We start from the raw sequence: 57,189 nt of genomic DNA, 5'->3' as shown, positions 1-57,189 counted from the left end.
TGGACTGACCATGGCACTCACCGCCGACCGTCCCGTGTCCGATGTCACCCGCTCGGTGACGGCCCCCGGTGCGCTGCACATGACCTCGCCGCGCGGCCGCACCATGCGCTGGGTGTCGAACGTCGTGCTGCTCGTCATCGCGGTCTGCTTCGCGGTGCCGCTGCTGTGGCTCGTGCTCGCCTCGTTCGACACGCAGGCGTCGCTGTCCGTGAAGCTCCCGACGCAGTTCACGCTCGACAACTTCACGAAGGTGCTCACGCCCGAGCTGTCGTTCATCCCGCTCGGCAACAGCCTGCTGCTCTCCGGTGGGACCGCGGTCGTCACGGTCGTCGTCGCGATCCTCGCCGCGTACCCGCTGTCCCGCTACAAGATGCGGGTCAACAAGCCGTTCCTGTACAGCATCCTGTTCGGCACCGGCCTGCCCATCACCGCGATGATGGTGCCGGTCTACGCGCTGTTCGTGTCGCTCAACCTGATCGACAACGTGTGGGGCTGCATCTTCTTCCTCGCCGCCACGAGCCTGCCGATGGCGATCTGGATGGCGAAGAACTTCATGGACTCGGTGCCGATCTCCCTCGAGGAGGCCGCCTGGACCGACGGCGCCTCGATGTTCACCACGCTGTGGCGGATCGTCATCCCGCTCATGCGCCCGGGCATCGCCGTCGTGTTCATCTTCGTGTTCATCCAGGCGTGGGGGAACTTCTTCGTCCCGTTCGTCCTGCTGCTCTCGCCCGACAAGGTGCCCGCCGCGGTGAGCATCTTCAACTTCTTCGGGCAGAACGGAGCCGTCGCGTACGGGCAGCTCGCCGCGTTCTCGATCGTCTACTCCGTGCCCGTCATCGCCCTCTACGTCCTCGTCTCGCGCGGCCTCGGCGGGGCGAACGCCCTCGCCGGCGGCATCAAGGGCTGACCGCGCCCACGCACTCCGGGCCCCGCGCCCGACCGTCCCTGCTGGAAAGGAACCACCTCCATGCACCACGACGAACCGCTCGTCGAAGCTCGCATCGCCCGTCTCGTCCGGGACCGCATCGACCCCGCGGTGCTCCGCCGCTCGGCCCCGGTCACGATCGAGGCCTGGCAGGTGCCGGACGAGCCCGTGCCCTTCGCCGAGGCCGTCGCCGCCGAGTACACGCCGTTCCACGTCGGTGACGCCTGGGGCGGCCGGCCGTGGGGGACGACCTGGTTCCGGGTCCGCGGCACCGTGCCGTCGGACTTCGGGGCCGACCCCGGCACGACGGTCGAGCTCCGCGTCGACCTCGGCTTCTCGAAGCGCCAGCCGGGCTTCCAGGCCGAGGGCCTCGCGTGGCGACCGGACGGCACGACGATCAAGGGCATCGAGCCGCTGAACGACACCCTGCCGGTCGAGCCCGGCCCGGACGGCTCGTTCGAGCTGTACGTCGAAGCCGCCGCGAACCCGGACATCGGCGGCGACGACTTCCAGGGCGCGACCCCGCTCGGATCGCGGTCGACGGCCGGAACGGAACCGATCTACCGCCTGCGGGCACTCGAGCTCGTCGAACGCGACGACACCGTGTGGGAGCTGCAGCAGGACTTCTGGGTCCTCCGGGGCCTGATGGCCGAACTGCCCACGGACGGCACCCGCGGCGCGGACGTCCTGCGCGGACTCGAACGCGCGGCGGACACCCTCGACCCCGACGACGTCGCCGGCACCGCAGCCGCCACCCGCGAGGTCCTCGCACCGCTCCTGGCCGTCGGCGCCGCGGGATCGGCCGGGCGCGCGATCGCCGTCGGGCACGCGCACATCGACTCCGCCTGGCTCTGGCCGGTGCGCGAGACGATCCGGAAGTGCGCGCGCACCTTCTCGAACGTGCTCGACCTGATGGACCGCGACCCGGACTTCACGTTCGCGTGCTCCTCGGCGCAGCAGTACGCCTGGATCCGCGACGGTTACCCGTCGATCTGGGAGCGCATCAAGCAGCGCGTCGCCGAGGGCCGGTGGATCCCGGTCGGCGGCATGTGGGTCGAGTCGGACACGAACCTGCCCGGCGGCGAGGCCCTCGCCCGGCAGTTCGTCGCCGGCAAGCGCCTGTTCCTCGAGGAGTTCGGCGTCGACACCCCCGAGGCCTGGCTGCCCGACTCGTTCGGCTACTCGGGTGCGCTTCCGCAGATCGTCCGCGCCGCCGGCTCGAAGTGGTTCGTCACGCAGAAGCCCTCGTGGAACGAGACGAACGTCATCCCGCACACCTCGTTCCACTGGGAGGGCATCGACGGCTCGCGCGTCCTGACGCACTTGCCCCCGGCCGACACCTACAACTCGGACGTCTCGCCCGAGGACCTGCACCGCGGGGAGCGCCAGAACAAGGAGCGGGGCGTCGCGAACACCTCGATGCTCCTCTACGGCTTCGGCGACGGCGGCGGTGGTCCCACGCGCGAGATGGTCGCCGCGGCCCGCCGGCAGCACGACCTGGACGGCTCGCCCCGGGTCGACCTCGGCACCCCGGCGCAGGTGTTCGAGGAGCTCGAGCGCGTGCTGCCGGAGCCCGCGGTGTGGTCGGGCGAGATGTACCTCGAGTTCCACCGCGGCACGTACACGTCGCAGATCCGCACGAAGCAGGGCAACCGCCGCTCCGAGCACCTGCTGCGCGAGGCCGAGCTCTGGGCCGCGACCGCCGCGGTCCGGCACGGCGCCGAGTACCCGTACGACGAGCTCGAGTCGGTCTGGCACACCGTGCTCCTGCAGCAGTTCCACGACATCCTGCCTGGTTCCTCGATCGCCTGGGTCTACGAGAACGCCGAGGCCGAGTACGTTCGGGTCGCCGAGGTGCTCGAGGAGCTCATCGGCACGGCGACGACCGCGCTCGCGAGCGGCGGGGTGACGGCGCTCGCCGGGGTCGGCGCAGCGCGGGCCGGTGCGGGCGTGGGCGCGCTGCTCGACGCTCCCACCGAGGCCGGAACGGCCGGCGGCGCTTCCGGTGGCGGCGCTGACGGTGTCGTGCGCTTCAACGCCTCGCCCGTCACCGCGGGCGGGGTGACCGCCCTGGGTGGTTCCCCGTCGTCCGCGGCGGAGGCCGTGCCTCCCGTCCGGAGCGGTGACCGTTTCGTCTTCGACACCGGCGTCGTCACGGCGACCATCGACGCAGACGGCCACGTCGTCTCGCTCGTCGAGCGTGCGACCGGACGCGACGCCGTCGCGCCGGGCGCCATCGCCGCGCAGTACACGGTGTTCCGGGACACCCCGAACCAGTGGGAGGCGTGGGACATCGACCGCGCCTACCAGCGGAACGGGACGGTCCTGTCCGCGACGGGCGTCGAGGTCGACGGGACCACACTCGTGGTGACGCGGCCGTTCGGCTCGTCGTCGATCACCACCCGCTACTCGGCGGTGGCGGGCCAGCCCGAGCTGCACATCGAGACCGAGGTCGAGTGGCACGAGCGGCAGAAGCTCCTCAAGCTCGCGTTCCCGCTCGACGTGCGCGCGGCCTCGGCGTCGAGCGAGATCCAATTCGGGCACATCGACCGGCCGACCCACCAGAACACGTCGTGGGACATGGCGCGGTTCGAGACGTCTGCGCACCGGTGGGTGCACGTCGCGGAGCCGGGCTTCGGCGTCGCGGTCGCGAACGACTCGACGTACGGACACGACATCACCCGCTCCACCCGTGCCGACGGCGGCACGACGACGCTCGTGCGCGAGTCCCTGCTCCGCGCGCCGACGTTCCCGGACCCGCACGCCGACCAGGGACACCACGTGTTCCGCACGGTGCTGCGCGTCGGGGCCTCGGTGCTCGACGCGGCGGACTCCGGCTACCGGCTCAACCTGCCGGTGCGGTCGGTGCCGGGGTCGGCGACCGTCGACCCGCTCGTGACGGTGTCGTCGCCGCAGGTGTTCGTCGAGGCGGTCAAGCTCGCCGAGGACCGCTCCGGGGACGTCGTCGTGCGGCTGTACGAGGCGACCGGCGGACGCGCTGCGGACGTCGGGGTGTCGTTCGGGTTCGACGTCGACGCCGTCGAGGCGGTGGACCTGCTCGAGCGGCCGCTCGGGTCGGGGACGTGGGAGGCGGGGGAGCCCGTCGTGCTCACGCTGCGCCCGTTCGAGATCGTCACGCTGCGGGTGCGGCGGGGCTGATCGGCGGGCCGGCCGCGCAGGACCGCGGCGCCGGGCGGGGTCGGGTGCCCCCGCCCGGCGCCGTGTTGCGTGGGGGTGCTCCCGATCCTGCTCCCGGTGGGCTCTGCTCCCGATCCGCTCTGCTCCCGATCCGCGCGTAGGAGGCCGATCCGCTCGTCGGGAGACGATCCGCGCAAAGGAGGTCAGAAGTTCCTGCCTGTCATGCGCGGATCGGCATCCCAGGTCGGTTGCGATGGGCTCGATCGTCACTCCTCCACACGGGCAACGGCCTGGAGGCGCGTCCACAGCCCGCCCCGTCGCTCACCGACGAGCGTCGTCAGACCGTGATCGTGGTCGGTATGGAGACACCACTCGCGATCTTCCGGGCGAGCCCGCTGCAGGACGCTGGCCGGTCCGGCGCCACGTTGCGGCGCCGGGCCGCGTCCGACGGCCCCGACCGTCTCGTCCGCGTCGGACCGAACGCGTTCGTCCGTGGGGCGGACTGGGAGGCCGCCGGTCCGCGCCGGCGGTACGTCACCCGCATCTTCGCCCGCCTGGGACGACGGAGCGTCGCCGCTGTCGGCTCCCATGCTTCGGCCGTCGCCGTGCACGGACTGCCCCTGCCGGGTCCGTGGCCGGACGACGTGCACCTCACCGTCCCGAAGTCGCACTACCGGAGCGGCACCAGGGGGCTGGTCCTGCACACCAGACCGGTCCCGTCCGCGCACCTCGTCGAGCACGGCGGCGTGCGCTTCACCTCCGCCGCGAGGACCGTGGCGGACATCGCCCTGCTCGGCGACGTCCGGGCGGCGGTGGTGGTCGCCGACGCTGCACTGCGCGCCGGAGTCGAGCGGGCGAGCATCGTGCAGGCGCTCGGGGGCACTGCGAAGGACCCGGGTCGTGCCGTCGCCACTCGTGCCGTCGGGCTCGCCGACCCGCGGTCGGGTTCGGCCGCCGAGTCACTGGCACGGGTCGTGTTCCGCGAGATGGGCCTGCCGAAGCCGGTACTCCAGCAACCCTTCGTCGTCGGAGGGCGCCGGTACGAGGTCGACTTCTGGTTCCCCGAGCAGGGCGTCATCGTCGAGGTGGACGGCCGAGCGAAGTACACGCAGGAGCGATTCCTCGCGGGCCGGACCGCCGACCAGGTGTTCATCGACGAGAAGCGCCGACACGAGGCACTGCTGACGGTGCCGGGCGTCCGACGCATCGTCCGGATCGAATGGCGCGACCTGTGGGACCTCGACGCGCTGACGAGACGGTTCCGTGCAGCGGGCCTCCCCTGCGCGGTCCGGCCGGTGCGCAGCGCACGAGGTGTCGCCTGACGCAGCATCGGTGGGCGGAGTGAGCCCGGAGCGGTGAGGGAGCACAGCGGCGCCTGGCTAGCGTGACGCCATGGCTGTCAGCGAGATCTGGCTCGTGCGCCACGGGGAGTCGGAGGCGAACGTCGCCGCCGCCCGCGCCGAGGCCGACGGAGCAGACGTGATCGACGCGGGCCACCGGGACGCCGACGTCCCGCTGAGCCCCCTGGGGCGGGAGCAGTCACGTGCTCTCGGGCGCGAGCTCGCGGACCGCGGCGTGGACGACGTCCCGGTACGCCTCTGGGTCTCGCCGTACCTGCGCGCTCAGCAGACGATCGACCTCGCACTCCAGGCCGGCGGGTTGGACGAGCCCGGTCGGCGGGTCGACGAGCGGCTCCGCGACCGAGAGCTCGGCGTGCTCGACCTGCTCACCGCGCAGGGCGTCCGCAATCGCTACCCGGACGAGGAACACCGTCGCCAGTGGCTCGGCAAGTACTACCACCGCCCATCCGGGGGCGAATCGTGGATCGACGTCATGCTGCGCTTGCGTTCGCTGCTGCACGACGTCGACCGGCTCGACGAACCCGAACGACTGCTCGTCGCCGCGCACGACGCCGTCGTCATGCTCACCGTGGCCGTCTGTCTCGACCTGGACGAACCCGCGCTGATGTCGTTCGCGGCCGATCACACCGTGGCGAACGCCTCGCTCACACGACTCCGGCGGGACTCCCCCGGGGCCCCGTGGACGCTCGAGGAGTTCTCGGCCGTCGGGCACCTCGACGACGACGAGGTCACCGAGCACAGCGGGAGGAAGGACGACACCCGTGTCTCCTGAGCCGATCACCCCGAACGCCCTGCGTGACTGGCCGCTGCCTGAGCCCGGTGCGGGCAAGTACGGCCGTGGCCAGGTCCTGGTCATCGGCGGCGCGGCTCGGACCCCCGGGGCAGCGATGCTCTCGGCGCTCGCCGCGCTGCGTGTCGGAGCGGGACGGCTCACCCTGGCGGTGGCGGCGAGCGTGGCCGCCGAGGTGTCCGTCGCAGTCCCGGAGTCCGGGGTGCAACCACTCGACGAGGACGACGCCGGCCACATCGCCGTCGGAGCGCTGACCGCCGCCGAGGACGACGCCGGCAGCGCGGACGCGGTCCTGGTCGGCCCAGGGCTCGACGAACCGGACGGAGCCCGCGACCTCGTGGGGCGGATCGCCGCCGCGGTGGGGCCCGAGACGAACGTCGTGCTCGACGCCTTCGCGCTCGGTGTCGCAGCGGACGTCGCCGACCAGCTCGCGCCACTGCGTGGCCGCCTCGTGATGACGCCGAACAGCGGCGAGGCCGAGCGCCTCCTCGGCCGGGAGTGCGGGGACGACGACGCCGCGGACGCCCGTGCGATCGCCGAGCGGTTCGGGGCCGTCGTCGCGCTGTCCGACGTGATCGCGGCACCGGACGGCCGGGTCTGGGCGAAGGGCACCGGTGCCGGTGGCCTCGGGACGAGCGGCAGCGGCGACGTGTTGTCGGGCGTGGTGGTCGGTCTGCTGGCTCGTGGGGCGGAACCCGAGCAGGCAGCGGCATGGGCGTCGTACGTGCACGCAGCTGCCGGTGACCGTCTCGCCGTGCAGGTCGGGCCGCTCGGCTACCTGGCGAGCGAGCTGCTCACCGAGATCCCGCGCGTGCTGGTCGAACTCGGCGGCTGACCCGTCAGAACCGCCGGGCGTTCGAGCCCATCGCACCCGACATCGGAGGACGTTCCGCGCACAGGGGGCAGGAACGAACGACACCCTACGAGCGATTCGGTCTCCTACGCGCGGATCGGCCGACCTCGCGCGGATCGGTGCGGCAGCCCGGCGACCACGCACCCGGCCCCGCTCAGCCGCGCAGGGACTCGACGGCCCTGTCGATGCGGCGCTGGCGGGTCTCGGGGGCCTTCGCCTGCACGACCGGGTCGACGAGCGCCCGCTGCCGTGAGTTCGACAGGGTCTCGAAGGCGGCACGGACGCCGGCCTCCTCGAACGCCGAGGCCAGGTCGTCCGGCACCTCGACCGAGCGCGGGAGCGTGTCGACCTCGAGCGTGACCTCGACGGTGTCCCCGGCAGCCACCCCCGCGGCGGTGCGGTGCTCGGCCGACAGCGGGACGAGCGACTGGCCGCCCATGACCCCGATCGTCGACCGGTAGGTGTAGCCCCCGTCGATCGTGACCACCACGGCCGGTCGACCCCCGGCGCCGAGCGCTGCGACGACCTCCGGCGGGACGGGCAATCCGGTGGCGGTCTTCCGCGCCTGCAGGACCGTCGTCGTGAACTGCATCCGTGCCTCCAGACCGAGGACGCGCCATCAGCGCGGACGCGCCACCGGAGCGAACAAGGGAACGAGCGAACAAGCGAAACCGTACAGCCGCACCCGCTGTTCCGCCACCGTTCACCACCGCAGCACTGCTCGGAAACCGGCCCCGTCCACGATCGTCCAGAACGCGGTGCCGCCCCCACCGGCCCGCCCGAACCGCACCCGCAGCACCCCACCCCACAGCACCCGAAAGGCGCACCCCGTGCAGCACACCCGCACCCTGGCCGGCCTCGCCCTGGCCGCCGCCGCAGTCGTCACCCTCGCCGGCTGCTCGGCGACGAGCAGCGCGTCGACGTCGAGCGACACCGACTGGAAGACCGCGACGAGCGCCCAGTCCGCCGGCGGCATGGGCGCCCTCGTCAAGGCCGCGAAGGCCGAGGGCAAGCTCAACGTCATCGCCCTCCCGCCGACCTGGGCGAACTACGGCAAGATCATCGACGGCTTCGAGAAGAAGTACCCCGGGATCACGATCAACTCGGCGAACCCCAACGGGTCGAGCGCCGACGAGATCGCTGCCGTGAAGTCGCAGAAGGGCCAGTCCACCGCCCCCGACGTGCTCGACCTCGGCAACGCGGTGATGCAGCAGAACCTCGGGCTGCTCACCGACTACAAGGTCGCGAACTGGTCGGACATCCCCGACACCCTCAAGGACAAGGACGGCAAGTGGACCCGTGACTACACGGGCCTGATGTCGATCGGCTACGACTCCTCGAAGATCAAGCAGGCGCCGAAGGACCTGAACGACCTGCTCGGCAGCGAGTACAAGGGGAAGGTCTCGATCGCGGGGGACCCCACGCAGGCGAACCAGGCCGCCTCCGCGGTCTACCTCGCAGCGCTCGAGAACGGCGGCTCCGCGGACGACATCACCAAGGGTGTCGAGTTCTTCGGCAAGCTCAAGCAGGCCGGCAACTTCCAGAACGTGCTGCCCTCGCAGGCGACGGTGGCCTCGGGTGAGACCCCGGTCGTCGTCCAGTGGTCGTACAACAACCTCGCGTGGGGCCCGGCGGCCGGTGCATCGGGGAACAAGAACTGGAAGACGGTCGTCCCCGAGGGCCAGGCCCTCGGCTCGTACTACTCGCAGGCGATCAACAAGGACGCCCCGCACCCGGCGGCCGCGCGCCTCTGGCAGGAGTACATCGCCAGCCCCGAGGCACAGAACCTGTACCTGCAGGCCGGTGCCTTCCCGTCGACCCTCGCCGCCATGGAGCGGTCCGGCAAGGTCGACAAGGACGCCCTCGAGCAGGCCGGCGGCATGCCGAAGGACTACGTCGAGCTGACGGACGCGCAGGTCACCGAGGCCGCGAAGGTCCTGGCGGCCAAGTGGTCCGCCACGATGGGGTCCTAGTCCCGTGACCACGGCACCAGCGGCGGGAGCGCGCAGCACCGGGACGCCCGGCCCGGGACCGGGGACGGTGGGCACGGCCCCCGTCACCGCGGGCCCGGCCGCCACGAGCACCGCCCCCGCCGCCGGTGCCGACGTCGGAACCCGCAGGACCACGACGACCGCGGCGGGCCTCCGCGCCCGCCGCGGCCCCGGCCTCGCCTGGCTCGGACTCACCCCCTTCGCCGTCTACGTCCTGCTGTTCCTCGCCGTGCCGGCCGTCATCGCGGTCAGCAGCGGGTTCTTCACGGGTGACGGTGCGTTCACCCTCGCGAACCTCGCCGCGTTCGCGGACCCCTCCGTCCTCCGCGCGTTCGGCGGCTCGTTCGGCCTGTCCGCCGTCTCCGCGGTGCTCGGCGCCGTGATCGGGGCCCTGGTCTGCTGGGCGCTCGCCGCGCTCCGCCCGGACGGCCTGGTCCGTTCGATGATCGACGCCGCCGCGAGCGTCCTCGCCCAGTTCGGCGGCGTGATGCTCGCGTTCGCCTTCATCGCCACGATCGGCGTCCAGGGCCTGGTCACCACGTGGTTGGTGTCCGCGACGGGCGTCGACCTCAACGCGAACGGCGCGTTCCTGTACACGGTCCCCGGACTCGTCCTGCCGTACGTCTACTTCCAGGTGCCCCTCATGGTCCTCACGTTCATGCCCGCCCTCGAGGGCGTCAAGGCCCAGTGGGGCGAGGCCGCGGCCACGCTCGGCGCCTCCCGCGCCACGTACTGGCGTCGCATCGCCCTGCCCGTGCTCGCGCCGGCCTTCTGGGGATCGCTGCTGCTCCTGTTCGCGAACGCGTTCTCGTCGTTCGCGACGGCCGCGGCGCTCATCTCGCAGGGCGGCATCGTCCCGCTGACGATCCGCGCGCAGCTCACGAGCGAGACGATCATCGGCCTGCAGAACGTCGCCGGGGTGCTCGCGCTCGGCATGGTGGTCGTGATGGCGGTCGTGATGGGCGCCTACTCGCTGCTCCAGCGACGGGCTGCGCGGTGGCAGCGGTGACCGCCGTCGGCACGCGTCCGTCCCGTGGTCGGGTGACCCGGCCGGGAGGCACGCCCCGCGTCCGCCGCTTCGGCGTCGCCCCGTCACGGGTCACCGCCGCGATCGTGCTCGGCGTGGTCGGCCTCGTGTTCGCCGTCCCGCTCCTCGCGCTCCTGCAGTTCACGTTCCGGCAGGGCACCGACGGGTCGCTGACGCTCGCGCACTACGCAGCGATCCTCGACCCGGCGAACGCGGGCACCTACCAGCCGGTGTTCGACGGCCTGTCCGCGTCCCTGCTCATCGCCGTCATCACGGTGGCGATCGTGCTGTTCGTCCTCCTGCCCGCGCAGGTCGTCACGGCGCTGCGGTACCCGCGGCTGCGGCGGGTGCTCGAGTTCGTCTGCCTCGTCCCGATCACGGTGCCCCTGGTCGTGCTCGTCGTCGGGTTCATCCCCGTGTACCAGGTGGTCGCGCAGCTCCTCGGCTCGGACGCGTGGACGCTGTCCTTCGCGATCGGGATCGTGGCCCTGCCGTTCGCGTTCCGCCCGATCGCGACCGCGCTGACCGCCGTCGACGTCACCACCCTGTCCGAGGCGGCCCGCTCGCTCGGTGCCTCGTGGTGGACCGTGACGTGGCGGATCCTGCTGCCGAACCTCCGCCGCGGCATCACGGCCGCGTGCTTCCTCACGATCACCGTCGTCCTCGGCGAGTACACGCTCGCCTCGTTCCTGTCCCGGACGACCTTCCAGACCGCGCTGCTGCTCGTCCAGGGGACCGACCCGTACGTCGCCGCGGTGTTCTCGCTCGCCGCACTGCTGTTCGGGTTCGTGCTGCTCGTCCTCATCGGCCGCGTCGGGACGTCCCGCCGGTCCCGCTCCAAGGAGTCCGCATGACCGTCACCGCGCCCGCCGCCCCGTCGTCCCTCGTCACCGAGGGCGCGACCGTGGAGCTCGAGGCCGTCGAGAAGCACTACGGCACGCACCGCGCCCTCGCCGGGCTGTCCCTCCGCATCGAGCCGGGGGAGTTCGTCTCGCTCCTCGGCCCGTCCGGCTGCGGCAAGACCACGGCGCTCCGGGCCCTCGCCGGGCTCGAGGCGATCGACGCCGGCGCGATCCGCATCGACGGCGTCGACGTCGCGCAGACCCCGGTGAACAAGCGCGACATCGGGATGGTGTTCCAGCAGTACTCGCTGTTCCCGCACATGACCGTGCGCCAGAACGTCGCGTTCGGCCTCGAGATGCGGAAGGTCCCCGCTGCCGAGCGTCGCGCCCAGGTCGTCGACGCGCTCGACATGGTGCACCTCGGCGAGTTCGCGGACCGGTACCCGCACCAGCTCTCCGGCGGTCAGCAGCAGCGCGTCGCCCTGGCCCGGGCGCTCGTCACCCGCCCCCGGGTCCTGCTGCTCGACGAGCCGCTCTCCGCCCTCGACGCCAAGGTCCGGGTGTCCCTGCGCGACGAGATCCGCCGCATCCAGAGCGACCTCGGCATCACGACCGTGTTCGTCACCCACGACCAAGAGGAGGCGCTCGCCGTCTCCGACCGGATCGCGGTGATGCACGCCGGGGACGTCGAGCAGGTCGGGACGCCGGAGGAGCTGTACCGCACCCCGACCTCGGCGTTCACGGCGGACTTCGTCGGGCAGTCGAACCGGCTCCGCGGGGACCTGCGCGGCGGCGACGTGTTCGTGTACGGCTTCCGCGTGCCGGCGCTCGACACCGGGGCGGTGGACGGCCCGGTGCTCGCCTACGTCCGGCCGGAGGACGTCGCCTTCGCGTCCGACGGGGTCACCGGCACCGTCGTCGCGTCGAGCTTCCTCGGGTCGATCCGGCGCACCACGGTCCGGCTCGACGACGACACCGTCGTGACCGTCCAGCACGAGGTCGGCGACCGCCGCACCGCCGGGGACGCCGTCGCGCTCCGGCTGCTCGGCGCCCCGGTCGCGACCGCCCCGATCGCGTAGCCCTCGAGGGCGCGACCCGCGCCGTCGTCCACGGGAGGCGCGTGGCGGGCCCACACCGTGCCTCCCGTCCGGTGCGCGTCAGCGCTCGAAGCGCGCCGCCTGCTCGCCGGACAGCGCCGCGGCGACCCGCGCCCGCATGTCCGCGCTCATCGCGGGCAGCGCGTCGAGCGGTGCCCAGAACGCCTCGGTGTTCTCGCCGTCGGCCGGGGCCGGCGTGCCGGACACGTACCGGCACGTGAAGACCAGGTCGAGGTACTGCGCACGGTCCCCGTTCGGGTACGTCATCTCGGGCAGGACCTGCACCCACGCCAGGCGTTCGGCGACCGCGACGACGTCGGCCTCCTCGAGGACCTCGCGCTCGGCCGCCACCGCGGGTTCCTCGCCCGGGTCGACGATCCCGGTGACCGGTGTGTACGCCCCGGTGTCGGCACGTCGGACGACCAGGAGTTCGCGGTCGGCGCCCTCGCCGCGGGTGACCACGGCGGTCACGCCGGTCAGCCAGAGCAGGTCGGTGCCGATCTTCTCGCGCAGGGACAGGACGTACTCGGGGGTGGGCATGCCCCCACGCTACCGACGAACCCTGTCGCGAACTGGTCATGACCAGTAGGGTGGGCGCGTGGAGATCATCATCCTGTCCTCGCCGGCCGAGGTCGGTCGCGTCGCCGCCGCCAAGATCGCCTCGGTCGTCGCCGAGAAGCCGTCCGCCGTCGTCGGGCTCGCCACCGGGTCGAGCCCCCAGGGGATCTACGCCGACCTGCGCCGTCGCGTGCAGGCCGGGCAGGTCTCGTTCGCCCAGGCCCGCGGGTTCGCCCTCGACGAGTACGTCGGCATCCCGCTCGACCACCCCGAGTCGTACGCGTCCGTGATCGCCCGCGACGTCGTCGAGCCGCTCGGCTTCGACCCCGCGCGCGTCCGCGTGCCCGACGGCCGGGCCACCGACCTGGCCTTCGCCGCGAAGGAGTACGACGCCGCCATCCGGGCTGCCGGCGGGGTCGACGTGCAGATCCTGGGCATCGGCGCGAACGGGCACATCGGGTTCAACGAGCCGACCTCGTCGTTCGCGTCCCGCACGCGGATCAAGACGCTCGCGCCGTCCACGCGCGAGGCCAACGCCCGCTTCTTCGACTCGCTCGACGACGTCCCGACGCACTGCATGACGCAGGGGCTCGGCACCATCCTCGCGGCGCGCGAGCTCGTGCTCGTCGCGCAGGGGGCGGCGAAGGCGGACGCGGTCGCCGCGGCGGTCGAGGGGCCGCTGTCGTCGTTCGTGCCGGGGTCGGCGCTGCAGCTGCACGAGCACGCCACCGTGGTGGTCGACGAGGAAGCGGCGGCCGGCCTGCAGCTCGCCGATTACTACCGGTACACGTACGACCACAAGCCGGAGTGGCAGCGGTTCGAGTGACGCCCCGGCACGGGCACGGGCACGGGCTCCAGGCCCGGGCTCGGGTCAGCGGGCGGCGGACAGGCGCGCGAGGCCCTCGCGCAGCGTCTCCTCGGAGCAGCCGAAGTTGAGCCGGGCGTGCCCGGTGCCCTGGCGTCCGAAGTCGCGCCCGTTCGACAGCGCCACCTTCGCCCGGTCGACCAGGAGCCGAGCGGGCTCGTCGCCCCACGGCAGCGCCCGCAGGTCGAGCCACGCCAGGTAGGACGCCTGCGGCTGCCGGTACCCGGCACCGGGCAGCGCCGTCCCGAGCTCCTCGGCGAGGACCCGTCGGTTCGCGGCGAGCTCGGCCAGCAGCGACGCCAGCCAGGGTTCACCGTCGCGGAACGCCGCCACGCTCGCGGTGTAGCCGAGGATGCCGGTCCGCTCGACGACCTCGACCGGCAGGCCGTCGAACCACCCGCGGGCACGGTCCGATGCACCGACCATGAGCGCGCACTTCGTCCCGGCGAGGTTCCAGGCCTTGCTCGCGCTCGTCAGGGCGACCCCGTGCTCGACCGCCTCGGGCCCGCAGGTCAGGAAGGGCGTGAACACCGCGTCGGCGTGGGTGAGCGGCGCGTGGATCTCGTCGGACACCACCACGGCGTCCCACGCCGCCGCGAGCCGGGCCAGCGCGACGAGTGACTCCCGGGCGTGCACGAGGCCGAGGGGGTTGTGCGGGTTGCAGAGCAGGACCGTCCGGGCACCCGCCGCGAGGGCCGCGGCGATGCCGTCCAGGTCCATCCGCCAGCCGGCCGTCGTGTCGTACGGGTCCGGGTCGCCGGCCGGCGGGAGCAGCGGGACCTCGGTGACGGTGCCGCCGGCCTCGCGCACGTAGTCCCAGAACGGCGGGTAGACGGGCGGCATCACGACGACCTGGTCACCGGGGGCGATGACCCGGCGGAGCACCTCGACCGCCGCGACCGAGACGTCCGTCGTCGTGCGGACCAGGTCCGGGTCGACCTCCCACCCCCACCGGCGCCCGGCGAAGTCGGCGAACACCTCGGGGAGCACCCGCGTGTGCCCGACGTACCCGGTGTCCCCGTTCGTGACGGCCCGCACGAGGGCGTCCCGGATCGGCTCGGCGGGCACCGAGTCCATCTCCGCGACGAACATCGGCAGCACGTCGGCGGGGTACGCGGTGTACTTCTCGCTCGTGCGGTCGCGGTGGGCATCGAACGGCGAGACCATGACGCTCATGTGCCCAGCCTGGCACCGCGGGCACCGGTCAGGCGAACGTCGCGCCGGTCAGCTCCTCGGACAGGTCCCACACGCGCGCCGCGTCCGCCTCGCTCCGCAGCGGTCGCCAGAGCGCGTGCCGGCCCGGTGCGCCGCCGACGTTCCCGGGGCCGAGCGGACCGTACAGTGCGCCGTCCCGGCCGGCCGGGTCGGTCGCCGCGAGCAGCGCCGGCAGACCCGCCGTGTGCGCGGTCCCGACCAGGAGGCCCCGCCCCGACAGCCACCGGATCGCCCGGACCGACGCGGTGTCCCCGGAGCGGCCGAGCTCCGGACGGGCGGCGAGCAGGCTCGTCGGCGCGACGCCGGGGTGCGCGAGGGTGCTCGTCACACCCCAGCCGTGCCGGCGGCTGCGTCGGGCGAGTTCGAGCCCGAAGAGCCCGAAGGCGACCTTCGACTGCTGGTAGGCACGCATGCCGTGGTAGCTGCGCTCCCAGTTCGGGTCGTCCCAGTGCACCGAGCCGCTCCGCGCCGCGACGCTGATCTGGGAGACGACGTGGCCGCGCGCCGCGCGCAGCAGGGGGAGGAGCCCGGCGACCAGGGCGACGTGCCCGAGGTGGTTCGTGCCGAACTGCAGCTCGAAGCCGTCCTGCGTGGTCTGCCGCTCGGGCGGGGTCATCACGCCCGCGTTGCCCACGAGCAGGTCGACGGGGGTCCCCGCGTCGACCATCGAGCGGGCGAAGGCGCGCACGGAGTCGAGCGACGACAGGTCGAGCGTCCCGAGGGTCACCGAGGCACCGGGGTGCTCGCGGAGCACCTGGGCCCGCGCGGCCTCGCCCTTGGCGGTGTTCCGGACCGGCAGGACGACCGCCGCACCGGCTCCGGCGAGGGCGGTGGCGATGCCCAGGCCGATCCCGTCGCTGGCACCGGTCACCACGGCGGTCTGCCCGTCCAGGCGGGGGAGGGAGATCTCGATCGGTCGTCTCGGCACGGTGTGCTCCTCGTCGTCGGCCCCCGGTCGTCCCGGGTCGTCCCCAGCGTGCCGCGGCGCCGCCGGTCGAACCAGGACCTGTCGGACCGTGGCTCCCGGGTCCGTGTCCCGCGATGATGGGCACGTGATCGATCGACCGGGACTGGGCGCCTTCCTCCGCCGTCGCCGAGCGGCCCTGCAGCCCGCCGACGTCGGCCTGCCACCGGGCCAGCGCCGTCGGACCGACGGCCTGCGACGCGAGGAGGTCGCGACGCTCTGCCACATGTCGGCCGACTACTACGCCCGGCTCGAGCGGGGCACCGGGCCGCACCCGTCCGAGCAGATGGTCGCCGCGATCGCGCAGGGACTGCACCTGAGCCGGGCCGAGCGGGACCACGTGTTCCGCCTGGCCGGGCACCGACCGCCGGACCACGGCGCCGGGACGGACCACGTCGGCCCGGGCATGATGCGGATCTTCGACCGGCTCGTCGACACCCCGGCCGAGGTCGTGTCGGAGCTCGGCGAGACCCTGCTGCAGACACCCCTGGCGGCGGCGCTGTTCGGGGACGCGCGCGAGCGGCAGGGTCGCGCTCGGTCGATCGGGTGGCGGTGGTTCACCGACCCGGAGGCGCGGGCGCTGTTCCCCGTGGAGGACCGGGAGGAGACGGGTCGGCTCTACGTCTCGTCACTCCGCGAGATCGCTGCGCGTCGGGGCCCCGGGTCGACCGCGGCCGGGTTGGCCACGGCGCTGCTCAAGCGTTCGGAGGAGTTCCGGGCGCTCTGGGACGAGCAGGAGGTCGGGCTCGTCCCGGGTTCGGTGAAGCGCTACGACCACCCCGACGTGGGGCGGCTCGAGCTGCAGTGCCAGATGCTGCTCGACCCGGAGCAGGCCCACGTGCTGCTCGTCTACACGGCGGAACCGGGGACGGTGAGCCACGAGCGGCTCCGCCTGCTGTCCGTCCTCGCGCCCGCCTGAACGAGCGCCGCCCGATCGTCAGCGCCGTGTCGTCAGCGCCGTGTGGTCAGGGCAGGTGCTCCCCGGCGCCCCACACCCGCTGCACGTCCAGCTCGGGTGACAGCGCCACGAGGTCGGCCGCGTACCCGGGCGCGATCCGACCCAGCCGGTCGCCGAGCCCGAGCGCGGCGGCGGGGACGGCGGTGAGCGCTCCCACGGCGTCGGGCAGCGACGCCCCTGCTTCCGCCACGGCGAGCCGCAGCGCCCGGTCCTGGGTCAGCGTCGACCCGGCGATCGTGTCCGTGCCGGCGACCCGCGCGACGCCTTCCACCACCTCGACGCTGAGCGACCCGAGCGCGTACGAGCCGTCCGGCGACCCGGCCGCGGCCATCGCGTCCGTGATGAGCGCGACCCGCCCCGGTGCCCCGCGGAGCAGGACCCGGGCGACCGCGGGGTGCACGTGCACACCGTCGAGGATGAGCTCGAGCGTCACCCGGTCGTCCTCGAGTGCCGCGGCGATCGGGCCCGGCGTCCGGTGGTGCAACCCCGGCATGGCGTTGCACGCGTGGGTGAGCAGTGTGGCGCCCGCGTCGAACGCGGCACGGGCCTGGTCGTACGAGCAGACGGTGTGCCCGACGGCGACGACCACCCCGGCGTCGACGAACCGGCGGACGGCGTCGATCGCCCCCGGCAGCTCCGGCGCGATCGTGACCTGGCGGAGGACCCCGGCGCCGGCGTCGAGCAGGGCGTCGACGACGTCGGGCGTGGGGTCGACCAGGAACGACTCGTTGTGCGCGCCCTTGTTGTGCGGCGACAGGAACGGTCCCTCGAGGTGCGCCCCGAGGACGAGCGGGTCGGTCGCGGCGACGGTGCGGATGCGCTCGAGGGACGCCACGAGCGAGGGCAGCGGGTTCGCGACGAGGGACAGCACCGAGCGGGTCGTGCCGTGTGCGCGGTGCACGGCGAGGGCGGCGTCGAACGCCTCGTCCTCGTAGGCGGCGCCGGCACCCCCGTGGCCGTGGAGATCGACGAACCCGGGCGTCAGGACGGCGTCACCGAGGTCGAGCACCTCCGTCGCCTCGGGTGCTGCGGGGCCGGAGCCGACCGCCTCGATGACGGCACCGGCGAGCAGGACCCAGCCGTCCGCCGTGGACCCGGCCGCGTCGACGACGTGTGCGGCGCGGACCAGGGTGCGCCGCGCCTCCAGGCCGGAGCCCGGAACGGAACCCGAACCCGACACGTCGCTCACGCCGTCTCCCGACGGAACGCGACCACCCCGGACAGCGCGGCCACCACGATGAAGACCAGTCCGACCACCGGGTGCCCGAGCGACACCCACGCCGCACCGCCTGCGATGACGAGTGCGACCTCGACGATCACCTTGCCGACCACGTCCGTGTCGATCGGCGACCGGGGCGACCGGAACAGGAACCACACGACCGCGGCGAACAGCGGCGCCCCGACCATGAACAGCACGCCCGGGAACGGGAACGGCCACGCCAGGTAGCCCCAGTACGCCAGGGACAGCAGGCCGAACGCGCACACGACCACCCGCAGCACGGTCCATGCGGACACGGGCCGGGACGGCCGACGGGATGCGGCCGGCTCGGTGGGCGGCGGGACCTCGCCCCAGTCGACCGGGCTCTGCGGTGCGTTCGTCATGTGGTCCTACTTGAAGATGATCGTGCGGGCGCCGTCGAGGAGCACGCGGTCCTCGGCGATCCAACGCACCGCCTGGGTGAGCGTGCGGGACTCCTCGTCCTGGCCGATGGACACGAGCTCGGACGGGTCCTTGGTGTGGTCGACCCGGACCACGTTCTGCTCGATGATCGGGCCTTCGTCGAGGTCGCTCGTCACGAAGTGGGCCGTCGCACCGATGAGCTTGACGCCGCGGGCGTGCGCCTGCCGGTAGGGGTTCGCCCCCTTGAAGCCCGGCAGGAACGAGTGGTGGATGTTGACCGCCCGACCCTGCAGTGCCGCGCAGAGCTCCGGCGACAGGATCTGCATGTAGCGGGCCAGGACGACGAGCTCGATGTCGTGCTCGTCGACGGCGTCGAGGATGCGCTGCTCCATCGCCTGCTTCGAGGCCGGGTCGGTGACGGGCCGGTGCTCGAACGGGACGGAGTAGAACGACGCCAGACCGGCGAGCTCCGGGTGGTTCGACAGGACGAGCGGGACCTCGATCGGGAGCTGCCCACCCCGCTGCCGGTAGAGCAGGTCGTTCAGGCAGTGCCCGGCCTTCGACACGAGCACGAGCGTGCGCATCGGCCGGCCGACGACGTCGAGCTGGACGCGGGCGTCGTAGCGTTCGACCACGGGGGCGAGCGCCTGCTCGAAGGCCGCCCGGTCGACGGGGGCCATGACCTGCAGCCGCATGAAGAACGTGTTCGTGTCGGCGCTCGAGAACTGCTGCGACTCGGTGATGTTGCCGTTCGCCGCCACGACGGCTCCGGACACGGCGTGCACGATCCCGGGACGGTCGTCGCAGACGAGCGTGAGGGTCCAGTGCGTCGGGGTCTGGTGCGCGTGGGTCTCGTGCGCGGGGGTCGGGTCGGTCACCGGAACAGGCTACCGGCCGGGGTGGGCACGTTCCGGCGGGGATCGGACGCCGGATCGGGCCGTCACGCGGGACGCCGGGTCGGCCCGCCCCGGGATGGAGCAGGAAACGTCGGCTCGGTGCTGCGGACCCGACGTCTTCTGCTCCATCACGGCCGCACCAGCCGCACCAGCCGCCGCCGCCGCGCACCGACGGGAGGCCCGTGGCCCGCCCGCTCCGCCGCCCCCGTCAGCGCGTGGTCGCCCGGGCGAGCGCCCGGTCGGCGAGCGTCAGCACGCTGAGGAGCACGCCGACCCCGAGCATCACCCACGCCAGCACGTGCAGGTCCGGCGTGGTGGGCGCCTGTCCGAACACGCCGCCGATCAGCGAGGACGCCGCGATCGCGCCGATGTAGACGCTGGTCCGCGACAGCCCGGCGGCCGTCCCGATGTACTCCGACGGCACCACCTTGTACAGCGCCGCCTGGTTCGACACGGACGCCAGGGCCTGCGGCACCCCGAACAGTGCCGGCACCACGAGCAGCAGCACGAGGGGCGACCCGGCGTGCAGGAGCAGCAGGAGCCCGGCACCGAGCAGGGGGGTGAGCGCCGCGACGACGAGGGGCCCGCGGACCGCGGTCTTGCGGGCGACGAGGAACGACGCGACCCCGGCGACGACCGCGGCGGGCAGCTGCAGGTACCCGGCCACGTCGCTCGGGTACCCGGCGACGTCCTGCACCCACTGCGAGAACCCGTAGGTCATCGTGTACGCGAGCAGGTAGGTCAGGAACAGCCGCGCGTACGTCCGCGACAGCGCGCCGTTCCGGACGAGCAGCCGGACGTCGACGAACGGCTGCGTCGCCCGGAGCTCCCACCGGACCAGGGCGACGACGAGCACGACCGCCACCGCGAGCAGCCACCAGAGCCCGGCGGCCAGGTCGAGCAGGAACACGAGCAGGGCCGAGACCGCGCCGGTCATCAGCAGCATGCCCACCGGGTCGAGCGCGGTGCGGACCGGCACCCGGTCGGTGTCCTGCGGGCGGAGCCGGTCGGAGGGCAGCCACATCGCCGCGACGACGATCCCGAAGACCGCCAGGGGGACGTTCACCAGGAAGATCGCGTGCCACCCGAACGCCGCGATGAGCGCACCGCCGAGGGGTGGTCCGGCTGCGGCGGACACGAGCGAGGTGATCGACAGCGCACCGAGCACGAGGGGCGGTGTGGGCTTCCCGATCCGTGCGGAGTGCTGGCGCAGCGTGGTGAGCGCCGCCGGGTACGCCGACGAGGTACCGATGCCGATGAGCACGCGCGCGGTCACGGCACCACCGAACCCGGTCAGGACCTCGGGCACGACCCCGGCGACGCCGACGACGACGAGCCCGGCCAGGAAGACCTTCTTCGGCCCGAACCGGTCGGCGAGCTTCCCCATCGTGGGCTGGGCGACCGCGCTCGCCAGGTACAGGGCGGCGACGAGCCAGATCGCCTGCGACGCCCCGATGCCGAGGTCCCGCGAGATCGGCGCGAGGGCGACGGAGACCATCGTCGTGTTGATCGGGTTGAGGAGCGGCCCGACCAGGACCGGGATCAGCAGCTTCGGGCCGAAGCCGCTGCCGCCGTCCGGGGACGCGACGGTGGGCGTGGGGGAGGTCGAGGTGGACGTGGTGGGGCTTCTTCCGGGTCAGGCTTCGGTGAGCGGGGTGAGGATCTCGAGCGCGCGGGCGACGGTCCGGCGGTCGTCCTCCGGCAGCGCCGCGAGCCGCTCGGCGAGCACGCGGGTGCGGGTGGCCCAGGCGTCCTCGCGCGCGCGGGAGCCGGTGTCCGTCGCGCGGACGAGGGTGCGGCGGCCGTCGTCCGGGTCCGGTCGGCGCTCGGCCAGTCCGAGGTCGACGAGTGCCTGGACGGTCGCGCCCATGGACTGCGGCCGGACCCCCTCGGCCCGGGCGAGGTCGGCGACGGTGGACTCACCGTGGCGCAGCAGCCGGCCGAGCGCGGCGGTCTGCGAGGCGGTCACCTCGTCGGCCTTGCCGGTGAGCAGGGTCCGCCGGATCCGTCCGTGCAGGGTCAGCAGGTCGCCGGCGAGCTCCTCGGATGATTCCACACCGGAACGGTACTCCTCCCGCAGGAGAACTTGCAAGGCTGCCTTGCGATTCCGTCGGTGCTCAGGCGAGACCGTCCGCTCGCGCGCTGACCGTCCCGTCGGTCGTGAAGGGGCGCAGGGCGCGCGCCACCGACTCGCCGCCGTCGGGGAACCACGTGTTGCTGGCCAGGACGCGTGGCCAGGCCGCGGCGAGCAGCTCGCGTCCGGCGTCCGTCAGGTGCAGCCGGGAGGCTCGTCCCCGACCGGGTGCAGCACCGCGCGCCACGAGTCTCCGCGTCGCGAGCGACTCGACCAGGCTGCCCATGCTCTGCGCGCGGACCCCCACCGCCCGCGCGAGCTCGGCCTGGTTGAGCTCGTCGGCGGCGGCGAGCTGCACGAGTGCGCCGAAGCCGACGGGGGTCAGGCCGAGGGGCGCGAGTTCCTCGTCGAGGCGGCGGGCGAGCTCGCGCGCGGCACGGACGACCGTCCACGCGGCGATCGCGTCCACGTCGTCGTGGGTCACCGAGAAGTCGCTGGACACGCACCGATGGTACCGGCGTACCGTCGAGTAACAGGAAACTGATACCGAAGGAGGAGCACCGTGACCGAGACCATCGCCATCACCGGGGTCACCGGCGACGTCGGCGGGAAGACCCTCGAGCTGCTGCACGCCGAGGGTGTCCAGGTTCGCGCCGTCGTCCGCCGTCAGGACCAGGCCGAGCTTCTCCGTGCACGGGGCGTCGACGCGCGGCTCGCGGACCTCGACGACCTCGACGCCCTGACCCGGGCGCTCGACGGCGTCGACCGGTTCTTCCTCGTCACCCCGGTCAGCGAGCGGCAGGCCGAGCAGGGGGCGACCGGCGTCCGGGCGGCCCAGTGCGCGGGGGTCCCGCGGGTCGTGCACCTGTCCGGGGGCGACGCCGCCGAGCACTCCCCGATGCCCTGGGCCGCGGCGGCCTGGCGCACGGACCGGCTGCTCCGCGCGAGCGGGACGGCGTGGACGATCCTGCACCCGTCGGCCTTCATGACGAACCTGCTGCCCTCCGCGCCGGCGATCCGTCGCGGCTGGTTCCCGCACACCACCGGCCGCGGCCGCGCCGGGTGGATCGACACCGCCGACATCGCCCGCACGGCCGCGACCGTGCTGACGACCGACGGGCACGACGGCACCGAACCGGTGCTCACCGGCCCGGCGTCCCTCGACGCGCACGGCATCGCCGACGAGCTGACCGCCGGCCTCGGCCGACGCGTCCGGCCGCTGCACCTGCCGAGCCGCGTGTACCGCGCCGTGGTCCGCGCCGGCGGCGTGCCCGCCTGGCAGGCCGAGGGCCTCCGCCAGCAGTTCGGGCGGGTGCTCCGACGGGGTCTCGACGGCGTCGACGTGATGCGCGACGACGTCACCCGGATCACCGGGACCGCGCCGCGCCCGCTCCGGGCGTGGGCGGCCGACCACCGCGACGACCTGCTCGGGTGAGGCGCGGGGCGGACGTGCCCCGTGCCTCCCGTCCGGTCGTCAGCGCGCGGACGTGAGCGTCGCGACCAGGTGTTCCTGCACGAACCCGAGCCAGTCGTACACGTCCCGGAGCCCGACACCGGCGTCGCCGGTGTACGACGACTCCTCGGTCGCGGCGTCCACGATGCCGAGCCGCTCCGCGATCGTGAGCCGCAGGTCGGTCAGGCAGCGGAGCCAAGCCTGCTCGTCCTCCTGGGTGAGCACGCCGTCCCGCGCCCCGGTCGCCCACGCCAGGACGACCCCCGCGTTCGTGGTCTTCTGCGCCAGCAGGTCCGACCGCGTGTACTGCGCGAACTCGGCGCTCGCCTCGGGGTCCTGCGGGTAGGCGTCCGGGAACATGCGCGACGCGATCGGGTCGTCCGACAGGTCGCCGTCGAGCACCTGCTGCAGCTGCTCCGTCAGGCTCGCGAGCAGGGCGCGCTCGCCGGAGGACAGGCCCAGGTGCACGCCGTCCCGCCGTCGCACGAACGGGATCACGCGTCCGCTCCCGGCGCCCGCTCGACCGTGGCCTGCAGGCCGAACCCGTGCATCGCCTCGACGTGGCGTTCCATGGCCTCGCGCGCGCCGCTCGCGACGATCGCCCGCCCGTCGACGTGCACCTGGCGCATCAGGTGGTCCGCGCGGTCGTGGCTGAAGCCGAAGTAGCTCTGGAAGACGTACGTCACGTAGGACATGAGGTTGACCGGGTCGTCCCACACCACCGTCGTCCACGGCACGTCGTACCGGGCGCGGAGATCGGTGCGTTCGTCGAGCTCCGGGCTGCTCAGGGTCATGCGACAAGGGTGACACGAACCGACCGGCTCGGTACGATCGACGGGTCGCGACTGGCGTTGGATGGGTCACCATCGGGGAGCGACACCTGACACGGAGCGCGGCCGTACGCCTGGGCCGCGCCCACCAGTCCACCTCGTCGTGCACGCGCGCGACGGAACAGACAACGAGGAGTCCCGTGTCCATCACCGATCTGCCCGCTGCGTCCACGCAGTCGACGTTCAACGCCCCGCTCAGCGCGGTCGATCCCGAGATCGCCAAGGTGCTCGAGCAGGAGCTCGGCCGCCAGCGCGACACCCTCGAGATGATCGCGTCCGAGAACTTCGTCCCGCGCGCCGTGCTCGAGTCGCAGGGGTCCGTCCTGACGAACAAGTACGCCGAGGGCTACCCGGGCAAGCGCTACTACGGCGGCTGCGAGTTCGTCGACGTCGCCGAGCAGCTCGCCATCGACCGGGCGAAGGCCCTGTTCGGCGCCGCGTACGCGAACGTCCAGCCGCACTCCGGCGCCAGCGCGAACGCCGCGGTCCTGCACGCCATCGCCTCCGCCGGGGACACCATCCTGGGCCTCGAGCTCGCCCACGGCGGTCACCTGACCCACGGCATGAAGCTCAACTTCTCCGGCCGCATCTACAACGCCGTGTCGTACGGCGTCGACCCGGAGACGTTCGAGGTCGACTACGACGACATCCGCGCCAAGGCCGTCGAGCACCAGCCCAAGGTGCTCATCGCCGGATGGTCGGCCTACCCCCGCCAGCTCGACTTCGCGAAGTTCCGCGAGATCGCGGACGAGGTCGGCGCGACCCTCTGGGTGGACATGGCGCACTTCGCGGGCCTCGTCGCCGCGGGCCTGCACCCGTCGCCCCTGCCGCACGCCCACGTCGTGTCGTCGACCGTGCACAAGACCCTCGCCGGTCCGCGCTCGGGCATCATCCTGTCCAACGACGAGTCGCTCTTCAAGAAGCTCAACTCGGCCGTGTTCCCGGGCCAGCAGGGCGGTCCGCTCATGCACGTGATCGCCGCCAAGGCCACCGCGTTCCTGCTCGCCGCGCAGCCCGAGTTCAAGGACCGCCAGGAGCGCACGCTCCGCGGTGCCCGTCTGCTGGCGGACCGCCTCACGCAGGCCGACGCGAAGGCCGCCGGCATCGACGTCCTCACCGGCGGCACCGACGTGCACCTGGTGCTCGTCGACCTGCGCGAGTCCGAGGTCGACGGCAAGCAGGCCGAGGACCTGCTGCACCAGGTCGGCATCACCGTGAACCGCAACTCCGTGCCGTTCGACCCGCGCCCGCCGATGGTCACCTCGGGTGTCCGGATCGGCACCCCGGCGCTGGCGACCCGCGGGTTCGGCGACGCCGAGTTCACCGAGGTCGCCGACATCATCGCGCTGACGCTCATGCCGAACCCGGACATCGCGGCACTCTCGGCCCGGGTGAAGGCGCTGGCCGACGCGTTCCCGCTGTACGCGTGAGCGCCGCGCCCTCGATCGCGCCCCTGCCGCGCGAGCGCTGGGCGGGTGAGGGCAGTGCCGTCCGCATCGACGGCACCGCCCTCGCCGCCCGCACGCTCGACGACCTGAAGGTCCGGATCGACCGGCTGCACGACCACGGGTTCCGACCCGGTCTCGGCACGATCATGGTCGGCCAGAACCCCGGCTCGGTGTCGTACGTCGCCGGCAAGCACAAGGACTCGGCGCAGATCGGGCTCGACTCGGTCCGCATCGACCTGCCCTCGTCCGCGAGTGCCGCCGACATCAGGGCGGCGATCCTGCAGATGAACGACGACCCCCGGGTCACGGCGTTCATCGTGCAGCTCCCGCTGCCGCAGGGCATCGACCCGATCCCGATGCTCGAGCTGATGAACCCGGCGAAGGACGCCGACGGCCTGCACCCGACGAACCTCGGGGAGCTCGTCATCGCGGTCCCCGGTGGTGCCGGGACGATCGACGCCCCGCTGCCGTGCACTCCGCGCGGCATCGTGGCGATGCTCGAGGCGTACGACGTCCCGATCCGGGGTCAGCACGTCACGATCATCGGGCAGGGGCTCACCGTCGGCCGCCCGCTCGGGCTGCTGCTCACCCGGCTCGAGGCCACGGCCACGCTGACGCACTCGCTGACCGAGGACGTCGCCGCCGAGTGCCGTCGCGCGGACATCATCGTCGCCGCGGCCGGGGTCGCCCGGCTCGTCCAGCCGGACTGGGTGCAGCCCGGGGCGGCCGTGATCGACGTGGGCATCAGCCGCATCGTGGACCAGGACACGGGCAAGGCGAAGCTGCACGGCGACGTCGACCCCGCGGTGGCGTCCGTCGCGGGGTTCCTCTCGCCGACACCGGGCGGCGTCGGGCCGATGACCCGGGCGATGCTCATGAAGAACGTCGTCGAGGCCGCCGAGCGCCACCTGCACTAGACGAGCGCCTCCTGCACTGGCCGAGCGCGTGCCGCGGGCGGCCGGCCCGCCGCCGGCCCGCTGCTTCTTCGCCGAAGCGACAGATCGCCGTGGGATGTCCGCGGCGATCTGTCGCTCTCGCGGGCTGGTCGCGGCCGACCGACGGACGGGAGGCGCGGCTGGGGCCCGCCACGCGCCTCCCGTTCAGCGGGTGGCGGCCCCAGAGCCGTTCGCACAACAGGAAGCAGCTCGCGCCGTGGGGATCCGTGGCGCGAGCTGCTTCTGGTTCCGCGGCGCTCAGTCGCGCCGGGCGCCCTGCGCCGCGTGCACCGTGAACACGTTCGGCTCGCGGTACCCGGACGCGGCGAAGGCGGCCGTGACGGCGTCCGTGATCGTGCCACGGGCCTCCTGGTCGACCAGCGCGATCGCCGCACCGCCGAAGCCGCCACCGGTCATCCGCGCGCCGACCGCACCGTGCGCCATCGCGGTCTCGACCGCCAGGTCGAGCTCCGGCACCGAGATCTCGAAGTCGTCACGCATCGACTCGTGCGAGGCGACGAGCAGCGACCCGATCGCCCGCGGTCCCTGCTCGCGCAGCGTGCGCACCGTGTCGAGGACGCGCTGGTCCTCGGTCACGATGTGGCGGACGCGACGGAAGGTCTCGTCGTCGAGCAGCTCCTGCGCACGGGGCAGGTCGTCGACGGACACGTCGCGCAGCGCCTCGACGCCCATCGCTGCCGCGCCGCGCTCGCACGAGTCGCGCCGGGCCTTGTAGCCGCCGGTGGCGTGCGCGTGCTCCACGCGGGTGTCGATCACCAGGACCTCGAGGTCGTTCGACTCGAGCGCCAGGTCCACCACGGCGGTGTCGAGCGTCCGGCAGTCCAGGAACACGACCGCGTCCTGCTCGCCGAGGAGCGATGCCGACTGGTCCATGATGCCGGTCGGGGCACCGACGGCGTGGTTCTCGGAGTACTGCCCGACGCGGGCCAGCTGCTTGCGTGAGAGGCCGAGGTCCCACAGGTCGGTGAACGCAAGCGCCACGCCGCACTCGATCGCGGCGCTCGACGACAGGCCCGCGCCGACCGGGACGTCCGACTCGATGAAGACGTCGAAGCCGGACTTGCCGGACAGGTCCGCACCGGCCTGCTCGCGGAGCGCCCACGCGATGCCGAAGACGTACGCCGACCAGCCGCTCATGCGCGACGGGTCGAGCTCGTCGAGGGAGAGCTCGTGCACCGCGTCGGGCTCGAACGCCGACGCGACCCGGAGCAGACGGTCGTCCCGCTGCCCGATCGACGCGACGGTCCGCCGGTCGATCGCGAAGGGCAGGACGTACCCGTCGTTGTAGTCGGTGTGCTCGCCGATCAGGTTGACCCGACCCGGCGCGGAGTACCGCACCGACGGCTCGTACCCGTAGACCTGCTGGAACGTCATGCGCGTTCGATCCCTCCTCGGATGAACTCGGCCGCCTTCTCGGGCACGAGGTCCCCGATCCAGGCGCCCATGGCGGCTTCGCTGCCGGCCAGGAACTTCAACTTGTCCGCCGCCCGACGCGGAGAGGTGATCTGCAGCATCAGGCGCACGGTGTCCCGCGCGACGTGCACCGGCGCCTGGTGCCAGGCGGCGATGTACGGCGTGGGGGTGTCGTACAGCGCGTCGAGTCCGCGGGTCAGCCGCAGGTGCATCGACGCGAGCTCGTCCTTCTCGGCGTCGGTCAGCCCGGCGAAGTCCGGCACGTGCCGGTGCGGGAGCATGTGGACCTCGATCGGCCAGCGCGCGGCGAACGGCACGAACGCCGTGAAGTGCTCGCCCTGCAGCACGACGCGATCCGAGCTCCGCTCGTTCGCCAGGTGCTGCTCGAACAGGTCCGGACCGAAGCGCTCGATCGACGCGAGCAGGCGCTGCGTGCGCGGGGTGACGTACGGGTACGAGTAGATCTGCCCGTGCGGGTGGTGCAGCGTGACGCCGATCGCCTCGCCGCGGTTCTCGAACGGGAACACCTGCTGGATGCCGGGCAGGGCCGAGAGTGCGGCGGTGCGGTCCGCCCACGCCTCGACCACGGTGCGGGCACGCGACTCGGAGATGGATGCGAACGAGCCGCTCGTCTCGGGGGAGAAGCACACGACCTCGCACCGCCCGACCGACCGCAGCTGGCGGTTCAGGCCGACGTCGGACAGCGACTCGAGCGACTCGGGGGCGTCCTCGGCCTCGAGCAGCGGCCCGAACGACGGCGACCGGTTCTCGAACACCGCGACGTCGTACCGGCTCGGGATCTCGGAGGGGTTCGCGGCCGTCTGCGGCGCGAGCGGGTCCTGGTCGGCGGGCGGCAGGAACACTCGGTTCTGCCGGCTCGCCGCGATCGACACCCACTCGCCCGTCAGGACGTCCTGCCGCATCCGCGCGGTCTCGGGTCGGGGGTCGAGGACACGCTCGTCGATGCTGCGCTCGGCGGGCAGCTGCGTGTCGGCGTCGTCGAAGTAGATGAGCTCGCGGCCGTCGGCGAGCGTCGTCACGCGCTTGGTGATCACCGGACGAGCCTAGCGCCTCCGCGAAGCGTTGCGAAAGTCTCCGTAAGTGCGCGAAACTGCAACCGTGAGCGCTGACGATCTGTCCTTCCTCGCCGGCGCCCTCCCGGCACCCCTGCGGCAGGACCGCATCGTCTCCATCGTCGAGGGCGCGCCCGGACTCGTCCGGACCGCCGCCCTGGCCGCGGCCCTGGGCACGAGTGAGGTGACGGTCCGCCAGGACCTCGCCACGCTCGAACTGGAGGCACGGATCCGGCGGGTGCGCGGCGGTGCCGTCCGCCTCGGGGTCACCTCCGGCGAGCGGCCCCTCGAGGAGACCGCGGTCGAGCACCAGGTCGAGAAGGCGGCCATCGGCCGCGCGGCGGCCGACCTCGTCCGCTCCGGCCAGTGCGTCGTGCTCGACGTCGGCACGACCCCGGCTGCGGTGGCGACGGCGCTCGTGGCGCGGGCGGACCTGGCCGACCTGACGATCGTGACGAACTCGCTCACCACGGCCCTCACGCTCGAACCCGCCGTGCCGCGGTTCACCGTCGTCGTCACCGGCGGGACCCTGCGGCCGCTCCAGCACTCGCTCGTCGCGCCGTTCATGGGTGCCGTGCTGCCCGCGATCGCCGCCGACGTCGCGTTCATCGGCGGCACCGGGCTCGACGTCGAGCACGGTCTGACGAACGTCAACCTGCCGGAGACCGAGGCGAAGCGGATGCTCGCCGCGACGGCCCGGCGTACCGTCGTGGTGGCGGACGGCTCGAAGTTCGGCCGGGTACACCTCGGTGTCGTCCGTCCGCTCCAGGACATCGACGTCGTCGTCACCGCCGGCACCACGGCGGACGCGGTCGCCCCGATCCGGGCGGCGGGCGTCCGGGTCGTCGTCGCCGACGGGGACGGCACCGCAGCACCAGACGGAAGGAAGGCGACCGCATGACCGCAGCAGCACCCACCGGGGGGCAGTACCACCTCCGTCACGCCGGACAGACCGGGGTCGTCGAGGCCGTCGTCACCGAGGTCGCCGCGGGCATCCGCGAGCTCCGGGTCGCTGGCTTCGACCTGACCGAGCCCTTCCCCGTCACCTCGGCCCCGCCCGGCGCGGACGGCATCGTGCTCGTGCCGTGGCCGAACCGGGTCGCCGGCGCCGTGTGGGAGCTCGACGGGAAGCGGCAGCAACTCGACGTCTCGGAGCCGAAGTACGGCAACGCCTCGCACGGCCTGCTCCGGTTCTCGCCGTACCGCGTCGTCTCGCAGACCGAGTCGGCGATCGAGCAGCAGGCCACGGTCCACCCGCAGCACGGCTGGCCCTTCACGCTCGAGACCCGCGTGCACCACGAGCTCGTCGACGACGGCATCCGGGTGACGCACACGATCGTCAACCGCTCGGGCGTCCGGGTGCCGTTCGCGGTGGGGGCCCACCCGTACCTGCGCGCGGGCGACACCCCCGCCGAGGACCTCGTCGTGACGCTGGACGCCGCGACCGCCTTCACGGTGGACGCGCAGAAGATCCCGGACGGCACCGTCGCCGTCGAGGGCACGCCGTACGACCTGCGCGCCGGGGTGCGGGCCGGGGACGCCGACCTCGACACCGCCTACCGGGACATCACCCCGGACCAGGACGGCGTCCGCCGCACCGCGTTGCACGGCCCCGAGGGCGACGGGGTCGAGCTGTGGCAGGACGCCTCGTTCCCCTACGTCCAGGTGTTCACCTCGCGCGAGTTCCCCCGCGGCGACGGCACCGGGCTCGCGGTCGCGGTCGAGCCGATGACCGCGCCGGCGAACGCCCTCAACTCGGGCGAGGGGCTGCGCTGGCTCGAGCCGGACGAGTCGTGGACCGGTACCTGGGGCATCCGCCGCGTCTGGTCCTGACGGCGCGGGCGGGCCAGCGCAGACGCGGACGACGAAGGCCGCCCCGACGGGGGCGGCCTTCGTCGCGTCGTCGTGGGTGGCGCGTCAGGCGCGGCGCATCCGGAGCGCCTCGACCGCCAGAGCCTCGGTGCCGTACCGGCCGACCTCCTGCGCCCACGCGGGGTCGTCCCCGCGCAGTGCGACGTAGTCCTTGCGCTGTCGGCAGACGTAGCCGAGGACGGTCTGCGCGTTCGCGACCTCGATGAAGTCCTTGCGGATGTGGCGGGTGCTGACCTGCGCGTTGCGGCGCAGGGTGTCGAGCAGGAGCTGGTTGCTCATGCTGGTGTTCGTCGCTGCCGCGAGCTCGACGATGCGGCGCGCGTCACCGGTGGTGCTGGTCTGCGTGGCGTCGATGGGCTCGGTCACGGTGTACCCCGTTCGTTCTGTCGTGGTGCTGTGCTCCAGGATCCGCTGATCGGATCCGGGCACGACACTATCGGCGTCCCGCCAACAATCGGCTGAACGACGACTGAACTGTGCAGAGGACGCGCCATGAACACGCTGTGGACGCCTTGTACCCCGTCGCAGCCGCGCGCCAGCGCTCAGCGCAGCGTGATCTCCTCCACCGTCGCGGCCACGGTCTGCGGATCGGCGCTCGAGTACCGCGCCGCGCAGGACCACCGGACCGCCGTGCGCTGCCCGACCTCGTCGCGCTGGACCGAGGACGTGCCGGAGACGTCGAGCACGGTCGCTGCTGACGAGCTGTCCGACGCCTCCTGGACCCCGGAGCCGCGCGTGTCGACGACCTTCCAGGGCGTCTCGTCGTACTGGTCCCGCCACCAGGCGACGATCGCCGGCCCCATCCGCTGCTCGCACGCTGCCCGGGCGACCCCCTGCACGGCGTCGTCCGGCTGCGTGCACCCCGCCAGACCGACGGACGCCAGCACCCCGAGCGCGAGCGCGACGCCCGCAGCGGTGCGGATGCGCGTGACCACGGCACTCCTCGCGGGACGGGGTGGACGGTGACGGTGTCGGGAGCACGTTGGGCCCCGTGGGGCTCGAACCCCGACCCTCGGATGTGAAGGCGGGGTCCAGGAGGGTGGTGGGCCCCGTGGGGCTCGAACCCACGACCCTCGGATGAAAAGGCGGGGTCCAGGAGGGTGGTGGGCCCCGTGGGGCTCGAACCCACGACCCTCGGATGAAAAGGCGGGGTCCAGGAGGGTGGTGGGCCCCGTGGGGCTCGAACCCACGACCCTCGGATGAAAAGGCGGGGTCCAGGAGGGTGGTGGGCCCCGTGGGGCTCGAACCCACGACCCTCGGATGAAAAGGCGGGGTCCAGGAGGGTGGTGGGCCCCGTGGGGCTCGAACCCACGACCCTCGGATTAAAAGTCCGGTGCTCTACCGACTGAGCTAGAGGCCCTCACCCGCAAGGCTAGCGCGTGAGGACCCCCTGCTCGGGAACGGACGGCGGACCGGTCAGCTGCGCCGACCGGTCAGGGTGCGCAGCAGCCACAGGACCAGCGCGACGACGAACAGGACGATGCCCACCCAGAGCAGGAACTTCAGGCTCGCGGTGAAGCCACCGACGAACAGCAGGATGACCGCGATCACGGCCAGGATGACGAGCAGGGCGTTCATGGATGGTCCTCTTTCCGACGTCCGACCAGGGGTACCTCCCCGCCGGAGCAAGGTACGCCGATCGATCCGGTTGCGTTCAGGGCGAACGGCACTCGTGGGCGTCACCGGCCGCGCCTACACTCTCCGGGTGCCTCGCGATCACCACCGTCCCGTCCACTTCACCGACCAGGAGTTCGCCGCGATCCAGGGCGGTGACGACCCGGCCGTGGTGAACCGCGTCGCGCACGAGACCGCGAACGCGCTGCTGCACCGTGTGCGGCAGGACCCGGACCCGGCGGTCGTCGAGCGCCTCGTGACCTACACGGATGTGCACGGCATCGACGCGATCGCGGAGCTGTGGGCACGGGTGGGCGCACACACCCTGCCGGGGGCGCTCTGGCGGATCTACCTGGTCCGCACGGTGATCCGGCAGAACCCCGAGGAGATCGCCTACTTCTTCCAGCGCGGCACGGAGCGGATCGGCACGATCGACCAAGCCGTCGCGGGTGCCGAACAGCCGACGGGCCCGGCCGAGATCCTGACCCTGGCGGACCGGATCCTGCACGGCCTGTACACGGGGGACCTCGCGGTCGCGCTCGACCGTGGTGCCGCGTTCTGCCGGCTGACGGCGGCCGGGGCGACCTCGGTGGCGGACGACGCCGACCTGACCGCCGACGACCGTTCGAGCGAGCTGACCCGGCGGGCGCTCCGCCTGACGGAGCTCGCGGCCGACCTGACCGAGGCGGCGGCGCTCTGGCGTCGCGACAGCCTGGACTGAGACCCGGCGGCACACCGACACGAGTCGCGGCGTCCGCGCCACACGGCGCCGGAACGGCCCCGGACAGCAGAAGACCGGGCCGCAGAAGCGCCTCTCGGCGCGAGGCCGCTCGAAGCGGCGAATTTTGGAGCCCGGGGCTTGCTGCGGCCCGGCGACACCGAGTCTACGAGAACCGTCCTGAGCACGAGGCCGTGTTCACTCTCGACGGACACGACCGCCACCCGGGCGTGCCCCGCACACCGGGACGGGCGACGCGTGCGCCGGAGCGGGAGCGCGACGACCGAGCGCTCCTCGAACTCCGGGCAATCCGCTCCGACGACCGCGCCGAACAGAGGGTGTGACGCTCCTCGCGGACGTCACGGCGGGGTCCGTGCGACCCGGTCCGGTACCCGCCGGTCAATTCCCTGCGGGCCGTGCGGCCCCGCTCACGAGCACGACCCGCCGCGAGGAACCCGACCAGACGACGATCCGCTCCCGCACCGGTCCCTGTGAAGCACCGGCACCGCGGGTCACGAACGCACCGAGAGGAGGCGAAACCTGCAATGCTTGCCCTCGTGGAACGCGACACGGAAGCCTGGAGCTCGGCCGAGCCCGCTCCCGCCTCGCCCGACGACATGCTCGCTCGCGTCGCCGACGGCGACCAGGCTGCCTTCTCCGAGCTGTACGACGCGCTTTCCGGACGGGTCCTCGGCCTCGTGACGCGGCTCCTCCGGGACCGTGCGCAGTCGGAAGAGGTCACGCAGGAGATCTTCCTCGAGGTGTGGCAGCAGGCTGCGCGCTTCGACCGGTCCCGGGGCACGGCGGCCAGCTGGGTCCTCACCATGGCGCACCGTCGCGCGGTCGACCGGGTCCGCGCCTCGCAGTCCTCGCACGACCGCGACACCAAGATCGGCATCCGCGACCTCGAGTCCGGGTACGACCAGGTGTCCGAATCGGTCGAGATCCGCATCGAGCACGAGCGGGTCAGCCGGGCGCTCGGCAAGCTCACCGAGTTCCAGCGCCAGGCGGTGCAGCTCGCGTACTACGGCGGCTACTCGCACAGCGAGATGGCCGAACGGCTCGGTGTCCCGATCGGCACCGTCAAGACCCGTCTCCGTGACGGGATGATCCGACTCCGAGACGAGATGGGGGTGACGTCATGACCGAACACCACGACGACCCTGCCCTGCTCACCGGGTCGCACGCACTCGACGCCCTGTCGGACGAGGAGCGCGCGCTGCTCGACCACGCCCTGACCACCTCGCCGGCACTGCAGGCCGAGACCGACTCGCTGCGCGAGACCGCGCTGCAGCTCGCGTACGCCGTCGAGCCGATCGAGCCGCCCGCGTCGCTCAAGGCCTCACTGATGGCACAGATCGCGCGGACGCCGCAGGTAGACGCCGCTGCTCCGGTAGACGATGCCGGCAGCGCGGCGGTCACCGCCGACGCACCCGTGGACGACCGGGAGGCACGGCCCACCCCCGTCACATCGGTGGACTCCGACTCGTCCGACGCCACGGACGCCCGGTTCGCAGGGGGCCGCGCCGCCGCCACGGCTCGCCGACGCTGGTTCCAGCGTCCGGCCGCCGCCCTCGGTGCCGCGGCTGCCGTCGCGGTCGTGTTCCTCGGTGTCGGCCTGGGCATCGGCGGTGTCGTCGGCACGGGTGAGCAGCCCGGCCCGGGCACCACGCAGGCGTCCGGCACGCTCGACTCGATCTACGCCGCGTCGGACTTCCAGCGGACCACCGCGAAGATGCCCGGCGGCGGATCGGCCACGGTCGTCTGGTCGCACGAGGTCGGCAAGTCCGCCGTCATCCTCGACGGCGTCCAGGAGGCCCCGGCCGGCAAGACCTACGAGCTCTGGTACATCGGCTCCGAGGGCACGAAGGTCGTCCCGGCCGGACTGCTCGACGGCGCCCGTGACGGTGTCCACACCGCGGTCCTCGACGGCACGCTGAGCAAGGGCGACTCGATCGGCATGACCGTCGAGCCGGCCGGCGGTTCCGACCAGCCGACCTCGGCACCGGTCATGGCCGTGCCGACCACCCAGGCCTAGCGAGCTCGCAGGCCCGACGACCTCGCACGACGGAACCCCGGGACCGAGTCCCGGGGTTCCGTCGTCACCGGCGCGACCGTTCCCAGCGCAACCGAGGAGGCCCGGTGCGCGTCCGTGGAGGACGTGCACCGGGCCTCCAGGCCGTGTGTCAGGCGGGGATCACCCGAAGCGACCCGAGACGTAGTCCTCGGTCGCCTGCACCGACGGGTTCGAGAAGATCGTCGCGGTGTCGTCGTACTCGATGAGCTTGCCGGGCGCGCCCGTGCCCGCGATGTTGAAGAACGCGGTCTTGTCGCTGACACGCGACGCCTGCTGCATGTTGTGCGTCACGATCACGATCGTGAAGTCCTTCTTGAGCTCCTCGATGAGGTCCTCGATCGCGAGCGTCGAGATCGGGTCGAGCGCCGAGCACGGCTCGTCCATCAGGAGCACGTCGGGCTGCACCGCGATCGCACGGGCGATGCAGAGCCGCTGCTGCTGCCCACCGGACAGGCCCATGCCGGGCTTCTCGAGGCGGTCCTTGACCTCGTTCCACAGGTTCGCGCCCTGCAGGGAACGCTCGACGACCTCGTCGCCCTCCGACTTCGAGATCCGCTTGTTGTTGAGCTTCACGCCGGCCAGGACGTTGTCGCGGATCGACATCGTCGGGAACGGGTTCGGGCGCTGGAACACCATGCCGACCTGGCGGCGGACGAGCACGGGGTCGACCCCGGCGCCGTAGAGGTCGTCGCCGTCGACCTTGACCGAGCCCTCGACGTACGCGCCGGGGATGACCTCGTGCATGCGGTTGAGCGTGCGGAGGAAGGTGGACTTGCCGCAGCCGGACGGACCGATGAACGCGGTCACGGTGCGGGGCTCGATCGTCATGTCGACGCCCTCGACCGCCTTGAACTTCGAGTAGTAGACGTTGAGGCCGTCGACCTCGATGCGCTTGGACACGTGGTTTCCTTCGGGGTGGGTGGTCGTTGCCGCGTCGCTGCCGGGTCGGGCTAGCGGGGGAGCTTGGGAGCGAAGAGGCGGGTGATGAAGCGGGCCAGCAGGTTGAGCACCATCACGATCAGGATGAGCAGCAGCGCCGCGGTCCAGGCCCGGTCGACGAACGGCACCGGGTTGGCGCCCTGCTGCGAGTACTGCGTGTACGCGAACACCGGCAGCGTCATCATCGGGTCCCGGAACAGGTCGTAGTTCATGCTCGCGGTGAACCCGGCGGTGACGAGCAGCGGGGCCGTCTCGCCGATGACGCGGGCGATCGAGAGCATGACGCCCGTCGTGATGCCGGCGAGGCTCGTGGGGAGCACGACCTTGAGGATCGTCAGGTACTTCGGGACGCCGAGTGCGTACGAGGCCTCGCGGAGCTCCATCGGGACGATCTTCAGGACCTCCTCCGTGGAGCGCACGACGATCGGGATCATCAGGACGCTCAGCGCGACCGAGCCGACGAGACCGAAGCGGGCGCCGGGGCCGAGGAACAGCGCGAACAGCGAGTAGGCGAACAGACCGGCGACGATCGACGGGATGCCCGTCATGACGTCCACGAAGAACGTGATGCCGCGCGCGAGGGCGCCCTTGCCGTACTCGACCAGGTAGATCGAGGTGAGCAGGCCGATCGGGACCGAGATGAGCGCCGCGAACAGCGTGATCTCGAGCGTGCCGACCAGGGCGTGGACGGCGCCGCCGCCCTCGGAGATCACGCCGCGCATCGAGTACGAGAAGAACTGCGCGTCGAAGCGGGCCAGGCCGTCCGCCAGGACCGTCCAGAGCAGCGACACGAGCGGCAGCACCGCGATCACGAAGGCCGTGACGACGAGCGAGGTGATGAGCCGGTCGACGGCCTGTCGACCACCCTCGACGATGCGGGAGACGACGACGATGAGCACGTCGAACAGGACCGTGCCGAGGAACAGCGCCGCGACGACGTTGAAGTCCTTGACGGCGCCGCCGGCGTTGAGGAGCGCGAAGACCAGGATCAGGGCGACCCAGGAGCCGACGAGCAGGAGCCACGGGACCGACTTGTGCAGCTTCCCGTTGGCGTAGACGTTGCCGGGCATGCCGGACTGACGGAGGGCGAGGGACATCGGGCGTGACCTCTCAGGAGACCCGCTTGCGCACGATGTAGCGCGCCAGCATGTTGATGACCAGGGTGATGACGAAGAGGATCAGGCCGGACGCGATGAGCGCGTTCAGGGCCGTACCCGAGGCCTCGGCGAACTGCAGCGCGATGTTCGCGGCGATCGTCGAGGGGTTCAGCGAGGTCAGCATCTGGAAGGTGACGTTCGTCGAGACGGAAAGCACGAGGGCGATCGCCATCGTCTCGCCGAGGGCGCGGCCGAGGCCGAGCATGATCGCCGAGACGATGCCGGACTTCGCGAACGGCAGTACCGACAGGCGGATCATCTCCCAGCGCGTGGCGCCGAGGGCCAGGGCGGCCTCCTCGTTGAGGCGCGGCGCCTGCAGGAAGATCTCGCGCATCACGGCGGTCATGATCGGGATCGCCATGACGGCGAGCACGATCGAAGCGGTCAGGATCGTGCGGCCGGTGCCGGACACCTGGCCGGAGAACAGCGGGAACCAGCCGAGGTACTCGTTGAGGAACGCGTAGAAGGGCTTCACGAACGGCGCCAGCACGACGATGCCCCACAGGCCGTAGACGACCGAGGGGACCGCGGCGAGCAGGTCGATGACGTAGCCGAGGACCGGGGCGACCCGACGCGGCGCGTAGTGCGAGATGAAGAGTGCGATGCCGAGCGCGAGCGGCACGGAGATCACGAGCGCGATGAGCGCGGACCAGACGGTGCCGAAGACGAGCGGACCGACGTAGTCCCAGAAGCTCGTCGCGTTGTTCGGCAGCTGGCCGACCTTGGCGCTGAAGGCGGGGATGCTCTGCCAGACCAGGAAGGCGGCGACGAGCACGAGCACGAAGAGGATCAGGCTGCCCGCGATGACGGAGGCGGCGGAGAAGACCCGGTCGCCGACGCGGACGACGGCCTTCGGCTTGGGGGAGACGGTGGCCCCTGGCTGGGCCGGTGCGGTCGTCATGGGACTCCTGTCGGAGGATCACCCGGGATCGGGGGAGCGGGGAGGTGGGGAGGTGCTGCCGTGACGGGCGAGTGCCCGGACGCCGATCGAGGTGGGTGGGATCGGCGTCCGGGCGCTCGGGGAGTGCTACTTGATGGTGGCGACGGCCTTCGCGGCCTTCTCCGCCAGGTCGGACGAGAGGGCGGCCGACTTGGCCTCCTTCGCGGCCGCGTCCTGCGCGTCCTTCGAGACGACGTAGTCCAGGTAGCCCTTCACGAGCTTGCCGGTGTCGGCGTCCTTGTACTCCTGGCAGGCGATCGCGTAGGAGACGAGGACCAGCGGCCACGCACCCTCGGCGGTGTCCTTGCGGTTGATGTTGATCGCGAGGTCGTTCTCCGAGCGGCCCGACACCGTGTCGGAGTCGGCGACGACCTTCGCAGCACCCTCGGCCGAGATCTCGGTGGCCGTGGAACCGACCATGAGCTTGGCCTTGTCGAGGTCACCCGCGCCCGAGTCGTCGATGTAGGTGATCGCGTTCGAGGCGCTCGCCATGGCCGAGGCCACACCCGAGGTGCCCTTCGCGCTGTCGCCGACCTGGTAGGGGAAGGTCTGGCTGGGGGCCTCGGTCCAGACGTCCGACGCGTTCGCGGAGACGTACTCCGAGAAGTTCTGCGTGGTGCCGGAGTCGTCCGAGCGGTGGATCACGGTGATGTTCGCGTCCGGCAGGTCGACGCCCTTGTTCAGGTCGGCGATCTCGGAGGCGTTCCACTTGGTGATCTTGCCGGAGAAGATGCCCGCGATGGTCTTCGCGTCGAGCGTCAGCTCCTTGACGCCCTCGACCTTGTAGGCGATGGCGATCGGGGAGATGTAGACCGGGATGTCGATGGCCTTCGAGTCCGCGGCGCACTTGGCGAACGAGCCCGAGAGCTCCTCGTCCTTCAGCGCGGCGTCGGAGCCGGCGAAGTCCGCGGCACCCGAGATGAAGTTCTTGCGGCCGGCGCCCGAACCGTCGGGCGAGTAGTTGACCGTGACGCCGGAGGCGACGTTCTGGAAGCCGGCGGCCCAGGTGGCCTCGGCGGTCTGCTGTGCCGACGAGCCCGAGCCGGTCAGCGTGCCCTTCAGCGACGAGTAGTCCGTGCCGGAGCTCGACGTAGCGGAGGCTCCAGCGCCCGCGCCGCCTTCGTTCGAGGCGCAGGAGGACAGCGCGACGGCGCCGACGACCGCGATCGCCGCGACCGTGCCGATTCGCTTGATGTTCACAGGGGTCCCTTCGGGAATGTCAGTGCAGGTTGGGACCGCTGCTGGTCCCGGGGGCCGGTGCTGACCCGGGAGCGACTGTAGGGACGCGAGGTGACGGGGATCACGACCGCTGGTGAACGGGAGGTGAACGAGGGGTTGTGTCCGACGGGGCGCCGTGCGGCGCTCGCGCGTCGGGTGCAGGATCGAATCGGCGTGCGTGGGGTGGACGCATGCGCATGCATCGGCCTGGAGGCGCGGGGTGCGGCCGCCACGGGCGTCGCGTGGTGGGTTGGTCGGCGCTGGTCGCTGCGCCGACTCGTCGTCAGGCCGGGACGGTGTTGCGGTGCGTCTCGACGGCCACGAGTCGGTCGCCCGCGATGTGCATCACGGCGAAGTCGCCGACCGACAGCATCGCGGCACGGCGGAGGTCGAACCGACGGTCCTCGCCGGCGGTCGACGCGGCGATGCGCGCGATGATGTCCGGCAGGACGGGGCCGTGCGAGCAGAGCACGGTCGACTTCGCCTTCTCGAGGCGGCGACGCACCACGCCCTTGACGTCTGCGGCGCCGCGGTCGTGGGCGTCTTGGCTGATGTCCGGGGTCGCCGAGACGCCCACCTTCGTGCGGGCGGACAGCGGCTCCACGGTCGCGAGGCACCGGGCAGCCGTGCTGCTGACGATCTTCTTCGGCCCGAACGCCGCGACGGGTGCCGCGGCGGCCCGTGCCTGGTTCCGGCCGACGGGGAGCAGCGGCCGGGTCGAGTCGGGGCCGTCCCAGTCCGAACCCGGGACGGTCTTGGCGTGCCGGAGGGCGATGAGGGCGAACGTCCGGTGCTCGCCGGCCGCCACGCGGTCGGCGAAGCGGTCGAGGATCGCGACGTCGCGTTCGTAGGTCAGCCGCGAGCGGGCCTGGTCGGTCGTGACCCACTCGATCGCGGCGACCTCGTCGTTCGGGCGGAACGTGCCGGCGCGGTCGTACTCCTTGCCGGAGACCCGGGCCGACCAGTAGTGCACGACCTTGTCGCGACCGCTCGGCAGGACGTACTCCGCGGTGCCCAGGGGAGCGCCGAGGTGCACGCGGTAGCCCGTCTCCTCCTCGATCTCGCGGACGGCCGTCGTCGGGACGCTCTCGCCCGGGTCGACCTTGCCCTTGGCGAAGGAGACGTCGTGGTGGTGGTCGCGGTGCACGAGCAGCACGAGCGGGACGCCCCGGTGCTCACGCCAGACGACCGCGCCCGCCGCGACGACGGGCCCCGTGGGGCCGCCGCTCACCGAGCCGAGCGCTTCCGGGCCGAGATCTTCCGCATGAGGACATTCTGCACGTCGTCGAGTGGGCGGCCGTCCTGGTCGGTGGAGTGCCGCGTCCACTCGCCGTCGGACTCCAGGTGCCACGAGCTCGTCGTCTCGGCCATCGCCAGGTCGAACATCTCCTGCACCTCGGCCACGTGCGCCGGGTCGGACAGGCGCACCAGGGCCTCGACACGGCGGTCGAGGTTGCGGTGCATCATGTCGGCCGAGCCGATGAAGACCACCGGGTCGCCGTCGTTGTGGAACGCGAACGCCCGCGAGTGCTCGAGGTACCGCCCCACGACGCTCCGGACGCGGATCGTCTCGCTGACGCCCTCGATGCCGGGCTTGAGCGAGCAGATGCCGCGGACCCAGACGTCGATCGGGACGCCGGCCTGGCTGGCCAGGTAGAGCGCGTCGATGACCTGCTCGTCGACCATCGAGTTGACCTTGATCCGGATGCCGGAGGGCTTGCCGGCCGCGGCGTTCTCAGCCTCGGCCTGGATCCGCTTCACCAGGCCCTTCCGCAGGTGCAGCGGCGCGACGAGGAGCCGCTTGAACTTCTTCTCGATCGCGTAGCCCGACAGCTCGTTGAACAGACGCGTGAGGTCCTTGCCGACGGTGTCGTCCGCGGTGAACAGGCCCATGTCCTCGTAGATGCGCGAGGTCTTCGGGTTGTAGTTGCCCGTCCCGATGTGGCTGTAGTGGCGGAGCGTGCCGCCCTCCTGCCGGATCACGAGCACGAGCTTCGAGTGCGTCTTGAGCCCGACCAGGCCGTACACGACGTGCACGCCGGCCTTCTCGAGCTTCCGCGCCCAGCCGATGTTGTTCTGCTCGTCGAAGCGCGCCTTGATCTCGACGAGGGCGAGGACCTGCTTGCCCGCGGCGGCCGCGTCGATCAGGGCCTCGACGATGGGGCTGTCGCCGGACGTGCGGTAGAGCGTCTGCTTGATGGCGAGGACGTTCGGGTCCGCCGCGGCCTGCTCCAGGAAGGCCTGCACGCTCGTGGCGAAGGACTCGTACGGGTGGTGCACGAGCACGTCGCGGGAGCCGATCGCGCGGAACAGGTCGGGCTTGGTGTTCGGTTCGCCCGGCTGGAACTGCACCGGGGTCGTCGGCACGTGCTTGGGGTAGTGCAGGTCCGGCCGGCTGATCTTCGCGATCTCGAACAGGCCGCCGAGGTCGAGCGGAGACGGCAGTCGGTAGACCTCTTGCTCGGTGATGTCGAGCTCGCGCACGAGCAGGTCGAGGGTCACCGGGTCCATGTCCTCGGTGATCTCGAGACGGATGGGCGGACCGAAGCGGCGGCGGAGGAGCTCGCGCTCGAGTGCCTGGATGAGGTTCTCGGCCTCGTCCTCCTCGATCTCGACGTCCTCGTTCCGGGTCACGCGGAAGACGTGGTGCTCGAGGACCTCCATCCCCGGGAACAGGTCGTCGAGGTGGTTCGCGATGAGGTCCTCGAGCGGGATGAACCGCATCCGACCGCTGCCGTCGTCGGGCAGGGCGATGAAGCGCGAGAAGTTCTGCGGGACCTTGAGGCGCGCGAACTCCTGCCGCTGCGACTTCGGGTTGCGCACGCGCACCGCGAGGTTGAGCGACAGCCCGGAGATGTAGGGGAAGGGGTGCGCCGGGTCGACCGCGAGCGGCATGAGCACCGGGAAGATCTGCTCGTTGAAGTACTCGCGCATGCGGAGCCGGTCGGCCTCGTCGAGGTCGGACCAGTGCTCGACGTGGATGCCCGCGGCGTCCAGGTCCGGCTTGAGCGAGTTGATGAACGCGTCGGCGTGCCGGTCCTGCAGCTCGTGCGCCTTCTTGGCGATGTCCCGCAGCACGTCGCTCGGCGCACGCCCGACGTTCGTCGGTACGGCGATGCCGGTGTCGATGCGACGCTTCAGGCCGGCGACCCGGACCATGAAGAACTCGTCGAGGTTGGACGCGAAGATCGCCAGGAAGTTCGCCCGTTCGAGCAGGGGCTGCGTCCGGTCCTCGCCCAGCTCGAGCACGCGCTGGTTGAACCGGAGCCAGCTGAGCTCGCGATCGAAGTAGCGGTCCGACGGCAGCGACTCGTGCTCGATCTCGACGACCTCGTCGAAGTCGTCGAGGTCGGGAGCGACGGAGTCGCCGTCGAGCTGCGGTTCGGTGTCCATGTCGCCATCCTGCCACCCGGGGTCTCCGCGGGGGAGCGGGGCGGTGGACGCTGGGGAAACCAGGCGTGAACGACGGCCCTGTGGAGGAGCGTCGGGAACGCTCCAGCGAGTGAGCATCGCTCGACCCTCGAACTGGGGGAGGGAACGTCACGAAATACGAACGGTGACATTGTCGGGTGTTCGTGGGTATGGTGGGCCGCGTCAGAGCCTCCGGGGGGATTCCACTGCGCGGGGGTGCAGCTACGAAACGAAAGAGGTTCACCATGTCGCGTGTGCTCTCCACCGAGCAGGCCAAGTCCGCCATCCGCCAGATCCAGTCGATCGTGAACGGTGGGTTCACCGACCAGATCTCGCAGCTCGACGCCCAGGGCCGCATCCTGTCGGACTCGAACGTCTGGGACGGCCCGCTCGCCTCGACGTTCCGCGGTTCGACCTGGCCCGAGACGAAGGCGGCGCTGGACAAGGCCAAGACCGAGCTCGAGCAGCTCCGCACCCAGCTCGACAAGATCTCGCAGGACATCTTCACCGCGGGCGGCGGCGCGTAGCCACCACCCGACGCCCGGTCCGCCACCTCGGCGGACCGGGCGTCCGCGGTCCGGGGTGGGCCGCGGACGGAGCTCGATCTGCTCCACCAGCACAGCACGACCAGCACGATCACCATCGGGGGACGGATCATGGGCGACCTGCACGGCAACGAACCGGTCGAGTTCGACAACGGCACGGCCGACGCGCTGAGTCAGGCGCTGAACGGCGCGGCGGAGTCGATCGAGGGGCAGGCCGGCAGCCGCCAGTCGTACGTCAGCACCGCCGCCCAGGAGTTCCGCGGCCACTTCTCCGAGCTCTTCGCCGCGAACGCCCAGACCGCCAGGAGCGACGGCTCCGCCATCGCCGCGAACCTGCGCACCGTGGCCGGCTGGGTCGGCAAGATGCAGGCCGCCGCCGAGCGCGAGAACGCCCGACGCAAGACCGCCCGCGACTGGTACGAGCACCACGAGAACCGCTGGGTCGGCGAGGTCGTCGCGGACTGGGTCACCGGCAACGACCAGCCGCCGGAGGTCCACCACGAGGACCCGCCCCGGTTCGCCGACGCGACCGGCCCCGCGACCCCGCGACAGACCCCGTCGCCCGGCTCCGGTGGCGGTGGTGGCGGGGGCACGTCCTCCGCCCGACCGGCCGACCTCCGCTCGTTCGCCGACGGCAGCCGGGGACTCGACCAGGCCCTCGAGGGCAAGCCCGCGATGCTCCGCGGCAAGCTCGCCGACTTCGCGGACCGCTGCTCCTGGGGGCGGATCGACGCCACCGGGCTCGTCAGCGCGTTCGACCAGTGGTTGCAGGCGAACGGCCAGGACGTGACGTGGGCCACCACGATCGCCGACGCCTTCGCCGCTGCCGGTGGCGAAGGCGCGGTGTCGAGCGTCGCGGACTCGGCGCTCGCCGCAGCGCTGCAGGCGGCGGGCGTCTCGGCGACCCGGTCCGACGTGCAGTTCGACCCGCCCTCCGCCTACGGCGCCCAGCCGACCACCGGGTACTCGATGGATCCGGTGAACACGACGACCGGGAACTTCGTCGAACCGGAGACCGACCTCGGCTTCACCGGCGCGAGCGCGTCGCTCGCCCTCACCCGCATGTACAACTCGCTCGACGAGCACGTCGGGCTCTTCGGCCCCGGTTGGGCCTCGGTCCTCGAGACCCGAGTCGAACTCGACGACGAGGGGGCGTCCTTCGTCGGCGCGGACGGGCGGCAGATCCGGTTCCCGCGGGCCTCCGACGGCTGGGAGCGCGGCGTCGGTGAGAACCGGTGGCTCGTGGCAGAGGGCGACCAGCTCGTGGTCCGCGACAACCGTGGCGGGCGGATCGACTTCACGCCGTCGGGCGTCTGGCTGGGCGAGCGCGGCGGTCCCGGGACCGGCGTCCGGGTCGAGCGGGACGCCGACGGGCTCATCAACCGACTCGTCCACGACCGCGGACGGTCGATCGACGTCGAGTACCTGGCTGGCCGAGTCGCCGTGGCGCGGAGCTCCGACGGGCGCCGGGTCGAGTACTCGTACGACGACCGCGGGCGACTCGTCGCGGTCACCGACGCGGTGGGCACACGCCGCTACGGGTGGGACGACCACGACCTCGTGCTCACCGTCACGAGTGCCGCCGGGGTCGTCGAGGTCGAGAACACCTACGACGAGCGCCGCCGCGTCGTCGAGCAGGTGAGCCCGCACGGTCGCGCCGTCCGCTTCGCCTACCTGCCCGGTCGGGTGACCGTCGTCTCCGACCACGACGGCTCGCGGTCGAACTCCTACATCGCGGACACCAGGGGTCGGCTCGTCGGTGTGGTCGACTCCGACGACCACCGGCAGTCGATGAGCTACGACCGGCACGGGAACCTCGTCTCCGTCACCGAGCGCGACGGGTCGGTCACCGTCCACGCCTACGACGAGCGTGGGCGTCGGACCCGGACGGTCACCCCGACCGGCGGCGACCTCACGTACGGCTACGACGACCAGGACCGGACCACGACCGTCGTCGCCGAGTCCGGCGGCGTCGTCACGTTCGAGTACCGCGGCGACGACCGGGACCCGTCCGTCATCACGGACCCCGTCGGGGGCCGCACCGAGCTGACCTGGTCGGACGGCGTGCTGACGCGGGTGGTCGACCCGACCGGCGTGGTCCTCGTCCTCGAGCGCGACGAGCACGGCGAACTCGTCGCCACCACGAACGCCCTCGGCGACACGGCCCGCATCGACCGCGACGCCGCCGGGCGTCCGGCCGTGGCGACCAGCCCGTCGGGGGCCCGCACCGAGTACCGCCACGACGCCGCCGGCCTGCTGGTCGAGCGCCGTGACCCGGACGGCGCGGTCTGGCGCTTCGAGCACACCACCGGTGGACGCATCTCGGCGATCACCGATCCCCTCGGCGGGCGGACCGCGTTCGGGTACGGCCCCGACGGCGAGCTCCACGCGACCACGGACCCGCTCGGTCGCCGGGTCGTCCGCTCCTTCGACGACCAGGGCAACCTGGCGACGCTCGCCGTGCCGGGTGACGCGGTCTGGACGTTCGCGCACGACGCGTTGTCGCGCCTCCAGGCCGTCACCGACCCGACGGGCGCGACGTGGCGCCACGAGTACGACGCGAACGGCGTCCTGACCGCGACCGTCGACCCGACGGGCGTCCGTCAGGACGTGAGCCGGGACCCCACCGCCGGTGTCGCGACGCTGCGCGACGCGTTCTCGACGACGACCGTGCGCTTCGACGCGTTCGGGCGCCCCGTCGAGTCGACCAGTCCGGGCGCCGGATCCGAACTCGTCACCTACGACGCGGCCGGACGCCCGGTGGAGCTCGTCGACGGAGAAGGTGGGCTGACGCGGATCGAGCGTGACCTCGCTGGCCGCGTCACCGCGGTCATCGCGCCGTCCGGCGCGCGCACGTCGTACGAGTACGACGCCTGCGGGCGGCCGTCGGCCGCCGTGGACGCCACCGGTGCGCGCACCACGCTGACCTACGACGCCGACTCCCGGGTCGTCGCGCGGACACTCCCCACCGGCGAGGTCGCCCGGACCGCGTACGACCCGGTGGGGCGCGTGGTCGAGCAGACGACACCCGGAGCGGGGACGAGCCGGTTCCGTTGGGACACGGCCGGGAGGCTCGTCTCGGCCCACGACGCACGCTTCGGTCGGCGTCGGTTCCGCTACGACGTCGCGGGGCAGGTCACCGAGGTGGTCGACGGGCTCGGCGGGATCACCCGCCACGAGTACGACGAGCGCGGTCGGGTGGTCGCGACGACCGACCCGGCCGGGGGCGTCACCCGGCGCGAGTACGACGACGCCGACCGCCTCGTCGCGGTCACCGATCCGCTCGGCCGGCGCACCAGCGTCCGTCGTGACGCGGCGGGCCGGCGGGTCGAGCAGACCGACCCGGACGGGCGGACGACCGCCTGGACGTACGACGCAGCGGGGCGTGAGCACCAGGTGCTCGTCGACGGTCAGGTGCAGACCGAGGTGGACCGTGACCCGGTCGCCCGGACCGTCGTCGTCACCGACCACACGCGGGGCGCTGGTCGCGCCGTCGACCACGAGCTCGAGTACGACCGACGCGGGCTCCTCGTCCGCCGCAGTCGCGGTGGGGCCGCGATCCGGTGGGAGTACGACGCCGACGGGCACCGGGTCGCCCGGGTCGACCCGTCCGGCCGCCGGACCACGTGGGTCCGCGACGCGGTCGGTCGGACGACCGCGCTCGAGCGCGACGGGCTCGGAGCCGCGACCTTCCGACACGACGCCGCGGGTCGGATCGTCGAGGCGGTCACCGGCGACCTCGTGCAGTCGTGGTCGTACGAGCGCGGCGTCCTCGTCGCGCACACCGCGACCTCGCCCGAGGGCCTCACGACGACCCGCACCGAACGGGACGCCGACGGCCGCATCACCGCCGTCGACGGCCCGGACGGGCGGGTGGAGCACCGCTACGACGACGCCGGCCAGCTCGTCGCCGCCGGTGACGCACGCTGGGAGTACGAGGCCGGCCGCCTGGTCCGCCAGGTGATCGGCGGTGTCGAGACGCGCTTCTCGTACGACCTCGCCGGCGAGCTCGTCGCCTCCGAACAGGACGATGCCCGTACCGAGTACCGCTACGACGGGCTCGGTCGACGCATCCGGCGGACCGACCCCGACGGCTCGACGGTGGAGTACGCGTGGTCCGACCTCGGGACGCTCGCCGAGGTCGTCGAGCGCGACCCCGCCTACGCCGAGACCGGTCGGGTCGACGTCTGGACGGACGGCCTCGGCGAGCTGGCCGACGTCGGCGGTGCCGAGGCGTGGTGGGACTCCGCGGCGAGCGTGCCGGGGATCGTCTCGCTCGGCGGCACGAGCGTCCTGGACCTGCCGGGCGGGGTCGTCGCGATCGACGATGCCTGGACGACCGCGGGGTGGCGCAGCGCGCGGGCCACCGCTGCCGACGACCCGTGGGCGGTGCTCGCTGCGGTCGGCGGTTCGGGGCTCCCCGCAGGCGTCGGGCTCACCGCGGACGGTGGCGTGTCGATCGCTGGACTCGAGTGGCTCGGAGCGCGGGTGTACGACCCCGTGGCGCGGGGCTTCCTGTCGACCGACCCGCTCGCGCCCGTGCTCGGGGCGGCGTGGGCGGCGAACCCGTACTCCTACGCCGGGAACGACCCTGTGCATGCGGTGGACCCGCTCGGGCTGCGGCCGGCGACGGATGCGGACCTGCAGGCGTACCGGGATGCGAACCAGGGTGCGTGGGCGAATGCGAAGCGATTCTTCGACGAGCACAAGGAAGCGATTGCGGCGACGGCGATGATCGTGGGAGGCGTTGCTCTGATGCTCGTTCCCGGTGTCAACATCGCGGTCACCGTGGCTGCCGCGGCAGGCTCCGGAGCACTTCTTGCGGGGGGATTCTCGATCATCCAGCAGGGGCCGGACAGTGGCAAGGTCGATTGGGGCAAGGTCGGCCTGCAGATGATCGTGGGGGGTGCAGCGGGCGCTGCAGGCGGCGTCGGAGGCGCAGTCGTCGGTAAGTACGGTTCGTCAGTTGCTCAAGCTGCTCTGCCTCGAATTCAGCAAATGACCAATCCCACAGTTCAAAGCGTAGCGAGAGCAGCTGTTGGCTCGGCCGGTCAGCGTGCAGCGACCGCTGGCACCCAGGGTGCAGTGTCGAACACCGTGGATCACGCCTTGAACAGTAAGGACCAGAGCATCGGGAGCTACGCTCAAGCTTTCACGAGTGGGCTCGTTACCGGCGCAGGTGGGAGCGCGCTTGCGTCGAAACTTGCTGTCGATCTCAGGATCCCGGCAGATCCCAACCTCGGCACAACCCCGGCTATGTCGATCATCAATGAGGCTTCGGCGTTCACCGCCGACCATGTCGTGGGAGCTGGTCAGTCCTTGACGAACGAGTTCTTGCGGCCGGATGGCGACCGTGGCTCTGATCTGGTCACGGACGCTCTGAACGGTCTCGTCGGCGGCGCTCGCGGACCGAGGGAGTAGAAAATCGAGATGGACTCCAGTGAAGCGGAGAGCCGATGAGTGCTCAAGGGGGAAAAGCAAGCCCTCCGTCGAGAGCGAAGTGGCGCTTTTACCGTGCCCTCGCCGTGCTGCTGATCATCGGCCTGGTCGCTCTCGTCTTGCCGGCGTTCCTGAATTGGTACGACGGGCAGCACCAAATCAAAGTCGAATGCTCGGTTGGGGCAGCGAGGTCCCTGAGCGGCGGTAGTGTGACGAGAACCGGGCTCGGCAGCTCGTCGGCTGAAGTCGAGATCACGACGAAGAACTGCGGCAAGCTCCTTCTCAGGGAGGGTGTGACAGATCAAAATGCTGGTTCAACAGCGCGTCAACTCGATGCTGGCGGGACCTATCGCTTCGAGGTGGGCCAAGGCTCGTACTCGGTCCGCGAACTGCTGAGGTTGATCGGAAGAGACGTTACGACTACTGGCTTCCGAAAGATCTCGTGAGCCTGCTGCGGAGTGAAGAACGACAGGCGGGGGACGAAAGCGTTGTGCGGAATCGGCTGGTCGCTGTCGGGCTGCTCGTGCTCGTCGTGCTGCTCCCGGTCCTCTTCCTGTTCGTCGGGCCGGTCACGCTGAAGGCCTATGACGCAGCGCATCAGGAGCAGGTGGCCTGCGATGTGGTCGGGGCCGCAGGTCGGACGGCGTCCTCCTACTCGCCGCGAGGCGTCGGGTCCTCGAATCAGCAGATCTACATCGAGACGACCGACTGCGGGCTCCTCGTGCTGCGGTGGGGGGTCACTCGTGACAACATCGAGCGGCTCACGAGCGATCTTGATCGGGGCGGTCCCAGGAGGTTCACCGTCGGCGCGGCGTCCTACGAGTTGCGGGACACCCTGAAACTCGTCAACCAGGCAGTGTTCGTGCGCGATCCGGAACGGCTCAGTCAATCGAGCGCATCATGAACAGGGTGACGGGCGGCAGGAATGCGAACCGGGAAGCCGACCTCGCGTTCGATCGAGAGCTCCTCCTGGCTTACTTATCGGCGCTCGTACTTGCCCTCCTGGTCGAGGCATTCTGGATCTCGGTGATCGCGAGTCGCTCGGATCTCTTGGCTGGTGCAGCTGTTGCGGTTATGGCGGTCCTGGCTGGTGGGCTGAGTCGACGACGTACGGGCGCGATCGGAACGCTCGACACCGGCGCGGCGCACGGCGGCGACGGCCCTGCAGGCGGGGTTCATCGGACATGGTGAGCGCAAGGAGGAACGCTCTCGACATGACCGACGGAACACCAGTGGTGACGCTACGGAAACGCGCCGTCGCTGTCGCCATCCTGTTGCTCGTCATCGTCATCCCGGTGCTGTTGTTCTTCGTCGTCCCGCTCGGTGTGAAGGTCTACGACGACGGTCATCAGTTGTCGGTCTCGTGCGAGATCCGGAGCGCCACCACCGGTTCGGAGTCGAGCGCGTCCCTGAAGGGCGGCGGAGCGTCGGGGTCGCAAGTGGTCGTCGTGACCGATCAAGGCGGCAAGATCCTGCTCCAGGACGGAGTCAATCGATTCAACGCTGACAGGATCGCTGAAGAGCTCTCCGGTGCTGATCGCGTTCGGTTCACCGTCGGCGCCGCGTCGTGGGACTTGCGCGCGGTGACCGCAGTGTTCGGTGTGTCACCGACGGCGTACGCCTATGAGGTCGAGCCACGAGGGTGATCCCGCCGAACAAGGACGTCCCATTGGCCTTCGGCCGCCACGGGCTCGTCGATGTGCTCATCCGACGGCCCCTGACCGGCGGGGGCGAAGCAGTCACAAACTCGCAGAAGAACGGAGGTGGATGATGACCCCGCGTACCCGGCGACCCCGGCCCTTGTTCATCGATGTCCTCGCGGCTCTTTTCTGTCTCGCGATCGCGTGGTGGCGGACCTCGAGCCTGGAACACCAGCCGATGCCGTTCGGACTGGTCCTGGTGTCCGCGGCGGCGGCCCTGTACGGCGTGGGGATCGGCTGGTGGGCGCGGAGCGGTCGACGACGGTCGTTCTCCGTCGTGGGACTGCTGGTGGTCGTCGTCGTGTTCGTGCTGCTCGTGGGTGCGCCGCCGCAACTCGCTGGCACGCGGTGGGCGTGGCTGCTCACCTCGTTCGCAGGGGTCATCATCGGGTCGGCCATCGGGGAACGGGTGGTTGCGCGAGCTTCCACGGCGGACCCGAAGCGCGGCCGCAGGCGCCCAGGAGGTCGATGATCGTGCGGAGAACCGTGGACAGGAACAGGGCGTATCAGGAACCCGATCGGGCGCTCGACCGGAAGCTCCTCCTGGGGTACTTCTCGGTGCTCATCCTCGCCCTGCTGGTCGCGGCATTCTGGGCGACCGTGATCAAGAGTCGATCGAACGCCCTCGTCGCTACTGGTGTCGCGTCAGTAGCGGTCCTGATGGGTCTGGCCGGTGGGCGGAGTCGTCGCCGAGGCGCGCGCGGAGTCACGATGCTCGTCCTCCTCGCCGGCCTCATCACGTTCTCCGCACTGGCTGGCCGTGGGCACTCGTACCAGTTCGCCTGGCTCTTCTCGGCATTGACGGGTCTGTTGCTCGCCAGGCCCGAAGGGCCCTGGTGGCGAAGTGACCGCGGAAGAAGCTGAGGCCGCGGAGGGCTTTCGCGGCGCCGGCTGCTGATCCCGGTGGGTTCGTGGGCGGCGCTTCGAAGAACGCGACCCGACTCTCGAGCGAGTCGAGGCCAAGGTCCGAGCTCTCGACGGCCGGGACCGAACGCTCGCGATCATGCATGACGGAGCGCGGGAGCTGGATCTCTGTGGCGACGCTGCGACCGGCATCATCGTGTTCCGAACCGAGGACTCAGGTGACGAATCCCGCTGGGAAGTTCCGCTCGGCGCAGAAGTCGACGACGACGATCGGACCGAGACCGCGATGGGGAACGTCTCCGCACCGGTGGCCCGTGGCCTGCTCGTCGACGCACACCAAGCGTCGTCCATCGCTCGGGAGTTCCACGGCGGGAGGAGTGTCGCCGGGTCGGCCGGAACCTTGCGTGGGCAAGCCGTGATGTCCGTCCGCCCCTCGCTTCCGTGAAGCGCGCGGCGTCGTTCGCGCATCGCAAACGGCGCCCGCGCGGACCGCACCGTGCCTCCAGGCAGGTACTCGCTGGACAGCCTCCGATGGTCAGCGCGGCAGACCGCTGACCCACTTCCGGAACGTGCGGGCATCAGCGTCGCGAAGTACTGCTGTCGGTACCTCCTGCGCATCGCGGAGGAGGACGAGGCTCTCCGGCGGTAGACCAGCCACCTGTCGACCCCCGAGCGACGTCGGGTCGACGAGCGCGGGGCTTGCGAGGAACGCGAGTGGCTGTGAGTCGGACTCGGCGACCGCCTGCCGGCCGTCGACGAGCGCCCGGACGTCAGAGGTGTGCAGCACGACCACGTCGCCTCCGACGAACAGCCGGACGACCGGACGTGGGCGACCCCCGTGGCCGAGCGGGACGTTCGTCCATTCGGCGCTCGCCGAGGTGCCGCGCCACGGCGGCACCGGGAGGGTGTCCGGTCCGAACGCCGCGGGGCGGGAGCGCTGTTTCGCACGACGCGCTCCTGCAGGTACGCGTCGAACTCGACGAACCCCCGCGCCAGCCCCATCACGTGGAACAGCCGTCGTCCGTCCGCCGAACGCCCCTGGACCCCGCCGTACTGGTTCGCGAGCGGCGCCAGGCTGGCGATCTCGCGCAGGTCGACCCGGCGCTCCTCGCGCAGGCCCTGACGGACCAACAGGTGGTCCTCCATCGCCAGGATCCGGGTCCGCCGCATCGAGCTCGCGAGCACGATGCCGCCGGTGCCGGCGAGGGCGAAGACCACCGCCACGACGACCATCGAGGGCGGAGCGCCCTCGGCGGCGAGTCCGATCACCACGACGCTCAACAGCCCGCCGACGACGAGCAGCACGATCGCGAGGACGCGGATCACCAGCCACTGCCAACGGCGGAGGCGCACGGTGACGAGCGCGCCACCCTCGTTCGGCAGCTTCTCGCCGCGGGCTCGACGGCGCCTGTCGCTCCGACGCGTCGCGGTCGTCACGCCCCACGTGATGCCGATCGCCGCGACGAACGCGATGCCGACGGACACGACTGAGATCCACATGTTCGTTCCCCCTGTGATCGGATGACCAGGCAACCGCTCGTGGGGTGGACTGGTCATCCGATCGTGCAACTCCGAGCACTTCGAGCGCTCGGCGTTCCCCCCACCAACGAAGTGCAGAGTATCAATTCCACGGGATCCGTCAAACCGGACATCGCGGTGCTGTGGCCCGAACGGGGGTGCTCCGACCTGTGGATGGACGAACCCTCACGGTATTTCAGCGACTAGCATCGGACGCGCTGTCGATTCTTGAGGGGGACGATCGTGGAACTGACGCGCGCCGGGGGAACCGGACTACGACCGGGTGGTCGGCTGGCCGGGGTGGTCGCGGTGTCGGCCGTCGTCGCGCTGACGCTGGCCGGGTGCACCGCCGACCAGCGGCAGGTCGACGATCCGTCCCGGCTGCTGCAGACCGTCGACACGACGCTCACCCCGAACGGCTCGGTCCGCGCCATCTCCGACACGACGATCGCGGTCGGAGCGGACGGGTCCTCGTCGACGACCACCGACCACGACGTCGCGAAGGCGGCGGGCGACCTGCCCCTCCGCATCACGACGCAGTACACGACGACCAAGCGCTCCGGGACCGACCTGTCGGACCTCGACGGCTACTCCGGCCGGGTCGAGGTCGACCTCACGATCGAGAACCTCACGGTCCGGTCGAAGAACCTGACCTACGACGTCGCGGGGTCGTCCCGCACGACCCCCGCCCTGGTCGGGGCGCCGTTCTCCGTCGCCGCGTCGACCGTCCTGCCGGGCGTCGCACCGGACCGCATCGTGACCCAGGGTGTCGACGGTGGTGCCGCGACCGACGGCGTGGTCAGCACGAACGCCGACGGTGACGCCGTCGTGCAGTGGGGGCGGCTGCTCGCACCGCCGACCTCGGGCGCGAGCAGCACGCTCCACCTCGTCGCCGACGTCAAGGACTTCTCGGCCCCCGCGTTCGACGTCGCCGCCCAGCCCGGGCTGACCACCGACCTGTCGACCGAGGGCGTGCTGAACGGGGCGTTCGGCTCGCAGACGGACTCCGAACTCGCACTGCAGCGACGGACCATCGACCTCATCGCCCAGGTGAACGAGGTCCTGGCCCGGGCCGGCGGGACCATCACCGAGGTCCGGACGAACCTCGAGTCCACCTCCCAGACGCTCGGTGTGCGCACCGCGGAACGGCTGCAGGAGAGCAGCGCGTCCCTCGCAAGCACGATGCAGTCGCTCGCGGGCGAGCTCGGCTCGCTCAACGGGGACCTCGGCGCGACGGTGCAGACGACGCAGTCGACCGTCCTGCAGCAACTCCAGCAGACGACGAGCAGCCTCGACGCGCTGCTCGGCGACACTTCCGGCACGGCGCCCGTACCGGTGCTCGACGGCCAGGGCTGCGCCGCAGCGCCGAAGACCGACGCCGTGGGCGGCAGCGTCTACGGCAACCTGTTGCGTGTCTCCTCCCAGCTCGAGGGCTACGCGCAGGCGAGCGAGCTCTGCAAGCAGCAGGTGAGCACACAGTTGGCCGCGTCCGTCGGACCGGCTGCGCCGGACGCGACGAGCTGCGCCAGCCAGGAGGATCGTGGTTCGTTGACCTGCGCGCTCTTCCTCTCCGCGCAGTCGGTGACGTCGACGGTCGCGCTGTTGGCAACGCAGGGCGCGGCGCTCGCGGAGAGCCTCAAGCCGCAGAAAGCGACCGAAGCTGTCGAGGAGTTCCAAGCCTTCGAAGCATCGCTCGACGCGTTGGTGGATCAGGCCGGGTCCACCTCCGGATCGCTGCAGACATCGCTCCGCGACCTTCGGACGTCGCTCGCTGGCAGCAGGACCTCGCTCGACACGGTCCGAGCTGATGTCCAGAGCGTGCACGACAAGGCTTCCGCTGCCAGAGCGCTCATCGGAGCTCCCGGTGACCTCACCTTGAGCAGGACGATGCAAGCGCAGAACGCAGCACTGGTGGCGAAGATCTGCGGTCTCGTGACGAACGAATCTCCGTCGTCGGTGCTGACTCCGCCGACGTCCGGTCTGACTTCGGATCAGGCGAACGACCTCGTACGCTACTTGTCCCCCCAGTCGTGCCCGAACCCAGACGGCTCGACCACGCCCCTCGCGTCGCCGCTCCCGTTCCCTCAGCCCATGTCGGTTCGCCTCGAGGAGCAGGCAAGTGCTTGGCAAGCGATCATCGACGAGACCGGGAGCGACACGGCCGCGGGAGGGCTGAGTGCCTCGGTCCCTGCGCTCGGTCAATCGCTGGACGGCATCCAGACGGCGATCGATGCGGTCGCGGACGCTGGATCGGGCTCGGGCGGGACCGAGCAGCAACTCGATCGGCTGCGTACGAGCATCAGCGACGCGCGGGAGCAGGCCGCCACGGTCGGCGGGGACCTTGAGGATCTCAAGACCGCTCAGGACGTCGTCGAGCAGAAGCTGCGCGATGCGGCCGCAGAGTCCGAGGGCAGGCTCAAAGAGCAGATCGAAACCCTGGTCGACGAGCAGGTCCGGAACGTCAGCGGCACCGCCGGGAAGAGCCAGCAGGCCGTCGAGCAGGCGTTCGACCAGTCGATCGCCGGGCTCCGCACGACCTCGGGCGAGGTCACGAGCGACTCGAAGGGCACCATCGACGAGCAGAAGGGCGCGCTCGAACAGCAGAGCAGCAGCCTGGCGTCCGCGGTGGACAGCCAGACGGCCGCGAGCCTCCAGCGCATCGACGCGAGCACGAGTGCCTCGGTCCGGGACGTCCAGGGCGCCAGCACGCTGCTCACCGGCGACCTCAACCGCGTGATGCTCGACCTCGGGGACCGCAAGGTCAACGGTTCCGGCATCCTCGGCGCCATGGCGACGAGCGCCGCCAAGTCCGACTCCGCCGACTACCAGCTCGCCCTGGCGTCGCAGAACGCGGCCGGCTACGCGAACGTCCGCGCCGAGGACGTCGCCGGCATCCTGCTCCAGCAGCAGCAGTTCCGGTCGTCGCTCGACGCGGCCGCGAAGCTCCCGGCGTTCCGGCTCGACGTGCCGTCCGGCGCGACCGCCACGACGCTCTACGCCTTCCGGATCGGAGCCGACCGATGAGCCGCACGACCGAGCAGCCGGCACCGGGACAGCAGCCGACACCGGACCCGCAGTCCGCCGAACCGTCCGGCGTCGAACAGTCCGGCGCCGAGCAGCCGACGAACGACCGGACGACGCGACGCCGTCGGTGGACGGTCCTCCTCGTGGTGCTCGCGGTCCTGGTGGTCGCCGCCGTGGTGGTCGCCGTCGTCGCCGTGCGCTCCGCTGCGGACGCCCCGGCCGAGGCCGTCGCCGCCACCACACCCGTGCCGGTCCAGGTCGCCCACGTCCCCGACGGCACGAAGATCGGCGTCGTCGTGACCCTCGGCGACGGCGAGGGCTCCGAGTGGGCCGATGCCGCGCAGGGTGCCCTCGTCGCCCAGCGACGGCTGCAGCTCGGTGGCACGACGGTCCAGCTCGTGGCGCAGGACGACGCCGGTTCGACCGACGGCGCACGTGCCGCGGTCGAGGCGCTCGCGAAGCAGGGCGTCGCAGGCATCGTCGTCGCGTCGTCCGGTCGTCACGTGGACGGTGCCTTCGCGGCCGCGGCGTCCGCCGGGATCCCGGTCGTCGCCCCGTACGCGGCCGGCTCGGACGACGCATGGTCGACGGCGCCCTCGACGGACTCCACGGCGTCCGCGATGCGCTCGGCACTCGGCTCCGCGAAGTCCCCGCTGCTGGTCGACCTCGGGGGCGGAGCACCCTCCGGCCTGCAGGTCGCGCACGTCGTCGACGCGGTCCGCGACGCCGACACGGCCGCGCTCGCGACCACGATCGCCGAGCGCACGGGTGTCGCCGCGCAGACCGCCGACACCACGACCGGTTCCGGCGCCGACGCCCCGGTCGCCGCGGACTCCGACGCCGTCGTGCTCAGCGGCCCTGCGGCACGACAGGGTGCCCTCGTCGCGGCGCTCCAGTCCGCGGACGTCAGCGCCCCGATCATCCTCACCGCGGACGCCACGAGCCCGACCTTCGCGGCCGCGCTGACCCAGGCTGGCGGCAGCCTGAGCGGCGGCTTCCGGACGGTCGGGGTCGAGACGGACGACGCCCGTGCCCTCCACCCGGACGCCACCGGTCGGTCGATGTCCGCCTTCCTCGGCGGTCTCCGGGTCCTCGCGGACGACGCCGACGCGAAGAACCTCACCGGCGACCGGCCGTTCTCGTCCGTCGCTCCCGTCGCGGACGCCCGGAGCCACGACGCCGTCATCGCCCTGGTCCGCGCGGTCGGGACGGCCCGGAGCGACGAGCCGTCCGCGGTCGCCGACGCGCTCGCGACCCTCGACCTCTCCGGCAGTGACGGGCTCGCCGGACCCGATCTGGTGTTCCGCACGCAGGAGGCGATGCGCAGCCCGGCCTCGGTGCTCGCGTCGTCCGCGCAGGACCTCGGCCTCCGACCGGCGGCCTCGGACGACTCCGCGGACGCCAGCGGATCGCCGTCCCTCGTCTGGTTCGCCGACGACACGGAGGGCTGACCACCACCGCGAAGCGCTGACCACCACCGCGAAGCGCTGACCGACCGCACGGACCGCTGACGAACCACACGAAGCGCTGATCGACGACACGAACGGAGGGGCACGGCATGCGGGTGCTCATCGAGCTCGACGACCGACGCGAGACCGTCGAGGTCGACGGATGGACAGGGGCGGCCACCCTCGGCGCGCTCGTCGCCGCGACCACCGGCACCGTCCTCGACCCCGCCACCCCGCTCGCGGTCGACGGCCACCACACCAGCTCGGACACCCCGCTCCGTGACCTCGTCCTGCTCGAGGGCTCCCGGATCGCCCGCACGGCGCAGGAACGCCCGCGCACGATCGACGGCTGGA

57 protein-coding genes, 1 tRNA gene and 1 riboswitch (2 of these 59 running past the window's edge) are annotated in these 57,189 nt (G+C 71.8%); of the genes, 33 read left to right on the top strand and 25 right to left on the bottom strand.

All coding sequences use genetic code 11. The features are described 5' to 3' along the window. The 6 genes from FB462_RS16505 to FB462_RS16480 all read left to right on the top strand — a co-directional run. Positions 1-8, top strand: partial view of a carbohydrate ABC transporter permease gene (locus FB462_RS16505; RefSeq protein ID WP_114849406.1) — the final stretch only. The gene continues 943 nt to the left of window position 1, outside the view; the window shows 8 of its 951 coding nt (coding positions 944-951); the start codon falls outside the window, past its left edge; the stop codon is at positions 6-8. A 71-nt stretch (positions 9-79) separates the two neighbouring features. Then, on the top strand, positions 80-910 hold the full coding sequence (locus tag FB462_RS16500; protein ID WP_373286859.1) for a carbohydrate ABC transporter permease: 831 nt from the start codon (positions 80-82) through the stop codon (positions 908-910). Between the two features lie 60 nt (positions 911-970). After that, positions 971-4,087, top strand: a complete 3,117-nt coding sequence (locus FB462_RS16495; protein WP_141863073.1) for an alpha-mannosidase — start codon at positions 971-973, stop codon at positions 4,085-4,087. A 338-nt stretch (positions 4,088-4,425) separates the two neighbouring features. Then, a complete protein-coding gene (locus tag FB462_RS16490; RefSeq protein ID WP_141863071.1) occupies positions 4,426-5,388 on the top strand; it encodes a hypothetical protein in 963 nt (320 codons plus the stop codon). A 70-nt stretch (positions 5,389-5,458) separates the two neighbouring features. Beyond that, the gene (locus tag FB462_RS16485; RefSeq protein ID WP_141863070.1) at positions 5,459-6,199 is read left to right on the top strand and encodes a histidine phosphatase family protein; all 741 of its coding nucleotides are present in this window, start codon (positions 5,459-5,461) and stop codon (positions 6,197-6,199) included. Next, positions 6,189-7,052, top strand: a complete 864-nt coding sequence (locus FB462_RS16480; RefSeq protein WP_141863068.1) for an NAD(P)H-hydrate dehydratase — start codon at positions 6,189-6,191, stop codon at positions 7,050-7,052. Before FB462_RS16485 ends, FB462_RS16480 begins: the two co-directional genes overlap by 11 nt. Positions 7,053-7,224: 172 nt before the next feature. On the opposite strand, the gene FB462_RS16475 is transcribed toward FB462_RS16480, so the two are convergent. Beyond that, positions 7,225-7,662 carry a YdeI/OmpD-associated family protein gene (locus FB462_RS16475; RefSeq protein ID WP_141863066.1) on the bottom strand — a complete coding sequence of 146 codons (438 nt, stop codon included), beginning with the start codon at positions 7,660-7,662 and terminating at the stop codon, positions 7,225-7,227. Between the two features lie 238 nt (positions 7,663-7,900). Between FB462_RS16475 and FB462_RS16470 the strand changes: the two genes are divergently transcribed. The 4 genes from FB462_RS16470 to FB462_RS16455 all read left to right on the top strand — a co-directional run bounded on the left by FB462_RS16470 (position 7,901) and on the right by FB462_RS16455 (position 12,009). Then, positions 7,901-9,043, top strand: a complete 1,143-nt coding sequence (locus FB462_RS16470; protein WP_141863064.1) for an ABC transporter substrate-binding protein — start codon at positions 7,901-7,903, stop codon at positions 9,041-9,043. Between the two features lie 67 nt (positions 9,044-9,110). After that, entirely contained in the window at positions 9,111-10,070 is a 960-nt protein-coding gene (locus FB462_RS16465) for an ABC transporter permease (protein ID WP_114849413.1), read from the top strand. Positions 10,071-10,102: 32 nt separating this feature from the next. After that, on the top strand, positions 10,103-10,942 hold the full coding sequence (locus FB462_RS16460) for an ABC transporter permease (RefSeq protein ID WP_229666860.1): 840 nt from the start codon (positions 10,103-10,105) through the stop codon (positions 10,940-10,942). After that, positions 10,939-12,009 carry an ABC transporter ATP-binding protein gene (locus tag FB462_RS16455; protein WP_141863062.1) on the top strand — a complete coding sequence of 357 codons (1,071 nt, stop codon included), beginning with the start codon at positions 10,939-10,941 and terminating at the stop codon, positions 12,007-12,009. Before FB462_RS16460 ends, FB462_RS16455 begins: the two co-directional genes overlap by 4 nt. A gap of 78 nt (positions 12,010-12,087) precedes the next feature. Here the strand turns inward: FB462_RS16455 and FB462_RS16450 are convergent, their stop codons facing one another. Further along, complete coding sequence (locus FB462_RS16450) at positions 12,088-12,567, bottom strand: NUDIX hydrolase (RefSeq protein ID WP_114849416.1); 480 nt, start codon at positions 12,565-12,567, stop codon at positions 12,088-12,090. A gap of 58 nt (positions 12,568-12,625) precedes the next feature. On the opposite strand from FB462_RS16450, the gene nagB reads away from it, so the two are divergent. Continuing rightward, entirely contained in the window at positions 12,626-13,411 is a 786-nt protein-coding gene (nagB, locus tag FB462_RS16445; RefSeq protein ID WP_141863060.1) for a glucosamine-6-phosphate deaminase, read from the top strand. Between the two features lie 45 nt (positions 13,412-13,456). On the opposite strand, the gene FB462_RS16440 is transcribed toward nagB, so the two are convergent. Together FB462_RS16440 and FB462_RS16435 are read right to left on the bottom strand one after the other, a co-directional pair. Beyond that, positions 13,457-14,626, bottom strand: a complete 1,170-nt coding sequence (locus FB462_RS16440; RefSeq protein ID WP_141863058.1) for a MalY/PatB family protein — start codon at positions 14,624-14,626, stop codon at positions 13,457-13,459. Positions 14,627-14,654: 28 nt separating this feature from the next. Continuing rightward, entirely contained in the window at positions 14,655-15,593 is a 939-nt protein-coding gene (locus tag FB462_RS16435) for an SDR family oxidoreductase (RefSeq protein WP_141863056.1), read from the bottom strand. 124 nt (positions 15,594-15,717) lie between these two features. On the opposite strand from FB462_RS16435, the gene FB462_RS16430 reads away from it, so the two are divergent. After that, on the top strand, positions 15,718-16,548 hold the full coding sequence (locus FB462_RS16430; protein ID WP_141863054.1) for a helix-turn-helix transcriptional regulator: 831 nt from the start codon (positions 15,718-15,720) through the stop codon (positions 16,546-16,548). A gap of 46 nt (positions 16,549-16,594) precedes the next feature. Here the strand turns inward: FB462_RS16430 and nagA are convergent, their stop codons facing one another. From nagA to FB462_RS16400, 6 genes are all read right to left on the bottom strand, one after another. Beyond that, entirely contained in the window at positions 16,595-17,776 is a 1,182-nt protein-coding gene (gene nagA / locus FB462_RS16425) for an N-acetylglucosamine-6-phosphate deacetylase (RefSeq protein WP_229666861.1), read from the bottom strand. Then, positions 17,773-18,189: a YrdB family protein gene (locus FB462_RS16420; RefSeq protein ID WP_141863052.1), complete on the bottom strand. Its 417-nt coding sequence runs from the start codon at positions 18,187-18,189 to the stop codon at positions 17,773-17,775. The genes nagA and FB462_RS16420 overlap by 4 nt, the downstream gene beginning before the upstream one ends. Before the next feature lie 6 nt (positions 18,190-18,195). Beyond that, a complete protein-coding gene (purU, locus tag FB462_RS16415) occupies positions 18,196-19,086 on the bottom strand; it encodes a formyltetrahydrofolate deformylase (RefSeq protein ID WP_141863050.1) in 891 nt (296 codons plus the stop codon). A 226-nt stretch (positions 19,087-19,312) separates the two neighbouring features. After that, positions 19,313-20,638, bottom strand: a complete 1,326-nt coding sequence (locus FB462_RS16410) for an MFS transporter (protein ID WP_259550085.1) — start codon at positions 20,636-20,638, stop codon at positions 19,313-19,315. 102 nt (positions 20,639-20,740) lie between these two features. Then, positions 20,741-21,160, bottom strand: coding sequence for a MarR family winged helix-turn-helix transcriptional regulator (locus FB462_RS16405; protein ID WP_167510154.1), 420 nt, complete (start codon positions 21,158-21,160; stop codon positions 20,741-20,743). A 61-nt stretch (positions 21,161-21,221) separates the two neighbouring features. Further along, positions 21,222-21,680 carry a MarR family winged helix-turn-helix transcriptional regulator gene (locus FB462_RS16400; RefSeq protein ID WP_141863044.1) on the bottom strand — a complete coding sequence of 153 codons (459 nt, stop codon included), beginning with the start codon at positions 21,678-21,680 and terminating at the stop codon, positions 21,222-21,224. Positions 21,681-21,740: 60 nt separating this feature from the next. Here FB462_RS16400 and FB462_RS16395 point away from each other — a divergent pair, with 60 nt between their 5' ends. Beyond that, the gene (locus FB462_RS16395) at positions 21,741-22,613 is read left to right on the top strand and encodes an NAD(P)H-binding protein (protein ID WP_141863042.1); all 873 of its coding nucleotides are present in this window, start codon (positions 21,741-21,743) and stop codon (positions 22,611-22,613) included. Positions 22,614-22,652: 39 nt separating this feature from the next. Here the strand turns inward: FB462_RS16395 and FB462_RS16390 are convergent, their stop codons facing one another. Both FB462_RS16390 and clpS read right to left on the bottom strand, forming a co-directional pair. Further along, positions 22,653-23,129, bottom strand: coding sequence for a DUF2017 family protein (locus FB462_RS16390; RefSeq protein ID WP_141863040.1), 477 nt, complete (start codon positions 23,127-23,129; stop codon positions 22,653-22,655). Next, the gene (gene clpS / locus FB462_RS16385; RefSeq protein ID WP_058740975.1) at positions 23,126-23,425 is read right to left on the bottom strand and encodes an ATP-dependent Clp protease adapter ClpS; all 300 of its coding nucleotides are present in this window, start codon (positions 23,423-23,425) and stop codon (positions 23,126-23,128) included. Before clpS ends, FB462_RS16390 begins: the two co-directional genes overlap by 4 nt. A 37-nt stretch (positions 23,426-23,462) precedes the next feature. Then, a riboswitch (ZMP/ZTP riboswitch) is annotated at positions 23,463-23,548 on the top strand. Positions 23,549-23,607: 59 nt separating this feature from the next. Between clpS and glyA the strand changes: the two genes are divergently transcribed. After that, positions 23,608-24,891: a serine hydroxymethyltransferase gene (gene glyA / locus FB462_RS16380; protein WP_280114177.1), complete on the top strand. Its 1,284-nt coding sequence runs from the start codon at positions 23,608-23,610 to the stop codon at positions 24,889-24,891. A 23-nt stretch (positions 24,892-24,914) separates the two neighbouring features. Next, positions 24,915-25,826 (top strand): tetrahydrofolate dehydrogenase/cyclohydrolase catalytic domain-containing protein, encoded by a 912-nt coding sequence (locus tag FB462_RS16375; protein WP_141863396.1) that lies wholly within the window; start codon positions 24,915-24,917, stop codon positions 25,824-25,826. A 276-nt stretch (positions 25,827-26,102) separates the two neighbouring features. On the opposite strand, the gene galK is transcribed toward FB462_RS16375, so the two are convergent. Further along, positions 26,103-27,239, bottom strand: coding sequence for a galactokinase (gene galK, locus FB462_RS16370; RefSeq protein ID WP_141863038.1), 1,137 nt, complete (start codon positions 27,237-27,239; stop codon positions 26,103-26,105). Then, positions 27,236-28,333, bottom strand: coding sequence for a galactose-1-phosphate uridylyltransferase (galT, locus tag FB462_RS16365; protein ID WP_114849430.1), 1,098 nt, complete (start codon positions 28,331-28,333; stop codon positions 27,236-27,238). Before galT ends, galK begins: the two co-directional genes overlap by 4 nt. A gap of 64 nt (positions 28,334-28,397) precedes the next feature. Between galT and FB462_RS16360 the strand changes: the two genes are divergently transcribed. After that, positions 28,398-29,252, top strand: a complete 855-nt coding sequence (locus FB462_RS16360) for a DeoR/GlpR family DNA-binding transcription regulator (protein ID WP_114849431.1) — start codon at positions 28,398-28,400, stop codon at positions 29,250-29,252. Then, entirely contained in the window at positions 29,249-30,184 is a 936-nt protein-coding gene (locus FB462_RS16355) for an aldose 1-epimerase family protein (RefSeq protein ID WP_141863036.1), read from the top strand. Before FB462_RS16360 ends, FB462_RS16355 begins: the two co-directional genes overlap by 4 nt. Positions 30,185-30,268: 84 nt before the next feature. Here FB462_RS16355 and FB462_RS16350 read toward each other — a convergent pair whose 3' ends face one another. The 4 genes from FB462_RS16350 to FB462_RS17450 form a co-directional block, all read right to left on the bottom strand. Then, positions 30,269-30,589 (bottom strand): hypothetical protein, encoded by a 321-nt coding sequence (locus FB462_RS16350; RefSeq protein ID WP_058740971.1) that lies wholly within the window; start codon positions 30,587-30,589, stop codon positions 30,269-30,271. 176 nt (positions 30,590-30,765) lie between these two features. After that, positions 30,766-31,158: a hypothetical protein gene (locus tag FB462_RS16345; RefSeq protein WP_141863034.1), complete on the bottom strand. Its 393-nt coding sequence runs from the start codon at positions 31,156-31,158 to the stop codon at positions 30,766-30,768. A gap of 349 nt (positions 31,159-31,507) precedes the next feature. Then, a tRNA-Lys gene (locus FB462_RS16340) sits at positions 31,508-31,583 on the bottom strand. Positions 31,584-31,639: 56 nt separating this feature from the next. Continuing rightward, entirely contained in the window at positions 31,640-31,801 is a 162-nt protein-coding gene (locus FB462_RS17450; protein WP_167510153.1) for a hypothetical protein, read from the bottom strand. A gap of 127 nt (positions 31,802-31,928) precedes the next feature. Between FB462_RS17450 and FB462_RS16335 the strand changes: the two genes are divergently transcribed. The 3 genes from FB462_RS16335 to FB462_RS16325 all read left to right on the top strand — a co-directional run bounded on the left by FB462_RS16335 (position 31,929) and on the right by FB462_RS16325 (position 34,593). Continuing rightward, positions 31,929-32,558: a DNA-directed RNA polymerase subunit beta gene (locus FB462_RS16335; RefSeq protein ID WP_114849555.1), complete on the top strand. Its 630-nt coding sequence runs from the start codon at positions 31,929-31,931 to the stop codon at positions 32,556-32,558. A gap of 542 nt (positions 32,559-33,100) precedes the next feature. Then, entirely contained in the window at positions 33,101-33,700 is a 600-nt protein-coding gene (gene sigK / locus FB462_RS16330; protein ID WP_114849435.1) for an ECF RNA polymerase sigma factor SigK, read from the top strand. Beyond that, positions 33,697-34,593 (top strand): anti-sigma factor, encoded by an 897-nt coding sequence (locus FB462_RS16325; RefSeq protein ID WP_141863032.1) that lies wholly within the window; start codon positions 33,697-33,699, stop codon positions 34,591-34,593. The genes sigK and FB462_RS16325 overlap by 4 nt, the downstream gene beginning before the upstream one ends. A gap of 159 nt (positions 34,594-34,752) precedes the next feature. On the opposite strand, the gene pstB is transcribed toward FB462_RS16325, so the two are convergent. The 6 genes from pstB to FB462_RS16295 form a co-directional block, all read right to left on the bottom strand. Then, on the bottom strand, positions 34,753-35,532 hold the full coding sequence (gene pstB / locus FB462_RS16320) for a phosphate ABC transporter ATP-binding protein PstB (RefSeq protein ID WP_114849437.1): 780 nt from the start codon (positions 35,530-35,532) through the stop codon (positions 34,753-34,755). Positions 35,533-35,582: 50 nt separating this feature from the next. After that, positions 35,583-36,668 carry a phosphate ABC transporter permease PstA gene (gene pstA / locus FB462_RS16315; protein WP_114849438.1) on the bottom strand — a complete coding sequence of 362 codons (1,086 nt, stop codon included), beginning with the start codon at positions 36,666-36,668 and terminating at the stop codon, positions 35,583-35,585. Positions 36,669-36,681: 13 nt separating this feature from the next. Continuing rightward, positions 36,682-37,629 carry a phosphate ABC transporter permease subunit PstC gene (pstC, locus tag FB462_RS16310; protein ID WP_058740965.1) on the bottom strand — a complete coding sequence of 316 codons (948 nt, stop codon included), beginning with the start codon at positions 37,627-37,629 and terminating at the stop codon, positions 36,682-36,684. Between the two features lie 126 nt (positions 37,630-37,755). After that, a complete protein-coding gene (locus FB462_RS16305; protein WP_058740964.1) occupies positions 37,756-38,868 on the bottom strand; it encodes a phosphate ABC transporter substrate-binding protein PstS in 1,113 nt (370 codons plus the stop codon). 301 nt (positions 38,869-39,169) lie between these two features. Next, positions 39,170-40,117 (bottom strand): NUDIX hydrolase, encoded by a 948-nt coding sequence (locus FB462_RS16300; protein WP_141863030.1) that lies wholly within the window; start codon positions 40,115-40,117, stop codon positions 39,170-39,172. After that, entirely contained in the window at positions 40,114-42,279 is a 2,166-nt protein-coding gene (locus FB462_RS16295; RefSeq protein ID WP_114849440.1) for an RNA degradosome polyphosphate kinase, read from the bottom strand. Before FB462_RS16295 ends, FB462_RS16300 begins: the two co-directional genes overlap by 4 nt. Positions 42,280-42,542: 263 nt before the next feature. Between FB462_RS16295 and FB462_RS16290 the strand changes: the two genes are divergently transcribed. The 9 genes from FB462_RS16290 to FB462_RS16250 all read left to right on the top strand — a co-directional run bounded on the left by FB462_RS16290 (position 42,543) and on the right by FB462_RS16250 (position 51,290). After that, a complete protein-coding gene (locus tag FB462_RS16290; protein ID WP_058740961.1) occupies positions 42,543-42,824 on the top strand; it encodes a hypothetical protein in 282 nt (93 codons plus the stop codon). A 129-nt stretch (positions 42,825-42,953) separates the two neighbouring features. After that, positions 42,954-48,263: a DUF6531 domain-containing protein gene (locus tag FB462_RS16285; RefSeq protein WP_141863028.1), complete on the top strand. Its 5,310-nt coding sequence runs from the start codon at positions 42,954-42,956 to the stop codon at positions 48,261-48,263. Positions 48,264-48,367: 104 nt separating this feature from the next. Continuing rightward, positions 48,368-48,727 carry a hypothetical protein gene (locus tag FB462_RS16280; RefSeq protein ID WP_141863026.1) on the top strand — a complete coding sequence of 120 codons (360 nt, stop codon included), beginning with the start codon at positions 48,368-48,370 and terminating at the stop codon, positions 48,725-48,727. Then, the gene (locus tag FB462_RS16275) at positions 48,724-49,185 is read left to right on the top strand and encodes a hypothetical protein (protein ID WP_141863024.1); all 462 of its coding nucleotides are present in this window, start codon (positions 48,724-48,726) and stop codon (positions 49,183-49,185) included. Before FB462_RS16280 ends, FB462_RS16275 begins: the two co-directional genes overlap by 4 nt. Beyond that, entirely contained in the window at positions 49,182-49,472 is a 291-nt protein-coding gene (locus FB462_RS16270; RefSeq protein ID WP_141863022.1) for a hypothetical protein, read from the top strand. The genes FB462_RS16275 and FB462_RS16270 overlap by 4 nt, the downstream gene beginning before the upstream one ends. A 23-nt stretch (positions 49,473-49,495) precedes the next feature. Further along, a complete protein-coding gene (locus FB462_RS16265; protein ID WP_141863020.1) occupies positions 49,496-49,927 on the top strand; it encodes a hypothetical protein in 432 nt (143 codons plus the stop codon). 232 nt (positions 49,928-50,159) lie between these two features. Continuing rightward, on the top strand, positions 50,160-50,453 hold the full coding sequence (locus FB462_RS16260; protein ID WP_114849444.1) for a hypothetical protein: 294 nt from the start codon (positions 50,160-50,162) through the stop codon (positions 50,451-50,453). A 14-nt stretch (positions 50,454-50,467) separates the two neighbouring features. Further along, positions 50,468-50,845: a hypothetical protein gene (locus FB462_RS16255; protein ID WP_141863018.1), complete on the top strand. Its 378-nt coding sequence runs from the start codon at positions 50,468-50,470 to the stop codon at positions 50,843-50,845. A 139-nt stretch (positions 50,846-50,984) separates the two neighbouring features. After that, entirely contained in the window at positions 50,985-51,290 is a 306-nt protein-coding gene (locus tag FB462_RS16250; RefSeq protein ID WP_114849446.1) for a hypothetical protein, read from the top strand. A gap of 90 nt (positions 51,291-51,380) precedes the next feature. Here FB462_RS16250 and FB462_RS16245 read toward each other — a convergent pair whose 3' ends face one another. Beyond that, complete coding sequence (locus FB462_RS16245) at positions 51,381-51,638, bottom strand: hypothetical protein (RefSeq protein ID WP_141863016.1); 258 nt, start codon at positions 51,636-51,638, stop codon at positions 51,381-51,383. A gap of 212 nt (positions 51,639-51,850) precedes the next feature. Between FB462_RS16245 and FB462_RS16240 the strand changes: the two genes are divergently transcribed. The 4 genes from FB462_RS16240 to FB462_RS16225 all read left to right on the top strand — a co-directional run. After that, a complete protein-coding gene (locus FB462_RS16240; protein ID WP_141863014.1) occupies positions 51,851-52,336 on the top strand; it encodes a hypothetical protein in 486 nt (161 codons plus the stop codon). Between the two features lie 336 nt (positions 52,337-52,672). Further along, complete coding sequence (locus FB462_RS16235) at positions 52,673-55,387, top strand: hypothetical protein (protein WP_167510152.1); 2,715 nt, start codon at positions 52,673-52,675, stop codon at positions 55,385-55,387. Further along, positions 55,384-56,838 carry a type 1 periplasmic-binding domain-containing protein gene (locus FB462_RS16230; protein ID WP_141863010.1) on the top strand — a complete coding sequence of 485 codons (1,455 nt, stop codon included), beginning with the start codon at positions 55,384-55,386 and terminating at the stop codon, positions 56,836-56,838. The genes FB462_RS16235 and FB462_RS16230 overlap by 4 nt, the downstream gene beginning before the upstream one ends. Positions 56,839-56,945: 107 nt before the next feature. Continuing rightward, positions 56,946-57,189: the 5' end (the start) of an FtsK/SpoIIIE domain-containing protein gene (locus FB462_RS16225; protein WP_141863008.1), read on the top strand. Its footprint extends 4,037 nt past the window's final position; 244 of the gene's 4,281 nt are visible here — the first part of the coding sequence; it begins with the start codon at positions 56,946-56,948; its stop codon lies off the right edge, out of view.

The sequence above is a fragment of the Curtobacterium citreum genome, from assembly GCF_006715175.1.
Classification (GTDB): domain Bacteria; phylum Actinomycetota; class Actinomycetes; order Actinomycetales; family Microbacteriaceae; genus Curtobacterium; species Curtobacterium citreum.
This window is presented reverse-complemented; position numbering and strand designations above follow the sequence as displayed.

What these genes read in the sequence shown, in the direction of transcription:
- FB462_RS16500 (WP_373286859.1), top strand. Translation starts at nt 80, where the DNA reads ATGACCTCGCCGCGCGGCCGCACCATGCGCTGGGTGTCGAACGTCGTG.
- FB462_RS16495 (WP_141863073.1), top strand. Translation starts at nt 971, where the DNA reads ATGCACCACGACGAACCGCTCGTCGAAGCTCGCATCGCCCGTCTCGTC.
- FB462_RS16490 (WP_141863071.1), top strand. Translation starts at nt 4,426, where the DNA reads ATGGAGACACCACTCGCGATCTTCCGGGCGAGCCCGCTGCAGGACGCT.
- FB462_RS16485 (WP_141863070.1), top strand. Translation starts at nt 5,459, where the DNA reads ATGGCTGTCAGCGAGATCTGGCTCGTGCGCCACGGGGAGTCGGAGGCG.
- FB462_RS16475 (WP_141863066.1), bottom strand. Translation starts at nt 7,662, where the DNA reads ATGCAGTTCACGACGACGGTCCTGCAGGCGCGGAAGACCGCCACCGGA.
- FB462_RS16455 (WP_141863062.1), top strand. Translation starts at nt 10,939, where the DNA reads ATGACCGTCACCGCGCCCGCCGCCCCGTCGTCCCTCGTCACCGAGGGC.
- FB462_RS16450 (WP_114849416.1), bottom strand. Translation starts at nt 12,567, where the DNA reads ATGCCCACCCCCGAGTACGTCCTGTCCCTGCGCGAGAAGATCGGCACC.
- FB462_RS16440 (WP_141863058.1), bottom strand. Translation starts at nt 14,626, where the DNA reads ATGAGCGTCATGGTCTCGCCGTTCGATGCCCACCGCGACCGCACGAGC.
- FB462_RS16420 (WP_141863052.1), bottom strand. Translation starts at nt 18,189, where the DNA reads ATGACGAACGCACCGCAGAGCCCGGTCGACTGGGGCGAGGTCCCGCCG.
- clpS (WP_058740975.1), bottom strand. Translation starts at nt 23,425, where the DNA reads ATGACCCTGAGCAGCCCGGAGCTCGACGAACGCACCGATCTCCGCGCC.
- galK (WP_141863038.1), bottom strand. Translation starts at nt 27,239, where the DNA reads ATGACGTTCCAGCAGGTCTACGGGTACGAGCCGTCGGTGCGGTACTCC.
- FB462_RS16355 (WP_141863036.1), top strand. Translation starts at nt 29,249, where the DNA reads ATGACCGCAGCAGCACCCACCGGGGGGCAGTACCACCTCCGTCACGCC.
- FB462_RS17450 (WP_167510153.1), bottom strand. Translation starts at nt 31,801, where the DNA reads ATGAACGCCCTGCTCGTCATCCTGGCCGTGATCGCGGTCATCCTGCTG.
- sigK (WP_114849435.1), top strand. Translation starts at nt 33,101, where the DNA reads ATGCTTGCCCTCGTGGAACGCGACACGGAAGCCTGGAGCTCGGCCGAG.
- FB462_RS16325 (WP_141863032.1), top strand. Translation starts at nt 33,697, where the DNA reads ATGACCGAACACCACGACGACCCTGCCCTGCTCACCGGGTCGCACGCA.
- pstA (WP_114849438.1), bottom strand. Translation starts at nt 36,668, where the DNA reads ATGTCCCTCGCCCTCCGTCAGTCCGGCATGCCCGGCAACGTCTACGCC.
- pstC (WP_058740965.1), bottom strand. Translation starts at nt 37,629, where the DNA reads ATGACGACCGCACCGGCCCAGCCAGGGGCCACCGTCTCCCCCAAGCCG.
- FB462_RS16295 (WP_114849440.1), bottom strand. Translation starts at nt 42,279, where the DNA reads ATGGACACCGAACCGCAGCTCGACGGCGACTCCGTCGCTCCCGACCTC.
- FB462_RS16290 (WP_058740961.1), top strand. Translation starts at nt 42,543, where the DNA reads ATGTCGCGTGTGCTCTCCACCGAGCAGGCCAAGTCCGCCATCCGCCAG.
- FB462_RS16285 (WP_141863028.1), top strand. Translation starts at nt 42,954, where the DNA reads ATGGGCGACCTGCACGGCAACGAACCGGTCGAGTTCGACAACGGCACG.
- FB462_RS16270 (WP_141863022.1), top strand. Translation starts at nt 49,182, where the DNA reads ATGAACAGGGTGACGGGCGGCAGGAATGCGAACCGGGAAGCCGACCTC.
- FB462_RS16265 (WP_141863020.1), top strand. Translation starts at nt 49,496, where the DNA reads ATGACCGACGGAACACCAGTGGTGACGCTACGGAAACGCGCCGTCGCT.
- FB462_RS16260 (WP_114849444.1), top strand. Translation starts at nt 50,160, where the DNA reads ATGCCGTTCGGACTGGTCCTGGTGTCCGCGGCGGCGGCCCTGTACGGC.
- FB462_RS16250 (WP_114849446.1), top strand. Translation starts at nt 50,985, where the DNA reads ATGCATGACGGAGCGCGGGAGCTGGATCTCTGTGGCGACGCTGCGACC.
- FB462_RS16230 (WP_141863010.1), top strand. Translation starts at nt 55,384, where the DNA reads ATGAGCCGCACGACCGAGCAGCCGGCACCGGGACAGCAGCCGACACCG.